At 67.0% G+C, this 56,776-nt stretch carries 51 protein-coding genes (2 of these 51 only partly in view); 25 read left to right on the forward strand and 26 right to left on the reverse strand.

What is annotated here, in order from left to right; genetic code table 11:
• The 4 genes from adiC to M2299_RS03520 form a co-directional block, all read left to right on the forward strand.
• Nucleotides 1-561 carry the 3' end of an arginine/agmatine antiporter gene (adiC, locus tag M2299_RS03505; protein ID WP_025879235.1) on the forward strand. 792 nt of this gene lie to the left of the window's left edge, so the window shows 561 of its 1,353 coding nt (coding positions 793-1,353); its start codon lies off the left edge, out of view; the stop codon is at nt 559-561.
• A gap of 20 nt (nt 562-581) precedes the next feature.
• Nucleotides 582-2,870, forward strand: coding sequence for an Orn/Lys/Arg decarboxylase N-terminal domain-containing protein (locus tag M2299_RS03510; protein WP_025879234.1), 2,289 nt, complete (start codon nt 582-584; stop codon nt 2,868-2,870).
• A 28-nt stretch (nt 2,871-2,898) separates the two neighbouring features.
• Nucleotides 2,899-3,801: a cation diffusion facilitator family transporter gene (locus M2299_RS03515; protein WP_100436479.1), complete on the forward strand. Its 903-nt coding sequence runs from the start codon at nt 2,899-2,901 to the stop codon at nt 3,799-3,801.
• A 108-nt stretch (nt 3,802-3,909) separates the two neighbouring features.
• A complete protein-coding gene (locus M2299_RS03520) occupies nt 3,910-4,344 on the forward strand; it encodes a RidA family protein (protein WP_099784571.1) in 435 nt (144 codons plus the stop codon).
• Here M2299_RS03520 and M2299_RS03525 read toward each other — a convergent pair.
• From M2299_RS03525 to M2299_RS03550, 6 genes are all read right to left on the reverse strand, one after another.
• A complete protein-coding gene (locus M2299_RS03525; protein ID WP_280883879.1) occupies nt 4,341-5,054 on the reverse strand; it encodes an energy transducer TonB in 714 nt (237 codons plus the stop codon). The two genes, M2299_RS03520 and M2299_RS03525, sit on opposite strands and share 4 nt — an antisense overlap.
• A 326-nt stretch (nt 5,055-5,380) precedes the next feature.
• A complete protein-coding gene (locus M2299_RS03530; protein ID WP_280883880.1) occupies nt 5,381-5,920 on the reverse strand; it encodes a hypothetical protein in 540 nt (179 codons plus the stop codon).
• Nucleotides 5,917-6,471, reverse strand: coding sequence for a hypothetical protein (locus M2299_RS03535; RefSeq protein WP_280883881.1), 555 nt, complete (start codon nt 6,469-6,471; stop codon nt 5,917-5,919). The genes M2299_RS03530 and M2299_RS03535 overlap by 4 nt, the downstream gene beginning before the upstream one ends.
• Before the next feature lie 85 nt (nt 6,472-6,556).
• On the reverse strand, nt 6,557-6,781 hold the full coding sequence (locus tag M2299_RS03540; RefSeq protein ID WP_025879228.1) for a hypothetical protein: 225 nt from the start codon (nt 6,779-6,781) through the stop codon (nt 6,557-6,559).
• Nucleotides 6,766-7,479 carry a glutamine amidotransferase gene (locus tag M2299_RS03545; protein ID WP_099842814.1) on the reverse strand — a complete coding sequence of 238 codons (714 nt, stop codon included), beginning with the start codon at nt 7,477-7,479 and terminating at the stop codon, nt 6,766-6,768. The genes M2299_RS03540 and M2299_RS03545 overlap by 16 nt, the downstream gene beginning before the upstream one ends.
• Nucleotides 7,476-8,249, reverse strand: coding sequence for a YggS family pyridoxal phosphate-dependent enzyme (locus M2299_RS03550; RefSeq protein WP_099784555.1), 774 nt, complete (start codon nt 8,247-8,249; stop codon nt 7,476-7,478). Before M2299_RS03550 ends, M2299_RS03545 begins: the two co-directional genes overlap by 4 nt.
• 75 nt (nt 8,250-8,324) lie before the next feature.
• On the opposite strand from M2299_RS03550, the gene ptsJ reads away from it, so the two are divergent.
• Nucleotides 8,325-9,608, forward strand: a complete 1,284-nt coding sequence (ptsJ, locus tag M2299_RS03555) for a transcriptional regulator PtsJ (RefSeq protein WP_033831384.1) — start codon at nt 8,325-8,327, stop codon at nt 9,606-9,608.
• 10 nt (nt 9,609-9,618) lie between these two features.
• Here the strand turns inward: ptsJ and M2299_RS03560 are convergent, their stop codons facing one another.
• From M2299_RS03560 to M2299_RS03590, 7 genes are all read right to left on the reverse strand, one after another.
• Nucleotides 9,619-10,125, reverse strand: coding sequence for a hypothetical protein (locus M2299_RS03560; RefSeq protein ID WP_280883882.1), 507 nt, complete (start codon nt 10,123-10,125; stop codon nt 9,619-9,621).
• A gap of 82 nt (nt 10,126-10,207) precedes the next feature.
• Complete coding sequence (locus M2299_RS03565) at nt 10,208-13,318, reverse strand: error-prone DNA polymerase (protein ID WP_280883883.1); 3,111 nt, start codon at nt 13,316-13,318, stop codon at nt 10,208-10,210.
• Nucleotides 13,319-13,323: 5 nt separating this feature from the next.
• Complete coding sequence (locus M2299_RS03570; RefSeq protein WP_280883884.1) at nt 13,324-14,733, reverse strand: DNA polymerase Y family protein; 1,410 nt, start codon at nt 14,731-14,733, stop codon at nt 13,324-13,326.
• Between the two features lie 9 nt (nt 14,734-14,742).
• Entirely contained in the window at nt 14,743-15,357 is a 615-nt protein-coding gene (gene imuA, locus M2299_RS03575) for a translesion DNA synthesis-associated protein ImuA (protein ID WP_025879221.1), read from the reverse strand.
• 286 nt (nt 15,358-15,643) lie between these two features.
• Nucleotides 15,644-16,651, reverse strand: coding sequence for a cyclase family protein (locus M2299_RS03580; protein ID WP_280883885.1), 1,008 nt, complete (start codon nt 16,649-16,651; stop codon nt 15,644-15,646).
• Between the two features lie 34 nt (nt 16,652-16,685).
• Complete coding sequence (locus M2299_RS03585; RefSeq protein ID WP_223485891.1) at nt 16,686-17,336, reverse strand: DsbA family protein; 651 nt, start codon at nt 17,334-17,336, stop codon at nt 16,686-16,688.
• A gap of 92 nt (nt 17,337-17,428) precedes the next feature.
• Entirely contained in the window at nt 17,429-18,334 is a 906-nt protein-coding gene (locus tag M2299_RS03590; protein WP_280883886.1) for a LysR family transcriptional regulator, read from the reverse strand.
• A gap of 178 nt (nt 18,335-18,512) precedes the next feature.
• On the opposite strand from M2299_RS03590, the gene M2299_RS03595 reads away from it, so the two are divergent.
• Entirely contained in the window at nt 18,513-19,391 is an 879-nt protein-coding gene (locus M2299_RS03595) for a sterol desaturase family protein (RefSeq protein ID WP_227417042.1), read from the forward strand.
• A gap of 8 nt (nt 19,392-19,399) precedes the next feature.
• Here M2299_RS03595 and M2299_RS03600 read toward each other — a convergent pair whose 3' ends face one another.
• Together M2299_RS03600 and M2299_RS03605 are read right to left on the reverse strand one after the other, a co-directional pair.
• On the reverse strand, nt 19,400-20,104 hold the full coding sequence (locus M2299_RS03600; protein ID WP_032975256.1) for an AraC family transcriptional regulator: 705 nt from the start codon (nt 20,102-20,104) through the stop codon (nt 19,400-19,402).
• Nucleotides 20,105-20,372: 268 nt separating this feature from the next.
• Complete coding sequence (locus M2299_RS03605; protein WP_025878496.1) at nt 20,373-20,807, reverse strand: glyoxalase/bleomycin resistance/dioxygenase family protein; 435 nt, start codon at nt 20,805-20,807, stop codon at nt 20,373-20,375.
• 336 nt (nt 20,808-21,143) lie between these two features.
• Here M2299_RS03605 and M2299_RS03610 point away from each other — a divergent pair, with 336 nt between their 5' ends.
• Complete coding sequence (locus tag M2299_RS03610) at nt 21,144-23,939, forward strand: glycoside hydrolase family 3 C-terminal domain-containing protein (RefSeq protein WP_280883888.1); 2,796 nt, start codon at nt 21,144-21,146, stop codon at nt 23,937-23,939.
• 147 nt (nt 23,940-24,086) lie between these two features.
• On the opposite strand, the gene M2299_RS03615 is transcribed toward M2299_RS03610, so the two are convergent.
• Complete coding sequence (locus M2299_RS03615) at nt 24,087-24,992, reverse strand: LysR family transcriptional regulator (protein WP_099842794.1); 906 nt, start codon at nt 24,990-24,992, stop codon at nt 24,087-24,089.
• Nucleotides 24,993-25,096: 104 nt separating this feature from the next.
• Between M2299_RS03615 and M2299_RS03620 the strand changes: the two genes are divergently transcribed.
• The 3 genes from M2299_RS03620 to M2299_RS03630 all read left to right on the forward strand — a co-directional run bounded on the left by M2299_RS03620 (nt 25,097) and on the right by M2299_RS03630 (nt 28,954).
• Nucleotides 25,097-26,455 carry an MFS transporter gene (locus tag M2299_RS03620; RefSeq protein WP_280883889.1) on the forward strand — a complete coding sequence of 453 codons (1,359 nt, stop codon included), beginning with the start codon at nt 25,097-25,099 and terminating at the stop codon, nt 26,453-26,455.
• Nucleotides 26,455-26,841, forward strand: a complete 387-nt coding sequence (locus tag M2299_RS03625) for a DUF4440 domain-containing protein (protein WP_280883890.1) — start codon at nt 26,455-26,457, stop codon at nt 26,839-26,841. Before M2299_RS03620 ends, M2299_RS03625 begins: the two co-directional genes overlap by 1 nt.
• Nucleotides 26,842-27,043: 202 nt before the next feature.
• Nucleotides 27,044-28,954, forward strand: coding sequence for a CocE/NonD family hydrolase (locus M2299_RS03630; protein ID WP_099786074.1), 1,911 nt, complete (start codon nt 27,044-27,046; stop codon nt 28,952-28,954).
• A gap of 102 nt (nt 28,955-29,056) precedes the next feature.
• Here M2299_RS03630 and M2299_RS03635 read toward each other — a convergent pair whose 3' ends face one another.
• The 3 genes from M2299_RS03635 to M2299_RS03645 form a co-directional block, all read right to left on the reverse strand.
• The gene (locus M2299_RS03635) at nt 29,057-29,521 is read right to left on the reverse strand and encodes an SMI1/KNR4 family protein (RefSeq protein ID WP_165780404.1); all 465 of its coding nucleotides are present in this window, start codon (nt 29,519-29,521) and stop codon (nt 29,057-29,059) included.
• Between the two features lie 242 nt (nt 29,522-29,763).
• Complete coding sequence (locus M2299_RS03640; RefSeq protein ID WP_025878502.1) at nt 29,764-30,717, reverse strand: AraC family transcriptional regulator; 954 nt, start codon at nt 30,715-30,717, stop codon at nt 29,764-29,766.
• Between the two features lie 91 nt (nt 30,718-30,808).
• Complete coding sequence (locus M2299_RS03645) at nt 30,809-31,141, reverse strand: hypothetical protein (protein ID WP_280883891.1); 333 nt, start codon at nt 31,139-31,141, stop codon at nt 30,809-30,811.
• A 128-nt stretch (nt 31,142-31,269) separates the two neighbouring features.
• On the opposite strand from M2299_RS03645, the gene M2299_RS03650 reads away from it, so the two are divergent.
• The 7 genes from M2299_RS03650 (at nt 31,270) to M2299_RS03680 (ending at nt 39,051) form a co-directional block, all read left to right on the forward strand.
• Nucleotides 31,270-32,028 carry an SDR family NAD(P)-dependent oxidoreductase gene (locus M2299_RS03650; protein WP_025878504.1) on the forward strand — a complete coding sequence of 253 codons (759 nt, stop codon included), beginning with the start codon at nt 31,270-31,272 and terminating at the stop codon, nt 32,026-32,028.
• Nucleotides 32,029-32,160: 132 nt separating this feature from the next.
• A complete protein-coding gene (locus M2299_RS03655) occupies nt 32,161-32,610 on the forward strand; it encodes an MgtC/SapB family protein (RefSeq protein ID WP_032975262.1) in 450 nt (149 codons plus the stop codon).
• A 177-nt stretch (nt 32,611-32,787) separates the two neighbouring features.
• Complete coding sequence (gene lldP / locus M2299_RS03660) at nt 32,788-34,446, forward strand: L-lactate permease (protein WP_025878506.1); 1,659 nt, start codon at nt 32,788-32,790, stop codon at nt 34,444-34,446.
• Between the two features lie 53 nt (nt 34,447-34,499).
• A complete protein-coding gene (gene lldR / locus M2299_RS03665) occupies nt 34,500-35,264 on the forward strand; it encodes a transcriptional regulator LldR (protein WP_032975263.1) in 765 nt (254 codons plus the stop codon).
• Between the two features lie 4 nt (nt 35,265-35,268).
• Nucleotides 35,269-36,408, forward strand: a complete 1,140-nt coding sequence (lldD, locus tag M2299_RS03670) for an FMN-dependent L-lactate dehydrogenase LldD (protein ID WP_033831370.1) — start codon at nt 35,269-35,271, stop codon at nt 36,406-36,408.
• Nucleotides 36,405-38,111, forward strand: coding sequence for a D-lactate dehydrogenase (gene dld / locus M2299_RS03675; protein ID WP_280883892.1), 1,707 nt, complete (start codon nt 36,405-36,407; stop codon nt 38,109-38,111). The genes lldD and dld overlap by 4 nt, the downstream gene beginning before the upstream one ends.
• 67 nt (nt 38,112-38,178) lie before the next feature.
• Nucleotides 38,179-39,051: a hypothetical protein gene (locus M2299_RS03680; protein WP_280883893.1), complete on the forward strand. Its 873-nt coding sequence runs from the start codon at nt 38,179-38,181 to the stop codon at nt 39,049-39,051.
• A 49-nt stretch (nt 39,052-39,100) separates the two neighbouring features.
• Here the strand turns inward: M2299_RS03680 and M2299_RS03685 are convergent, their stop codons facing one another.
• Nucleotides 39,101-39,394, reverse strand: a complete 294-nt coding sequence (locus M2299_RS03685) for a hypothetical protein (protein ID WP_025878511.1) — start codon at nt 39,392-39,394, stop codon at nt 39,101-39,103.
• A gap of 168 nt (nt 39,395-39,562) precedes the next feature.
• Here M2299_RS03685 and M2299_RS03690 point away from each other — a divergent pair, with 168 nt between their 5' ends.
• A complete protein-coding gene (locus M2299_RS03690; protein WP_280883894.1) occupies nt 39,563-40,225 on the forward strand; it encodes a decarboxylase in 663 nt (220 codons plus the stop codon).
• Between the two features lie 68 nt (nt 40,226-40,293).
• Nucleotides 40,294-41,067, forward strand: a complete 774-nt coding sequence (locus M2299_RS03695; protein ID WP_223495375.1) for a CDP-diacylglycerol diphosphatase — start codon at nt 40,294-40,296, stop codon at nt 41,065-41,067.
• Here M2299_RS03695 and M2299_RS03700 read toward each other — a convergent pair.
• Nucleotides 41,064-41,573: a GNAT family protein gene (locus M2299_RS03700; RefSeq protein WP_318532798.1), complete on the reverse strand. Its 510-nt coding sequence runs from the start codon at nt 41,571-41,573 to the stop codon at nt 41,064-41,066. The two genes, M2299_RS03695 and M2299_RS03700, sit on opposite strands and share 4 nt — an antisense overlap.
• Nucleotides 41,574-41,888: 315 nt before the next feature.
• Here M2299_RS03700 and M2299_RS03705 point away from each other — a divergent pair, with 315 nt between their 5' ends.
• Complete coding sequence (locus M2299_RS03705) at nt 41,889-44,615, forward strand: TonB-dependent receptor (RefSeq protein ID WP_180831008.1); 2,727 nt, start codon at nt 41,889-41,891, stop codon at nt 44,613-44,615.
• A 109-nt stretch (nt 44,616-44,724) separates the two neighbouring features.
• Nucleotides 44,725-45,357, forward strand: a complete 633-nt coding sequence (locus tag M2299_RS03710) for a hypothetical protein (RefSeq protein WP_080148563.1) — start codon at nt 44,725-44,727, stop codon at nt 45,355-45,357.
• A 27-nt stretch (nt 45,358-45,384) separates the two neighbouring features.
• On the opposite strand, the gene M2299_RS03715 is transcribed toward M2299_RS03710, so the two are convergent.
• Nucleotides 45,385-46,026, reverse strand: a complete 642-nt coding sequence (locus M2299_RS03715) for a hypothetical protein (protein ID WP_059064427.1) — start codon at nt 46,024-46,026, stop codon at nt 45,385-45,387.
• 184 nt (nt 46,027-46,210) lie between these two features.
• Between M2299_RS03715 and M2299_RS03720 the strand changes: the two genes are divergently transcribed.
• Complete coding sequence (locus tag M2299_RS03720) at nt 46,211-47,371, forward strand: amidohydrolase family protein (protein ID WP_099784513.1); 1,161 nt, start codon at nt 46,211-46,213, stop codon at nt 47,369-47,371.
• Between the two features lie 564 nt (nt 47,372-47,935).
• Here M2299_RS03720 and M2299_RS03725 read toward each other — a convergent pair.
• Complete coding sequence (locus M2299_RS03725) at nt 47,936-48,817, reverse strand: LysR substrate-binding domain-containing protein (RefSeq protein ID WP_032975274.1); 882 nt, start codon at nt 48,815-48,817, stop codon at nt 47,936-47,938.
• A gap of 94 nt (nt 48,818-48,911) precedes the next feature.
• Here M2299_RS03725 and M2299_RS03730 point away from each other — a divergent pair, with 94 nt between their 5' ends.
• A complete protein-coding gene (locus M2299_RS03730) occupies nt 48,912-49,613 on the forward strand; it encodes an ankyrin repeat domain-containing protein (RefSeq protein WP_280883896.1) in 702 nt (233 codons plus the stop codon).
• Nucleotides 49,614-49,662: 49 nt separating this feature from the next.
• Entirely contained in the window at nt 49,663-51,129 is a 1,467-nt protein-coding gene (locus M2299_RS03735; protein WP_280883897.1) for an amidohydrolase family protein, read from the forward strand.
• Nucleotides 51,130-51,144: 15 nt separating this feature from the next.
• Here the strand turns inward: M2299_RS03735 and M2299_RS03740 are convergent, their stop codons facing one another.
• The gene (locus tag M2299_RS03740) at nt 51,145-52,074 is read right to left on the reverse strand and encodes a LysR family transcriptional regulator (RefSeq protein ID WP_280883898.1); all 930 of its coding nucleotides are present in this window, start codon (nt 52,072-52,074) and stop codon (nt 51,145-51,147) included.
• A gap of 94 nt (nt 52,075-52,168) precedes the next feature.
• Here M2299_RS03740 and M2299_RS03745 point away from each other — a divergent pair, with 94 nt between their 5' ends.
• Complete coding sequence (locus M2299_RS03745; RefSeq protein ID WP_280883899.1) at nt 52,169-53,365, forward strand: MFS transporter; 1,197 nt, start codon at nt 52,169-52,171, stop codon at nt 53,363-53,365.
• Between the two features lie 595 nt (nt 53,366-53,960).
• On the opposite strand, the gene M2299_RS03750 is transcribed toward M2299_RS03745, so the two are convergent.
• Together M2299_RS03750 and M2299_RS03755 are read right to left on the reverse strand one after the other, a co-directional pair.
• Nucleotides 53,961-54,614, reverse strand: coding sequence for a response regulator transcription factor (locus tag M2299_RS03750; protein WP_025878524.1), 654 nt, complete (start codon nt 54,612-54,614; stop codon nt 53,961-53,963).
• Nucleotides 54,607-56,776, reverse strand: partial view of a sensor histidine kinase gene (locus M2299_RS03755; protein ID WP_280883900.1) — the 3' portion only. It continues 863 nt past the right edge of the window; 2,170 of the gene's 3,033 nt are visible here — the last part of the coding sequence; its start codon lies off the right edge, out of view; it ends in the stop codon at nt 54,607-54,609. The genes M2299_RS03750 and M2299_RS03755 overlap by 8 nt, the downstream gene beginning before the upstream one ends.

Raw genomic sequence — 56,776 nt, forward strand, 5'->3', positions numbered from 1 at the left:
AAGGCCGTCGGGGGCTGGGGTGGTGCGCTGGTCAGCCTGTGCGCCTTCATCGGCGCCGCAGGTTCGCTGGGCGGCTGGATCCTGCTGACTGCGCAGAGCGCCAAGGCGGCCTCCGATGATGGCCTGTTCCCGAGCATCTTCAGCAAGACCAACAAGGACGACGTGCCGGTCAAGGGCGTGCTGATCGTGGCCGTGCTGATGACCCTGGCGGTGCTGGTGACCTCCACCTCGAAGACGGCCTCGGCCCAGTTCGACGTGATCACTTCGGCGGCGGTCGTGCTGACGCTGCTGCCGTACATCTATTCGTGCGTGGCCTGCTACTTCGTGGTGGAGCGGTCGCACACGCTGGTGCACACCGGTGCGTTCTGGACCCTGACCAGCCTGACGGTCGTGTACTGCCTGTGGGCGATCTACGGCTCGTCGGGAACGATCGTGCAGTACGCCTTCCTGTTCGTGCTGTTCATCACCGTGTTCTATCCCTTCTTCAGCGAGGAGCGTCGCCAGCAGCGGCAGCGTTCCCGCGAGGCGGCGGCAATTTCGTCCGGCGCCCAGCGTTCCTGAGTTAGACAAGGAGAATCAACGTGTATTTCAAGTCCCTGGATTATCCGGTCATCGTCATTGACGGTGACTACGACTCGCCGCGCATCGGCGGCATCCTCATCCGTGCGCTGGTGGAAGAGCTGCGCAGCAATGACCAGCGCGTGCTGTGCGGCCTGAACCTGGACGATGCCCGTGCCGGCGCCCGTACCTATGTGGCCGCTTCGGCGGTGCTGATCTCGATCGACGGCAGCGAGGAGGTCGATGGCGAGTTCCAGCGCCTGACCGCCTTCCTGCGCGAGCAGAGTGCGCGCCGGGCCAACCTGCCGGTGTTCCTGTATGGCGAGCGCCGTACCATCGAGAAGGTGCCGAGCAAGCTGCTCAAGTACATCCACGGCTTCATCTTCCTGTTCGAAGACACCAAGAGCTTCATCTCGCGGCAGGTGATGCGTGCGGCCGAAGACTACATGCAGAACCTGCTGCCGCCGTTCTTCAAGGCGCTGATCCACCACGCGGCCGAGTCGAACTATTCCTGGCATACGCCGGGCCATGCCGGCGGCGTGGCGTTCACCAAGTCACCGGTCGGGCGCGCCTTCCACCAGTTCTATGGTGAGAACACGCTGCGCAGCGATCTGTCTATTTCGGTGCCGGAGCTGGGCTCGCTGCTGGACCACACCGGCCCGATCAAGGAGGCCGAGGACGAGGCCGCGCGCAACTTCGGCGCCGACCACACCTTCTTCGTCACCAACGGTACGTCAACGGCCAACAAGATCGTGTGGCATGGCACCGTGGCCCGCGGCGACGTGGTGTTCGTCGACCGCAACTGCCACAAGTCGCTGCTGCATTCGCTGATCATGACCGGCGCGGTGCCGGTGTATTTCACGCCCAGCCGCAACGCGCACGGCATCATCGGTCCGATCAGCCTGGACCAGTTCACCCCGGAAGCCCTGCAGCAGAGCATCGCGGCCAATCCGCTGGCCAGCCAGGCTTACCAGGCCGGTTCCAAGCCGCGTATCGCTGTGGTGACCAACTCGACCTACGACGGCCTGTGCTACAACGCCGAGAAAATCGCCGAGGAGATCGGCAGCGCGGTCGACTTCCTGCATTTCGATGAGGCCTGGTACGCCTATGCCGCGTTCCATCCGTTCTACGAGAACCACTACGGCATGGCCAAGGGCAAGCCGCGCGAGCAGGATGCGATCATCTTCACCACTCATTCCACGCACAAGCTGTTGGCCGCGTTCTCGCAGGCCTCGATGATCCACGTGCGCAATTCGGCCAGCCGCGACCTGGACGCCGAACGCTTCAACGAATCGTTCATGATGCATACCTCGACCAGCCCGCATTACGGCGTGATCGCGGCGTGTGATGTTGCCTCGAAGATGATGGAAGGGGATGCGGGGCGTTCGCTGGTGCAGGAAATGCATGATGAGGCGATCGCCTTCCGCCGGGCGATGCTGCATGTACGCGACGATCTGGGCCGCGATGACTGGTGGTTCAGCGTGTGGCAACCGACAAAGGTCGAGCGCAGCCTGGACAAGGGCGATACACCGGCGCCGCTGGTCGCCAAGCGCGAGGAGTGGTACCTGCAGCCCGATGCGCATTGGCACGGGTTCGAGAACCTGGTCGATGACTATGTGCTGATCGATCCGATCAAGGTGACCCTGTTGACACCGGGCCTGTCGATGGACGGCAGCATGGGCAAGCTGGGCATCCCGGCTGCGGTGCTGAGCAAGTTCCTGTGGGGCCGCGGCATCACCGTGGAGAAGACCAACCTGTATTCGGTGCTGTTCCTGTTCTCGATGGGCATCACCAAGGGCAAGTGGAGCACGCTGGTTACCGAGCTGATGGCGTTCAAGGAGCTGTACGACCGCAACGCGCCGCTGACCCAGGCGCTGCCGTCGCTGGCCGCCGACTATCCCCATGCCTATGCCGGCTGGGGCCTGCGTGACCTGTGCGACGCATTGCATGCGTTCAACCAGGAGTTCGCCGTGGCCAAGGTGATGCGTGAGATGTACGTGGACCTGCCGACGCCGGTGATGACCCCGGCCGATGCCTACAACCACCTGGTGAAGGGCGAGATCGAGCGGGTCGACATCGAGCAGATCAGCGGCCGCATCGCTGCGACGATGCTGGTGCCGTATCCGCCGGGCATCCCGACGATCATGCCGGGCGAGCGCTTCGGCGACCGCGACGAACCGATCATCCAGTCGCTGCGCATCGCCCGCGAGCAGAACGCGCGCTTCCCGGGCTTCGAGTCGGATGTGCATGGCCTTATCATCGAGCGCGATGGCGACGTGCCGTCCTACAAGGTGGAGGTGCTGAAGGCCTGAGCCGGTACGGTCGGCCCTTCGGCGAACGATGGATACCGCGCGCGAGCAACGCATCCTGAAGTTCTCGATCGGGGTCACCGTGGCGGTCAGCGCGGTCGGCTTCATCGGTGGCCTGCTGGTGGGATCGCAGGCCATCCTGTTCGACGGCATCTACAGCCTGGTCGACGTAGCCCTGACCCTGGTGTCGTTGTCGGTGCTGCGGTTGGTGGCGCGGGAGCACAGCCCGCGCTTCCAGTACGGCTATTGGCACCTGGAGCCGATGGTCGAGGCGCTGGGCGGGGTGATCCTCTCGCTGGCCTGCGTGTATGCGCTGGCCAACGCGGTGATCGGCTTGACCACCGGCGGGCACGAAGTGAAGTTCGGACCGGCGCTGTGGTGGGCGGCGCTGCTGAGTGCCAGCAACCTGGGCATGGCCGCGTTCGTGGCCCAGCGTGCCCGCAGGCTGCAGTCGGCATTGCTGTGGCTGGATGTGCGCGGCTGGTTGCTGGGGGGCTTGATGAGCCTGGCGGTGGTGCTGGCCTTCGTATTGGCGCTGGTGCTGCATGGTGGCCAGTGGCACCACTGGGTGCCCTATCTGGATTCGATCGTACTGGCGTTGATCAGCCTGGCGGTGTTGCCGGTGCCGGCGCGCAGTGCGTGGAGGGCCATGCGTGAAGTGCTGCAGGTGGCGCCCGATGACCTGGACGAGCGCGTGCAGCAGGTGATGCAGGCATTCGTGGCCGAGCATGGCTATGCCGGCTTCACCAGCCATGTGGCGAAGATGGGGCGGATGCGCTTCATCGAGATCCACATCCTGACGTCGCCGTCGACTCCGCTGGGCACGGTGGGTGAGGTGGATGCGATGCGCGATGAGATTGCAGTGCGGTTGGACGCGCGAAGCAGCACGTTCTGGCTGACGATCGATTTCACCGCGGATCCGGCGTGGACCTGATCCTGCCGATCGTTGCGTGCGTTGGACCGCTCTGTTGCAGGTAATCGGTTTGACCTCAACAGCAGTTGAGGTCGCAGACTGCGTCGCATTCCCCACGAGGCATGCGGTATGAACCTGCTGACCACCCCGGACTTCAGCCATGGCCTGCTGGATCTGTTCGATCCGCCCGGCCTGCACGACCCCAGTGCCAACGGATATTCGCATGTGGCGGTGGTACGACTGCCAGCGCGTGTGATCCATATCGCCGGACAGGGAGGCGAGGACGACCAGGGAAGCCTGTCGCCGAGCTTCGAGGAGCAGGTGTCGCAGGCACTGGACAATCTGCAGACCGCGCTGCGGTCGGCGCATGCGGATCTGGCCGATGTTGCACGGCTGCGGATCCTGGTGGTCGACCACGACGAGGATCGCCTGGGCATCATCGCCCGCCAGGTGCGGAGACGTTGGGCCAATCGCCCAGCGCCGACCTGCACGTTGATTCCGGTGCCGCGGCTGGCGTTGGACGGAATGCTGTTCGAGATCGAGGCAGAGGCCTACAGCGCTTAGCGCAGGTAGTACTCCACCGGCACCACCAGTTCCTGCGGAGCTGGCAGTTCTTCTGGAATCCGGGGCAGAGGCTGCGCGCGGCGGAATGTCTGCAGCGCGCTTTCATCCAGCATCGGCTGTCCACTGGACTGTTCCAGGCGCAATGCCTGCAGGTGGCCGTCGCGGTCGATGCTGGCCCTGACCCATGCGGTGCCCTGCTGGCGCCGCGACCTCGCTGCGGCGGGGTAATAGCGGTAACGCTCCAGCCGCGCCATCAGGCGGGCTTCCCACTGGTCGCTGGCGGCGCCGGCCTGGAAGTCCGCCGGTGGTGCGTCCGGAGCGGGCGGTGCGGCCGTGATCGATGCCGGTGCGGAACGGGCATCGGTCGCGGCCGCAGGTGGGGCCACGGGCAAGGGCTGGTGGCCGTCGCCATTCTTCTCGCTGGCGGCGAGGTTGCCCTCGGGTGCCGCCGTGGCCCGCGGTGGTGGGGGTGTTTTCCGCGCCTCGGCTGCCCGCGATTGCTGGGCCTGGCTGAAGCGTTCGGACTGCAGTTCTTCCACCGGCTGCGGCGGCGTGGCTGGCGCCAGCAGGCGCAGGCTGATGCGCACGTCCTGTTCCGGCGGCGGCTGCAGCGGCGGGGTGGACATCCAGTGGACGAACAGCAGCAACGGCAGCAGGTGCAGCCCGATGCTGATCGTCACCGCTTGCCAGTGCTGCCGACGCTCACTCATCGCTGACTACCCCGGACGGGTCGGCGACGTCGGCAGCGAGCAGAGGGCCAGTGACCGCATCAGCACCTGAGGCAAAGCTGTGTTGGATGAGTTTGCGACGGACGTGGGCGTGCAGCGGCCGGTAGCGGGCTGCGCACAGCTGCGCGACATCCGTCGATTCGACAGGCATGGGCACGGGGCGGGCGACGGCTGGGGAAGGGAACAGCCCGCGGCGGCAAGGGCAGCGGCGCCACGTTACAGTAAAGAAGAATCATTTGCATCTGTGCTTGTGTGCGCCCGTCCTGCGGTAGTGCCACGCGGGCGTGCGCTGGCACGCGTAGAGCGGGCTATGGCGAGCGCGCGGCGCGTTCCATCTGCAGCAGCAGGCGGTGCGCGGGGAACATGCGCAGGCTGGGGTAGCGGGCGCGGTAGTAGGCATTCCAGTAACTGGCAGCGCGCTGTCGGCAGAGGTCGAAGAATGCGCGGTTCTCGCCAATGAGCGCGGCATAGCGCTGCAGGCCGGTCTGTTGCGCCGGGATCGCCACGGCCGACGCGACCTCGTCCACGTACTCCCCCAGCAAGGCCAGCTGGAAGGCATGCACCCAGGGCATCGGCGAGGGACCCAGCGTCTCGATCGCACGTTGCCGTACATGTCCGTCACAATGGCGCGAGAGCAGGCAGAGGCAGAGGGCGCGCGCATCGCCCTGCAGATGGGATGCGAGCCGGAACAGGTCCGCGGCGTCGGCGTAAATACGATAGGGGAACCGCAGCGGCTCTCCCCCGAGGACGAGGCGGCGTTCACCATTGCCCGACAGGTTGTCGATCCGGCCCAGCCGTTGCTGGAGCTCGGTGCAGGTTGCCTGCAACGCGCGTGGAACGTTGATCAACGCGACGGTTCCGCCAGTGTGGTGCCGCGTTGGTCGCAGTGGATCTGCAGGCTCTCCGTGGCGTTGGGGTGCAGATCGAAGCCGCACCGCTGCAGTGCATCCTTGGCCGCTGCAACGGCGTCTGCATGACGGCTGACGCGGCGCTGCTGCCAGCGCAATGGAGTGAACACGCCCAGCGGAAGCAGGCGTACGCGCCGGCCGTGCAGGACCAGCGAGACATCCACATGGCGACCGTCCAGATCATGGCCGTTGGCGCCGAAAATGGCGTCGATCTCATCGTGGCGATGCCGATAGCAGCAGCGGAACACGGCGATGCCGAGCCGCCGTACCAGACGCCGGAAGCCTCCCAGCTTTCCCTGGCTGCATTCGAAGCCGCGGGTGACCAGCAGGCGCAGCGTGGATGGCAGCAGTGCCTGCGCATCAAGCAGGCACTGCAGGACCTCGGCCTCGAGGATGACCTGTGACGCGGGCCAGCGCGGGGCAATGCGCAGGCCGTCGATGGAGCCGCGTGACAGGGACAGTCTGGAGGTTGGCGGGAGGTGGTCTGGCATGGGCGCGTTCCTGCGGCATCGAGCGGGAACGACTCTACAGGACGTTGCGCAGCATGCGTTGAGTCAATGCCGCATCACCTGGGGATCAGAGATCGCGGTATTGGATCTGCGCGGCCAGCACGCGCAGGCCATCGGCAGTGCTGGAGAGGATGCGCTCCTCACCGATGCCCTTCTGCCGTTGCAGGCTGAAGCCTTCGGCGGCGGGCAGGCGTGCGGCGATGGCATCGATGCGTTGCAGCGCGTTGGGACCGTCACAGTCGAAATGGCCCCAGTGGATGCCATTGTGCTGGATGGTCAGGCGGTAGTGCATGGGCGGGTCTCCGGCAGATCGTGCAGCCACTGTTGGAACATCGCGGTCGCCGCGGCGGCGAGAGGCCCGCCGTAGCGGCGGGCCTGCGCGCGCAGGTCGATGGGATCGATGCCGGCCGCGGCCAGTTCCAGCGCGTGGCCGATCAGCCAGCGCTCGAACTGGCGCGCATCCAGTTCGGGATGGCATTGCAGGGCGAGTGCATGGTGGCCGATGGCGAAGGCCTGGTGGCGACAGGCGGGCGTACTGGCGAGGCGGCGTGCGCCCTCCGGCAGTTCGAAGGCTTCACCATGCCAGTGCAGCACCGGGATGCCCTGCAATGCCTGCAAAGGTGAGCGCTGGCCTTCATCGGTGAGCAGCAGCGGTGCGAAACCAATTTCCTTGCCGCCGGTGGGGGCAACGACCGCATGCAGTGCGCGCGCCATCAACTGGGCGCCCAGGCAGATGCCCAGCGTCGGCCGCTGTTGCTGCAGGCGACGCTGCAGCAACGCGATGCTGTCGGCGAGGAACGGGTAGGCCGCTCCATCGTTGACGCTGATCGGGCCACCCAGCACCACCAGCAGATCGGCATCTTCGGCTGCATCGAGTGCATCCACGCCGGCTTGCAGTGCATGTACCTGCCATCCCTGCGCGAGCAGCAGCGGACGCAGGGTGCCAAGATCTTCAAAGGCCACGTGCTGCAGGGCAACGGCGCGCTTCATGCCGGTGCTCCCGGGGTGGGCCAGTAGAAGCTGTCGGGCGTGGAGCGTGCACCGAAGATCGCCTGGCCAACGCGGACGACGGTGGCACCTTCCTCGATGGCGACTTCAAAATCACCGGACATGCCCATCGACAGCTGCGACAGGTCCAGGCCTGCCGGCGCCGCCTGCTGAAGCTGGTCGCGCAGCTCGCGCAGGCGCACGAAGCAGGCGCGTACGCGTTCCACCTCGGGGGTGAAGATGGCGAGGGTCATCAGGCCACGCACGCGCAGGCGGTCGAAGGCGGGCAGCTGCTGCACGAAGTCGGCCACCGCAGTCGGCTCCAGGCCGTATTTGCTGGGCTCGGCCGAGGTGTTGACCTGTACGAACACATCCAGCGTACGGTCCTCCAGCAGCAGGCGCTGCTGCAGCGCCTCGGCTACGCGCAGGCTGTCCAGCGCCTGGAACTCGCTGGCGAAGCGTGCGACGTACCGGGCCTTGTTGGTCTGCAGGTGGCCAATGACCGACCAGTGCAGGCCAAGGTCAGCCATGGCCTCGGCCTTGCGCTGCGCCTCCTGTACCTTGTTTTCCCCCAGCTGGTGGCAACCGGCGGCTACCGCCATGCGGATGCGTGCTTCATCGACGGTCTTGCTGACCGGTAGCAGGCGCACGCTGGCCGGATCACGACCGGCGCGGGCACAGGCGCTGGCGATGCGCTGGTGCACGGTGGCGAGATTGGCGGCGATCTGTTCGACGGACTGGGCGACGGGCCAGTCGGCGGCGGCGAGGGACATGGGGCACCTCCGGTGCGGGGTGGCCAGGGTGGGATACACTGGCACAGGACAAGAGATAGTTTGGCATAGGACAAAATGAAAATCACCGGAAACAGCGCCGAAGCGATCTTCGACAGCATCCGCGAGGGCATCGGTAGCGGCCATCTGGCGGCCGGCAGCGTGCTGCCGCCGGTGCGGGATCTGGCCGATCGACTGGGGGTCAACCGCAATACCGTAGCCGCTGCCTACAAGCGGCTGGACGCGGCGGGCCTGGCCAGTACGGCGGGACGTCGCGGCACCGTGGTGCGCGGCCTGCCGGCGACGATGGCACGCGAGGGCAGTGCACCGGGATTGGCCCTGCACGATCTGGCCGGCGGCAATCCGGATCCGCGCTGCCTGCCCAGCCTGCGGGTGGCTGCGACGTCCTCGCGCCTGTATGGGGTGGAGACGGTTGATCCACGCATGCAACGCCTGGCACGAGCCTCGCTGGATGCCGATTGCCCGCCGGGCTATGCGCTGGAACTGAGCCACGGCGCGGTCGATGGCATCGAGCGCCTGCTGTCGGCGTGGCTGCTGCCGGGGGACCGCATCGCGGTGGAGGATCCCTGTTTCCTGGGCAGCCTCAATGTCCTCGGTGCGGCCGGACACGTGCCGTTGCCGGTGGCGGTGGATACGCACGGCATGCAGGTGGAATCACTGCGGCAGGCGTTGGATGCGGGTGCACGCGCGGTGCTGCTGACCCCACGCGCGCACAATCCCACCGGTGCCAGCCTGGATGCGAAGCGTGCGCGTGCGCTACGCCAGTTGCTGGCCGGCTATCCGCAGGTGGCGGTGCTGATCGACGATCACTACGCGCTGCTCTCGCAGCAGAGCTATCACTCGGTGCTGCCGATGGACGGTCGGCGTTGGGCGCTGCTGCGTTCGTTGTCCAAGGCATTGGGCCCCGACCTGCGCGTGGCCTGGTTGGCCTGCGATGGGCAGACCGCGGTGCGCCTGCGCCTGCGCCTGGCGGCGGGCACCGGCTGGGTCAGCCATCTGCTGCAGGATGCAGCCAGTTCGGTATTGGAGTCGGCGCAGCAGCGGGCGAAGGTGGCTGCCGCCGGTGAGCGCTACCAGCAGCGGCTGCAGGGTCTGCAGGCCCTGCTGCAGGCGCGCGGGCTGCCGACACCGATGCCGATGGAAGGCTTGAATCTGTGGCTGCCACTGCCGGCCGACAGCACGCCGCAGGTGCTGGCGCTGGCGGCGCGTGGCTGGCATGTGCGTGGGGGTGAAGTCTTTGCGGTATCTGCACCGGCGCATGGGTTGCGCATCACCTGTGCGGCACTCGGCCCGCCGCAGCAACGTCGGTTGGCCGATGACCTGGCGGCGGTGATGCGCTGAGCGTGCGCGCTCAGGGCGCAGCGCTGGCGCCGGGGCGCACGTAGTAGGACTGGCCGCCGTCGTCGAGGAACACCAGCTCCGGCTTGCCCTGCCAGGAACTCAGCATGGCGCCGGTGTTGTTCTGGTGCTTGACCATCAGGCTGGCGCCGCGGTCCGGATTGGCGACCACCTTGAAGACCTCGGTGGTGCCGGTGGCATCGTCAAGGGTCAGCAGGGCTTCGCCACCCCGGTCGCTGGTGCCGTAGCCGCCGCGCTCGGAGCCATCGGGGCCGAGCAGGATCAGGCCGGACAGGGCGGTGGCACGCGGCCCCTGCGGGCGGCCCCGGCTGAGGGGGTCGGGAACCGGGGCGCCAAGGATCACCCGCGGCTGGCCGCTGGCATCGTGGATGATCAGGCCGCGCGCTTCGATCACGCGGTGCGGTGACTGGCTGCGATGCAGGTTCCAGGCGGTCCAGCCGGAAACGAGCAACGCGAGCATGGCGACCACCAGGGTGGTCAGGGTCAGGGCACGAGCCATTGTGTATTCCTTCCTTGGACGTGGCCGACGATAGCGGAATCCGGTTGGCCGTGGCCAGTTCGTTGTGTGACGGTGTGTATCGTCAATGGAAGTCGCGGCTGTGGCTGCGCAGTCCCTGCAGCAGTTCGTCCAGGCAGTGCATGCGCTGCACGATCACATGCTGCACGCCATCCACGAGTTCCAGCCGGCCGTCGATCTGCATCAGCTGCGTATCTACCAGGATGTGGTGCTGGCGGTCGGCCAGATGTCGCCAGACCACGGCGTTGACCATGCCGGTTTCATCTTCCAGGGTAAGGAAGGTGACGCCGCTGGCGGTCTGCGGACGCTGGCGCATGCGTACCAGGCCGGCGATGCGTACGCGCCGGCCATGGCCGTGGTTGGCCAGCTGCGCGGCATCCAGGCAGCCACGGGTTCGCAGCTGCGCACGCAGGAACGACATCGGATGGCGGCCGAGGGTGGTGCCGGTGCTGCGGTAATCGGCCTGCATGTCTTCCCAGGCGCTGGGCAGGGGCAGGGCCACGCGCGCTTCGGCGGTGGCGCGGGCCTGGTCGAACAACGGCAGGCGGTTCTCCACGCCGGAGATATCCCAGCGTGCGCGGTGGCGATGGCCGCTGAGGCCGCGCAGGGCGCCGGCATCGGCGAGCAGGCCCTGCTGGCGGCGATCCAGTGCGGTGCGCTGGCAGAGATCGCCGACATCGTCGAAGGGGCGTCGTGCGCGTTCACGCATGATGATCTGCGCGGCCGGTTCGCTGCAGCCATCGACCAGGCGCAGGCCGAGCCGGATTGCCGCCGCGCCCTTGCTGAAGTCCAGCGTGCAATCCCAGTCGCTGTGGCGCACGTCCACCGGCAGTACCGTGATGCCATGCCGGCGCGCATCCTGCAGCAGCTGGTCGGGGCTGTAGAAGCCCAGTGGCTGGCTGTTGATCAGGCTGGCGGTGAATGCAGCCGGGTGGTGGCGCTTCAGCCAGCAGCTGGCATAGGTGAGCAGGGCGAAGCTGGCCGCGTGGCTTTCCGGAAAACCGTAGTCGCCGAAGCCCTTGATCTGCTCGAACAGGTGCTCGCCGTATTCCAGGCTGAAGCCGTTTTTCAACATGCCCGTCAGCAGCTTTTCGCGGTGCGGTTCCAGGCCGCCACGACGCTTCCAGGCGGCCATCGAACGGCGCAGGGCATCGGCTTCGCCTGCGGTGTAGCCAGCCGCGTCCACCGCCAACTGCATGACCTGTTCCTGGAACAGTGGCACGCCCAGTGTGCGCGCGAATACGCGTTCCAGTCGCGCTGGATAAAGCGGGTTGTCCGGATCGTTCAACGCATCCGGGCCTTGTTCGCGCAGGATCCGCCGACGTTCCAGGTAGGGATGGACCATGTCGCCCTGGATCGGGCCAGGGCGCACGATCGCCACCTCGATCACCAGGTCATAGAAATTACGCGGCTGCATGCGTGGCAGCATCGCCATCTGCGCGCGCGACTCGATCTGGAACACGCCGATGGTGTCGGCGGCGCAGATCATGTCGTAGGTCGGCTTGTCATCGTCCTCGATTGCATCCATGCGTCCTTCGTGCAGGCCGTGCTGCTGCAGCATCGCCAGGCATTTGCGGATGGCGGTGAGCATGCCCAGTGCCAGGCAGTCGACCTTCATCAGGCCGGTGGCGTCCAGGTCATCCTTGTCCCACTGGATGACGGTGCGGTCGGCCATCGCCGCGTTCTCCACCGGCACCAGCGTCGACAGCGGATGCTCGGAAATCACGAAGCCGCCCGGATGCTGCGACAGATGGCGCGGAAAATCGATCAGCTCGGCGGTCAATGCCAGCAGCCGGCGCATCAACGGTGTTTCCGGATCGAAACCGCGCTCGCGCAGGGTTTCCGGCAACGGAATGTTGCCGCCCCAATGGTCCATCGCCGCACCCAGCTCGTTGACCTGGTCCATCGGCAGGCCCAGCGCGCGGGCGACATCGCGGATCGCGCTGCGGCCACGGTAGCTGATCGCCACCGCCGTCAACGCGGCACGCTCGCGGCCATAGCGGTTGAATACGTACTGCAGTACTTCCTCGCGGCGCTCGTGCTCGAAGTCGATGTCGATGTCCGGTGGTTCATCACGCTCGGCCGAGATGAAGCGCTCGAACAGCAGGTTGCTGCGCGCCGGGTCGATCTCGGTCACGCCCAGCACGAAACACACCGCTGAATTGGCGGCCGAGCCACGGCCCTGGCAGAGGATGTCCTGGCTGCGGGCGAAGCGCACGATGTCCTGCACGGTGAGGAAATAGGAGGCGTACTGCTTCTGCTTGATCAGTGCCAGTTCGTGCTCGATCTGCTTGCGCTGGGCTGGCTCGATGCCCTTTTTCCAACGCCAGGGAATGCCGCGCTCGACCAGCACGCGCAGCCAACTGTCCGGGTCGTGGCCTTCGGGCACCAGTTCGCGCGGGTAGGTGTATTTCAGCTGGTCCAGGGAGAAGTGGCAGCGTTCGGCGATGCGCAGGGTTTCTGCCAGCAGGCCGGGCGGATACAGCTGGGCCAGTGCAGTGCGCGGGCGCAGATGGCGCTCGCCGTTGGCAAACAGGCGCCAGCCAGCCTCGGCCACGCTGCAGCGGTGGCGGATCGCGGTCAGCGTGTCCTGCAAGGCACGACGCCGGCGCACGTGCATGTGCACGTCGCCACTGGCGACCAGCGGCAACTGGTGGCGCTCGCCGAAGGCCTGCAGCTGCTGCAGCCGGCGCGTGTCGTCGTGTTCGTGGTGCAGCTCCACGGTCAGCCACAGACGCTGCGGAAAACAACGGCGCAGCAGTTCCAGTTCGGTGGCCGCCGGTTGCCGGTCCAGCCACAGGCACAGCAGGCCCTCGGGCAGTCCCTGCAGATCCTCGCGCAGGCAGCGGTATCCGCCCTTGGCTGCCCGCCGGCGACAGGTGGTGATCAGCTGGCACAGCCCGGCGTAAGCGGCCTGGTTGGTGCACAGCAGGGCCAGCTTGGGCCCGTCTTCAACCTGGAATTCGGCACCGACGATCAGCGCCACGCCGTGCGTCTTCGCCGCCTGCCATGCGCGCACGATGCCAGCCAACGAGCATTCGTCGGTGATGGCCAACGCGCGGTAACCCTGGCCGGCAGCGCGTGCGAACAGTTCCTCGGCGGTGGATGCGCCACGCTGGAAGCTGAAGGCCGACAGGCAGTGCAGTTCGGCGTATCCGGGCAGATCGGTGTGCATGGGGCTCAACCGAACCAGCCGTGCAGCATCCACGGCGCATGCGGATCATTGCGCGTGCGGAAGGCCCAGCCCCGCTGGCCCTGCGCGGTTTCCACCACGTAATAGTCGCGGCGTGCATCGGCCTGGTCCCACCAGCCCGATTCGATCCGTTCCGGCCCGGCGACGATACGCAGGCGCGGATCGCGCAGCGGCTGTGGCGTCTCCAGCAGCCAGCCGGGGCGCAGCGGCCACCAAGCGGGTGGCTTGGCCGGTGGCTGGGTGCCACTGGCGCGTTCGGGGCGGTGGTCGGCCTGCACGGCCAGTGGCTGCACGGCGTCATCGCCGAGGCGGGCACGCAGGCGCTCGCGCAGCTGGGTCCATGGCATCGCCTGCGCCGGGCGGGTATCGAACAGGTCACGTGCGGCCGGTACGAACGGCGGAAGCTGCTCGGCCTGCAGGCGCAGCGCACGGCTGCCGGCGGGCAGGGCGAAGGCTTCCATGCGGTTGCGTGCGATCTCGAACAGCAGCGCCGCATCGCGTTCGGGGGCCAGCAGGCCGATGGTCAGCACGCTGGCCGGCAGCAGGTCATGCTCGAAATGCAGATCGAAACGCTGCACGCCACCATCGCGCGAACACAGGAATGCGGCCAGATCCAGCAGCAGGCGCCGCAGCGGGAACAGCAGGGCCTGGCTGGATTCGATCTCGTATTCGAATTCGATGCGCGCATCGAACCGGTCCGGCGGCTGGTAATAGCGCAGCGGCGCGTTGCCCAAACCGCGCACGGCATCCAGCTGCTGCAGTACCTCGGGGGCGAAGCGGCGGGCCAGGCTTTCGCGCGGCAGGTCGAAGGCCGCCCCCAGCGTGCGCAGACCGGAGCGTGCCAGCACGGTCACCGCATCAACGGGCAGGCCACTACGCGCCAGCGGCAGCTGTGCCAGTGCGGCGGGCAGCTGCTGCGCATCGATGCCAAGGCCATCGTGCACATTGGCCAGCACGCGCGCGGCATGCGGGTTGGGGGCAGCGACCAGGCGATGGCGGAAGCCCAGGTCGTGCAGGCCGTTGCGCAGGCGTTGTTCGATTGTCAGCCAATCGCCGAACAGGGCACGGCTGGCACCGATTTCCAGCACCAGCGCATGCGGAAAATCGAGGCTGACCAGCGAGCTGGTGCCATACAGCCAGCTGGCCAGCAATTGCCGGGTGTGCTGTTCGGCGCTGGGATCGTAGTCATGCAGCTGCAGGTCCTGCACCAGCACCTGCGCGGCCGACAGCAGCATGCCCGGGCGCAGCCCCGCTGCCCGCGCGGCAGGGCTGACCGCACGCAGCACACGACGCTGCGCCGGCCCCTGCAGCAGTACCAGTGGCCGCTGTGGATCGGGCTGCAGGCGCAGCACGCTGTCCAGCGCCAGCTGCGGCAACAACAGGCAGGCCCAGTGCATGGCGCGGCCTCAGTGGGCGATGGCCAGCGGCAACGGCTGCGCTGGTGGCAGCCCGCCGCGGCACTTCAGCACCCGCACCTGGCCATGGTCGAGCTGCAGGCGCAGGCTGGCCGGGGAGGGGTTGCGGGCGGCGCGGGCCTCGCGGAACACGAAACCCAGGCACTGGCCGCTGTCAGCGGCAACCTGCAGGCGGCGCAGGGCACGATCGTCGGCCTGCTGCGGCCAGCACAGCACGGCGGCGCAGGCGGCAGAGCGCAGGCACTGCTCGGCCGCCCACAGCGCCTGCTTCGGTGCGGCGTGGATGATCTGCAGCTGGGCCAGGTCGAGCCCGGCGGCGGCCCATGCCGGGGCGTGCGGGCGATAGGGTGGGGCGACCAGCACGATCGGCCGTGGGTGCTGGCTCAGCTTTGCCAGCGCCGGCCAGACCAGGGCCAGTTCACCGACCCCGGGTGCGGCCTGCAGTACTTCGCACAGCCCGCTGGCTGGCCAGCCACCGCCGGGCAGGCGCGCGTCCAGCGCCGGGTGGCCACTGGCCAGATGGTCACTGGCCTGCCCCTGGCGTGCCGGCCCGCGCCAGACCTGGCGGCCGTCCAGCAGGCGGTCGAGGGCGACGACGGCGCCCATCAGACGGTCCTCCGGGGGAGGCGCCGGGCTGGCGGGAAGCGGCAGAAGTGGGCGGAAACGGCAGGCATGGAGCGAGTATCGACAGGCCGATATCAGGGGCTGAGACCGGACATGCTACTCGGCTTGTGAGTAATATTACTAATGAAATCGGAGGGCGGGGTTTCAGCTTGCTGAAGGAGGTAAAGCATCCACGCATGGCGTGGATCTGCTTGGGAACGGGGGCCTGGATGCGGGAAAAGCGGTGCCGGCCAAGGTCGGCACCGCCCACCCTGGCCCGGCTATCGGGTCACGGGCGGACCGGCAGGGCCACCGGGCGCAGTGGCGCGGCGTCGCCGCCGCGGATCTTCAGCGGGCCACCGATGAAGGCGAACTCGTAGACCTTGTCGCGCGCCAGTTCATCCAGCGCCACCAGCTCGATGATCGGCGCGCCCTGCTGCGCCAGCAGGTAGGTGTGCAGCGGCACGTAGTCGTCGGACACTTCGGAAGGGAAGGTCTCGAAGCTGAGGTTGTCGGCGCCGACGATCATCGCGCCGCTGTCCTCCACCAGGAAACGCGCCGCATCCAGGCCCATGCCCGGCGGGTTGGCCATGTAGGCCTTGGGCTGTTCGAACAGGCGCATGCGACCGGTGCGGATCAGTACGATGTCGCCCTGCTGCAGCTTCACCTGCTGGCGTGCCAGCGCATCCTTCAGGTCTTGGCGGGTGACGCGGTAGCTGTCCGGCAGCATGTCCATGCCCTTGGCGCCGGCCACGTCGATCAGTACGCCACGGGCGATCAGTGGCGGGAATTTCTCGATGCCGGTGACGTTCCAGCCGCGGTCGCCGAGGTGCTTGTCGGCCTCGAAGCCATTCCAGATCTTTCCATGGATGCCGAAGTGGTTCAGCGCATCGATGTGGGTGCCGGTGTGGCTGTACATCGAGAACGCGGTGCCGGTGTAGCTGCGGGTGAGGTTCATCGTCTCGCCTACGCCCATCGGGTCGTCCATCACCGTGCCGCGCGGGGTGTGGGTCATCCAGAACTGGTAGTGCGGGTCGCCGGCATCCTGCCAGCTGGGCATGCCGACGTAGTACTCGGTGGCCAGATCGTAGGCTTTGCCGCCGCTGACCCGCGACAGGATCGCTGCGCGTGAGGCCTCGGTGATCAGGTTGAGGCGGCCGATCTCGTCCTTCGGCCCCCAGGGGCTGGTGCCGACCTGCTGGCCGGAGGGAACGCGTTCGTGCGCGGACACGGCGGTGGAAGCCGCGGCGCCGGCCAACAGCAGGGCCAGGGCGGTGCCCAGGGTACGTGGGGTCATGGGAATCTCCTTGAAGGTGGGGGAACGGTGCGGCTCAGGCCGCGACCAGCGGCGCCAGGGCCTGGCGCAGTTGCGGCAGCGGCAGGGTCTGCAGGCGCAGGCCGTTGCCGGTGATGACGGTGGGGATGGAGCGGATGCCGAGTGCGGCAGCTTCAGCGCGGTCGGCCTGCACGCGCTGGCGCACCTCATCGCTGCGCATCCGGTCGGCGAAGACGCCACGCCGATGCCCCAGCTGTTCGGCGATGTCCAGCAGCACCTCGACGTCACCGATGTTTCGGTGCTGGTGCAGGTGCGCCCACTGCACGGCATCGAACATCGCGCCGTGTGCGGCGTTGCCGCCGAGCATGCCGGCGGCCTGGCAGGCCAGTGCACCCAGCCAACCGGAAGGGTATTCGAAGTCCTGTGCCCGCATGCCGTCGATATCGATGCGCGCGCTGTCGTCATGCGCGGCGCAGTCGGCCCAGTGGCGCAGGATGATGGCCTTGGCGCGCGGCATCGAGCCGAATACCTCGATCATCTGTTCGCGCGAGTCCTGCAGCACGAAGCTGCGGTGGCGGACCTGGATGCCGAGTTCGACCGAGACCTGCTGCAGGCGCGGGGCCAGCACGAAGCACCAGCCGCAGACCACGTCATGAAAGAAATCGACCACCGGTGCAGTGATGGTCAGCGAAGGAGAGGCGATCATCGGCCTGCCGTCCGTGAGAGGGGAGGCGGCAGAGTAGGCAGTGGCGCCGGGCCGAAACAGCACGCGGCGGGCAGCTCAGTTTTCGCTGGCGGTTACGAATCCAGCCCGGCGCAGGCGGGCAGTTCGGCGTGCAGGAAATCGATGAAGGCGCGTACCTTCGGTTGCAGGTGGCGCGCGGTGGGGTAGACCGCGTAGACGAACCGCGGCGGATAGCGATGGTCGGGCAGCACCTGCTGCAGTTCGCCGCTGGCCAGTGCCGGTGCGGCCAGGAACGAGGGCAGCGCACCGATACCGAGGCCGGCGACCAGCAGGTCACGCAGCAGCAGACTGTTGTTGGCGGTGACCCGTGTCGGCAGGGTCACCGTGACCTGGCCATCAGGGCCGAGCAGCGGCCAGCTGCCGGGCGAGTCAGACAGGCTGTAGGCCAGCACGCTGTGCGCCTGCAGATCGTCCACCGCCTGCGGTGCCGGATGCTGCCGCAGGTAGGACGGAGCCGCGCACAGCACCTGCTGCAGCGAGGCCAGGCGGCGCGCTACCAGTCGCGAGTCGTCCAGCTCGGCACGCAGCCGCAGCGACACATCGAAACCTTCGCCGACCGCATCGAGCAGGCGGTCTTCCATCACAAGGTCCAGCGACAGCTGCGGATGCTGCTGCAGGAAGCGTGGCAGCAATGGCGACAGCGTGCTCAGCGCGAATGACTGCGGTGCATTGACCCGCAGGCGCCCGCTCACTTCACCGCGCTGTTCGGCGATGCCGCGCTCCAGCGCGTCCAGTTCATCGAGCAGGCGGCAGCATTCGCGGTAATAGGCATGGCCGGTTTCGGTCAGGCTCATGCGGCGGGTGGTCCGCTGCAGCAGCACTACGCCCAGATGCGTTTCCAGCGTGCGCAGCTGCTTGCTCAGCCCGGCTGGCGACAGGCCCAGGTCTTCGGCAGCACGGGCGAGGCTGCCGCGTTCGACGATGCGGCGGAAGGCGCGCATCAAGGTGAAGGAATCCATGCCGGTCCAGGCCGCGATGAGGTCGACATTGTAGATCCACGCCAGACGTGGATCGCCCACCAAGGCGGGCATTCAACGTGAGCGGACGCGGGGTTGCGCTGTTTGTTCAAGCCTGCAGCCCGCATGCCGCGCCAACATGCAGGCCCCTCACTGTTCAGAGCCAGCCATGAAGCACTGGATGCTCCGCCTGTATGCCCCGTTGTTCCTGCTGGGTTTTGTTGCCGCCGCCATCACCTGGGTCGGCCACTCCCACGGTGACCCGCTGTGGCTGCTTGCCTTGCTGGCCGTCGCCATCGCGGTGTCGTTCGCTGCCGAGCGGCTGTGGCCTTACGATCCGGCGTTCAACCACGACCAGGGTGACCGCCTGCGCGACGTCCTGCATGCGCTGGTCAATGAAAGCCTGAACCTGCTGTCGATCGCCACGGTGCCGATGCTGGCGGCAATCGTGCCCTGGCACGTCTGGCCGACGCAGTGGCCATTCGCGCTGCAGGTGCTGGTGGCGATCATCGCCGCTGACCTTGGCATCACCCTGGTGCACTACGCCAGCCATCGCATCGGCTGGTTGTGGCGGTTGCATGCGGTGCATCACAGCGTGACCCGCATGTATGGCTTCAATGGTTTGATGAAACACCCACTGCACCAGGCCGCCGAAGCGGTGGGCGGCGTACTGCCGCTGCTGCTGTTGGGCATGCCGATGCCGGTGGCCGCGGTGCTGGCGTTCGCCATCGCGATCCAGCTGCTGCTGCAGCATTCCAACGTGGACATGCGCCCGGGTGTGTTGGGCCGGATGATGGCATGGGCACCGCTGCACCGCTTCCACCACATCCGCTATGGCACCGCAGGTGATGTCAATTTCGGTTTGTTCTTCACCGTGTGGGACCACCTGCTGGGGACCGCCTTTGATGCACCGGGCTATCGGTTGCGGCAGCGTGATCTGGGCATCGGCAGCCAGCCGGACTATCCGCAGGCGTATTCCGCACAACTGCTGGCCCCCTTCCGCGCGCTGCCCCATGGCGAGGTGCCGGAGCTTCCGGAAGGACTGCGCAGGCGCGGTTGATCGATGCGTCAGGCCGCGTGCAGCTGCAGGCCCTGCAGTTGCGCGGCACCGATGCCGAACATGCGGCGCAGGCTGCGCGAGAGGTGGGGCAGATCGGCGAAACCGGCGGCATGCGCGCTGTCGGTCAGGCTGTGCCCGCGCAGATGATGCGCCAGCGCACTGCGCAGCCGTTGCCACAGCACCCAACCGCGCAGGGTCACTGCCAGCTCGGACTGGAAGCGCCGATGCAGCTGGCTGGTCGACAGATGCGCGGCCTCGGCGATATCGGCGGCTGGCACCGGGCCGGGCAGGTGCTGGGTGATGCGGGCAAGCGCCGCCTGCACGCGGCGGTCCAGGGGCTGTGGGCGGCTCAGTCGCGGCAGCCACTCGTGCAGCTGCGCGGCATTGCCGGGCAACGACTGCAGATGCTGCTGGATCTGTTCGAGGTCGGCATGTGCCGGTTCGAGGAACACCGTGCAGCCGTCAGCGGGCGCCGACAGGATCGCGTGCGATTGGAAGGAGCGCAGCCACAGCCGTTGGCCCTGCTGCTGCACGCCATCGATCTCGACCTGCCAAGGGACGCCGTCGCTCAGCAGCAGCTGATGGGCGTAGTGCGCATGCGCGGCGCTGTCACCGGCGTGGCCCTGCAGCACGGCCACGTGTGCATCCAGCAGCAGGGTGCCATTCCAGGGTAGAGCGGGGGAGGACATGGAGGAATTGTAGATCCACGCCATGCGTGGATGACGTATGTCGCAAAGGTTCATGGGAAAAACATCCACGCATGGCGTGGATCTACTGCGCGCCGGAAATCTGTCGAAGGCGGGGTGGGTCCGGTTGCGGGGGCGTGAGCCGCATGGATGCGGCGACCGAGGCTACATGGACGTACTTGCGCCGTCCCCCGCAACCGGACCTGCCCCGCCTACCAACAGGAGCCCAGCTTTTGCTTCTGCTGTTGCATTGGCCGTTGCCTCTGCGGGTGCCGGGCGCAGCCCGGCCGCCACCTCACCGCCCCTGCGGGTCCGGCCGGTGGTGCACGTACTCGACCACGGTGCCGTCGGGATGCACCGCATTGAACGCCGCACCGGTCGGTACCACCTGCAGCGGAAAGATGATCTCGGCGCCGGCGGCCACCAACTTGTCGTGATAAGGCCGAACGTCGTCGACCAGCAACGTGCCCGTGGTCGACGTGAACGGCGCCAGCGCCTCGTCGCAGCCTTCGATCAGCAGGAACGCACCGACCATCGCCAGCCGCAGGCCCGCATCGGGAAACGGAAAGCCGGCATCGGCGACCACACCCTGCAGCTGCTCGTAGAAGGCCACGCTGCGTTCCAGTTCGCCGGGGGCGACGAACACCCGGATCAGCACGCGCGGGCTGCGCTGGCTGGAGGTGTCACAGCGGTCGCGCCAGAGATGGTCGAAGTCGCGATGTACGGTCATGGGCTCGATTCGTCGCCGGGGAGAACCATTATCGGCAGCGCCGTGCAGCCCGTTGATGACCGCCGGTGATGGGCTGATAACCAGTCCGCACATCGCGCCTGTGACTTAGGTCCTGTTGACAGGGATGAACGCCCTCGCACACTCTTCACATGATGGGTCGCCCTGCGCGGCCCGGACAGGCAGGTTGTCACGCACGGGAGGAGGGTCCCGCGCGCAGACCGGCCCGTCCTCTGGCCTGCAAGGCGTTGCCCGGCAACGCATGCGCGGCATGACGCTGCACCCTTCGGCGGCACTTTCCCTGGACCGATTGCCTTGGCAACGGAATTACGCCCGCCGATGAAAACGTTTACAAAGCCGCTCGCCCTGTCCCTGGCCCTGTCTGCCGCACTGGCCACCCCGGCCTGGGCCGACTCCGCCGCTTTCACCGTGCTGACACTGGAACAGGCGCCGACCGCGGACGCGATGCCGGCCCTGGCTGCCCAGTTGAAGACCCTGCAGGTGGATGCGGTCAGCGTTCGCCAGGTACAGCGCGGCATCGGCCAGGTCGATCCGCTGCAGCTGCTGGCCGATGGCCTGGGCTACCAGTACCGCTTCATCGCCGCCGGCAAGGATGACGGCCAGACCCAGCACGGCCAGGCCGTGTTGACCCGGCTGCCGATCGCCGCCGAATCCGGCCCCGACCAGCCGGGCCTGAACTACCTGCGCCTGGATGACGGCCGCCATGCAGTGGCGGTGTACACCGACGCTGGCGCCGGTGCTTCGCAGTTGCCGGCACTGGTGTCGCGTTCGCGACTGGGCGCGCCGGCGGTGCTGCTCGGCGCGGTGGCCGGTGAATCGGCCAAAGCGGCCGGCTTCGATCCGGCACGCGTGGCCCTGGAGGCCGATGCCAGCTATTTCAGCGATGGCTTCCAGGCCGCCAGCAGTGCGCCGTTCAAGGTTGAAGGCAGCGCGCTGCGTGCAACCCTGCTGACCCTGGCCTATGCGGCTGACAAGGGCGGCGAGCAGCCGTGGATGGATACCACGCTCACCGCCGATGCGCGCGCTGCGCTGCTGCTGAAGGCGATGACCGAGGACGAGAAGTTCCAGATGCTGCACAGCTACTTCGGGCTGGGCAAGGACGGTGGCAAGCTGCCGGAAGGTGCGGTGGGTTCGGCCGGTTTCGTGCCGGGCGTAGCGCGCTTGGGCATTCCGTCGCAGCAGTCGGCCGACGCCGGCGTGGGCGTGACAAATCCCGGTGGCATCCGCCCGGGTGATTTCGCCACCGCCATGCCATCGGGCCCGTCCACGGCGTCCACCTGGAACCGCGGTGTTGCCTTTGCCGGTGGCGCGACGATGGGTCGCGAAGCCTGGCAGCAGCGCTTCAACATCCTGCTGTCCGGCAGCGTCAACCTGCAGCGTGACCCGCGTAACGGCCGCAACTTCGAATACGCTGGTGAAGACCCGCTGCTGGCCGGTTCGATGGTCGGCGCAGTGATCCAGGGCGTGCAGAGCCAGCACGTGATCTCCTCGATGAAGCACTTTGCGCTGAACGACATGGAGACCCGCCGCAACTTCCACGACGTGCGCATTGGCGAGCAGGCCATGCACGAGTCGGATCTGCTGGCGTTCGAGATCGCGCTGGAAGCCGGCCGCCCGGGCGTGGCGATGTGCTCGTACAACAAGATCAACGGTACCTACGGCTGTGAAAACGGCTACCTGATGAACCAGGTGCTGAAGCAGGAGTGGAAATTCCCCGGTTTCGTGATGTCCGACTGGGGCGGCGTGCACAGCGGTTCGAAGGCGGCGCTGGCCGGCCTGGACCAGCAGTCTGCCGGTGAAGTGTTCGATGCGGCGGTGTTCTTCGATGAGCCGCTGCGCCTGGCCGTGCACGGCGGCGTGGTATCGCAGGCGCGCCTGAACGACATGGTCGCGCGCATCCTGCGCACGATGTTCCTGCACGGCAACTTCGACAACCCGCCGCAGCACCAGAAGGTCGACGCCGAAGCCGGTTTCGCCGTGGCCCAGCGCACGGTGGAAGAAGGCAGCGTGCTGCTGCGCAATGAAGGCAGTCTGCTGCCGCTGGCCGACAGCGCCAAGCGCATCGTCATCATCGGTGGCCATGCCGACAAGGGCGTGATCGGTGGCGGTGGTTCGTCGATGGTGGGCGTCACGGCCAAGGGCACCAACGCGGTGCCGGGCGTGCTGCCGACCACCTGGCCGGGCCCGGTGATCTTCCATCCGTCCTCGCCGTTGGAATCGCTGCGTGCCGCGCGTCCGGACGCCACCATCACCTATGTGGACGGCACCAATGCCGCCGCTGCGGCCAAGGCTGCTGCACAGGCGGATGTGGCCATCGTGTTCGCCACCCAGTGGGCGGCCGAATCGGTGGACCTGCCGGACATGCAGCTGCCGGACAACCAGGATGGGTTGATTTCGGCGGTGGCCAAGGCCAACCCGAAGACCGTGCTGGTGCTGGAAACCAACGGCCCGGTGCGTACGCCGTGGCTGGCGCAGGTGCCGGCGGTGCTGCAGGCCTGGTACCCGGGTATCCGTGGCGGTGAAGGCATTGCCGCACTGCTGACCGGCCAGGCCAATCCGTCCGGCCGCCTGCCGGTGACCTGGGTGGTGGACGAATCGCAGTTGCCGCGCCCGCATATCGATGGCCTTGGCTTCAAGCCGGCCAAGCCGTTCGGCGATGTGTTCGATTTCGATATCGAAGGCGCCAACGTCGGTTACAAGTGGATGGCGGCCAAGGGCCTGACCCCGACCTTCGCCTTCGGCCACGGCCTGTCCTACACCTCGTTCGCCTATGAAAACCTGAAGGTGAGCGTGGAGGGTTCGCGCCTGGTTGCCAGCGTCGACATCCGCAACACCGGCAAGCGCGCCGGTGCCGACGTCGCCCAGCTGTACCTGAAGCTGCCGGCCGGCAGCGCCACGCCGATCCGCCTGATCGGCTACGACAAGGTCGAGCTGCAGCCGGGCGAACAGCGCCGCATCCGCATCGAAGCCGAGCCGAAGACCCTGGCGCATTACGATGCGCAGGCACGCCAGTGGAAGATCGCCGGCGGCACCTACCAGGTGCAGTTGTCGCGCAACGCCGCCGAGCCGCTGCAGACGGTGGACGTGCAGCTGGTGGAGCAGGTGCTGCGCTGATCCGCTGCGGTACTGATGGTTGAAGACACGGCCCCGCAAGGGGCCGTGTCTGTTTACGGGGTGCCGCTGCGCTCGCCGGGCATGGCCCGGCGCTACCCGATTGCGGGCATTCCGGTAGCGCCGGGCCATGCCCGGCGGGCGAAGGATTCAGCTGGCGTCGTCACCAAACCACCCGCGCAGGAAATCGATCAGCTGCCGCACCTTCGGCGAGGGCTGGCTGCTGTGCGGGTACACCGCGTACACGCTCTGCTGCGGGAAACGATGCTGGCGCAGCACCGGCCGCAGGCGGTCGTGGGCGAGATCGTCCTCGATCAGCCAGCGTGGCAGCACGGTCACTCCTGTGCCGGCCACGGCGAACGCGCGCAGGCTGCTGGCCCCATCCACGCGTATTACCGCGTTGCCCGGATTGGTGGCGAACAATGCATCGCTGCCATCCGGCGCGACCACCGGCACATCGGCCAGGCGCGGATAGCCGAGGCGGGGCAGGGTTCCCAGCAGTACCGGATCATCCACCGCCTCGGCGGACCCCAGGCGCGCCAGCAATGCCGGAGCGGCGACCGCGCACAGCGGGTGACGTTCCAGCTCGGTGGCATGCAGTTGCGAATCGGGCAGGCGGCCGAGGCGGATCGCCAGGTCGAAGCGCTCGGGAATCAGGTCGGCCGGGGCTGGCGAGGTCGATAGATGCAGCACCAGCGCTGGATGCTGCGCGCGGAAGGCTTCCAGTGCTGGAATCAGCCGCAGCTGCGCGTACTCCGGGGTGGTGGTCAGGCGCAGTACGCCCTGCAGTTGATGCTGGTCGCGGCGCGCGGCATCGATGGCGGCCTGCGCGGCATCCAGTGCCTGCACGCAGTGCTGCAGGAACTGTTCGCCGGCCTCGGTCAGCGCCAAGTGGCGGGTACTGCGCAGCAGCAGGGTTACCCCCAGCTCCTGCTCCAGCCGCTTCAGGTTGAAGCTGACCACGGCCCGGCTCAGGCCCAGGCGCTCGGCGGCGGCGGTCAGGCTGCCGGCCTCGACCACGGCACGGAAGATATCGAAGCGATCGAGGCTGACCATGGTGGCTGATTGTCAAAACAGGTTTGACAGTGTTGCAGCTGCTGTCGTGTTTTTCCAACAACGCTGGTCCGCGATGCTGTCGCCTTCGCTGCTGGAGCCTGCTGATGCCTTCCCCACGCCTGCGCCATGAGGCGATCTTCCTGCTGGTGTTCGCCCTGGACCTGGTCAACATGTTCATCGCCACCGTGGCCTACCCGGCGCTGGCGGCCGAGCTGCATGCGGACATCGGCACCCTGGCCTGGGTGGGCACGGCCTACATGCTGGGCCTGAGCGTGGTGATTCCGCTGGCCCCGTGGCTGGCCGCGCGCTGTGGCGAGCGTCGCCTGCTGCTGGCTGCCTTGGTGCTGTTCGCGGTGGCTGCGGGCCTGGCCGGCGCCGCGCCGTCCATCGGCTGGCTGCTGGGCTGGCGGCTGCTGCAGGGGTTGGCTGGCGGGCTGCTGATTCCGGTGGCGCAGGCGGCGGCGTACCGGCAGTGCACGCCTGAGCAACGCGGTGCGCTGACCCGGCGCATCCTGCTGGTGGCGTTGCTGGTGCCGGCACTGGCACCGGCTCTTGGCGGCCTGCTGGTGCAGTGGCTGTCCTGGCGCGGCGTGCTGTGGGCCAGCCTGCCGCTGGCGGTGCTGGCGATCGCCCTGGTGCTGGCGTGGATGCCGGCGGATGGCTTGCGCAGTGCGCCACGCCTGCAGGGCTATGCACTGGCCACCGCGATGTCTGCGCTGGGTGCGCTGCTGCTGGCATTGACCTGGCTGGGTGAGCCCGGCCATCGCTTCGCCGGCGCAGGGTTGCTGCTGCTGGCAGCAGTGCTGGCCGTCGCCCACCTGCGTAATGCACGCCGGCAGCCGCAGCCGCTGCTGCGCTGGTCGCTGCTGTCCCATCGAGGCCTGCGCATGGCAATGCTGGTCTATCTGGCGGTGCCGGGTGTGTTCATCGGCAGCCAGCTGGCCAGTACCCTGCAGCTGAACCACGCCGGTTACAGCGCCGCGCAGATCGGCGCCTTGATGTTGCCGTGGGCGCTGGCCTCGGCACTGGCAATCACCGGCAGCCGGCGCTTGCTGGCGCGCTTCGGACCGGGTGCGGTGCTGCGGCTGGGCATGGTCCTGCAAGCCAGCGGTCTGCTGCTGATGGCGCTGCAATCGCAGCCCCCCTTCACGCTGGCCGCAATGCTGTTCGCCCTGATGGGCGCTGGCGGCAGCCTGTGCAGCAGCACCGCGCAGACGCTGGCGTTCCATGGTGTGGACGCCGAGGCGCTGGGCGATGCCAGTGCACTGTGGAACCTCAACCGCCAGCTCAGCTTCTGCCTGGGCACCGCCGCCATCGCCCTGCTGCTGGCCTTGGCCATGCAGTGGTGGCCGGCGCATGCCACCGGCGCGGCGCTGGGCCTGGCGGCCGTACTCACCCTGTTGCCATTGGCGCTGCTGCGCCGGTCGCAGCTGCATTCCCTTTCCGCTCCGGAGACTGCTTGATGGACATGACCGCCGAACACGAAATCCACCTGCTGCACGACAAGCTGCAGGCCTGGTTCCGCGCAGAGATCGCGGCCGATGCACTGGCTGATCTGATGGAACATTTCTGCGCGGACTTCAGCATGGTCGGCATCTCCGGTCGCAGGTTGGACCGCGCCGCCGTGCAGGCGCTGTTCGTGGGCGGACACGGCGCCCGGCCGGGACTGCGGATCGCCATCGAGGCCGTGCAGGCGGTGGAAGCGCCGTCGCCGCTGGCGATGCTGCGTTATCGCGAGGGACATGCCGTGGGTGTGGGAGAAACCGCGTGGCGGGAATCGCTGGCAGTGCTGCGGCAGGAAGGAGGGCACTGGCGCTGGCTGGCCCTGCATGAAGTACCGGTGGCGTGATGGATCCGCCGGGCATGGCCCGGCGCTACCGTGGTTGGCCGTGAACGGGTAGCACCGGGCCATGCGCGGTGAGCGCAGCGGCAGCAGACCGCACATGTGCCATCAGTCCTGCCTGTAAACGCCGCAGAATGCAAAGCAGGCACACGCTTTGCCGGGGGCTACGGGAGTAGGCTGGGGCCTTTCCTGCCGGGAGGTGATGTCCATGCGTGTGCGTGCCGTTGCTGTTGCCGTAGCCCTGAGCCTGTCCAGCGCCGTGCTGGCCGCCGACACGCCGCCGATGACCCCGGACATCAGCGGAAAACCCTTCGTCGCCCCCGATGTGGGCCGCGACTACGACAAGCGCGTGGTGATGGTGCCGATGCGTGATGGCACCAAGCTGTACACGGTGATCGTGGTGCCCAAGGGTGCCCACAATGCACCGATCCTGCTGACCCGCACGCCGTACGATGCCGCCGGCCGCGCCAGCCGCAGCGATTCACCGCGCATGCGCGATCTGCTGCCGCAGGGCGATGAAGTGTTCGTCGATGGCGGCTACATCCGCGTGTTCCAGGACATCCGTGGCAAGTACGGCTCCGAAGGCGATTACGTGATGACCCGGCCGCTGCGTGGGCCACTGAACGGTACCAAGGTCGATCATTCCACCGATGCGTGGGACACCATCGATTGGCTGGTCAAGCATGTGCCGGAGACCAACGGCAAGGTCGGCATGCTCGGCTCGTCGTACGAAGGCTTCACCGTGGTGATGGCGCTGACCGATCCGCACCCCGCACTGAAGGTGGCCGCGCCGCAGAGCCCGATGGTCGATGGCTGGATGGGTGACGACTGGCTCAACTACGGTGCCTTCCGCCAGGTCAATTTCAACTACTTCGCGATGCAGACCGAGAAGCGGGGCAAGGGCACGCCGCTGCCGTCGCTGGGCTACGACGATTACAGCACTTTCCTGCGCATCGGCTCGGCCGGTGACTACGCCCGCTTTACCGGCGTGGACCAGCTGACCTGGTGGAAAAAGCTGGTACAGCACCCCGCTTACGATGCGTTCTGGCAGGGCCAGGCGCTGGATGCGGTGATGGCGAAGACGCCGCTGAAGGTGCCGACCATGTGGCTACAGGGCCTGTGGGACCAGGAAGACATGTGGGGTGCCAACCACGCCTACCAGGCGATGGAAGGGCGCGACACCGGCAACACCCACAACTACCTGGTGATGGGCCCGTGGCGGCACAGCCAGGTGAACTATGACGGAAGCCAGCTTGGGGCGCTGAGATTCGATGGCGATACCGCGCTGCAGTTCCGCCGCGACGTGCTCAAGCCGTTCTTCGACCAGTACCTGGTGGATGGCGCGCCGAAGGCCGATACGCCACCAGTGCTGGTCTACAACACCGGTGAAAACCACTGGGACCGCCTGCAGGGCTGGCCGCGCAGCTGCGAGAAGGCGTGCGCGGCAAACAGCAAGCCGCTGTACCTGCGTGCCGGTGGCAAGCTGGCGTTCCAGGCGCCGGCGGCGGGCGAGGGCGACTTCGAGGAATACGTGTCTGATCCGTCCAAGCCGGTGCCGTTCGTACCGCGTCCGGTGCGCTTTGGCGACCGCGACATGTGGACGACCTGGCTAGTCAAGGATCAGCGCTTCGTCGATGGCCGGCCTGACGTGCTGACCTTCATCACCGAGCCGTTGACCGCACCGCTGCGCATCGGAGGTACGCCGGTGGTGAACCTGCAGGCGTCCACCAGTGGCACCGACAGCGACTGGGTGGTGAAGCTGATCGACGTGTATCCCGACCAGGAAGCATCGACACCGGAGATGGGCGGCTATGAGCTGCCGGTGTCGCTGGCGATCTTCCGTGGCCGCTACCGCGAGAGCTTCAGCGACCCCAAGGCATTGGCGGCCAACCAGGTGCTGCCGTACCGTTTCGACCTGCCCAATGCCAACCACACCTTCCAGAAGGGCCACCGGGTGATGGTGCAGGTGCAGTCCAGCCTGTTCCCGCTGTACGACCGCAACCCACAGACCTACGTGCCGAACATCTACCTGGCCAAGCCGGGTGACTACCAGAAGGCCACGCAGCGGGTATGGCACAGCGCCGCGCAGGCCAGTTACATCGAACTGCCGGTGTACTGAGACAGAGGGGATGACGCCGGGCACGGCCCGGCGCTACCCCGGTCGCGCGATGTTGGTAGCGCCGGGTGTGGTAGTGCCGGCCGCTGGCCGGCATTCTCACGCTCAAGGATAAAGGTCGTCGCTAGTCAGCTGCCCGCTGTCGAACTTACAAAAGAGTTCGGCAATAGACTCGGCTATAGGCTTACCTTGGCTGATATCCAGATCGCCCAGATCGAATGAGACTATCTGTCCGCGACTGGACGGGCTGAGATCGAGCGCGATGAGTGTCGATCCCCCGTCCGTTCCAATGCCCATCAGGGAATCACCAAGATAGCGACGGACCTGGTAGCTGTCGTTGAGCTCGATGATGCTGGCGATGGACCATAGGTCGACATAAGCATGAGGGAACACGCAGCGCCCGCCGTTTGACCAGCGCAGGAGTTCAATGAAGTCCTCGGGAATCGCTGCCTCGGCCCAATGTGCTTGCAGTCTGCGCAGGCCTTCTGTATGCGCCCCCGTCTCGGGCAGCCATGGGCTTTGGATGCTTCGGATGAAATTCGGCGTGTGTGGTCGATCCCGGTTGTCCACGTGGATTCCCTATAGTCAGCCCTACTACGGTGGCGTGACCCATTCTTGGCGGCAAGGGGCATGCGCGACATGCGCAGAGATGTACCGGGAATGCGATCCCTTTCAGAGAGTGTCGACCAAGGTCGACACCTACCGGAACAGATCGCCTGCAGGACTGATGGGGTAGTGCCGGCCGCTGGCCGGCAACCCGGTGGCGCGAAAGCGTGTCGACCAAGGTCGACACCTGCCCGGGCAGATGCGCTTCAACCAACCTTCGAAGGGCCGGTGCGCCAGCGGCTGGGCACCAGCCCGAAGCGCTTGCGGAATGCGGCAGCGAAGTTGCTGGGATGCCGATAGCCGGTTTCCGCAGCCGCCTGTTCCACGCTCCAGCCGGATTCGCGAAGGCCCTGCTCGGCATGTCGCATGCGTTGTTCGTGCAGGTAGTCGAACACCGAGCAGCCATACGCCTGGACGAAGTGCCGGCGCAGTGCGCTGGGGCTCATGCAGGCCAGTTGGGCAAGTTCCAGCAGGCTGTGCGCATGGCCAGGGTCGTCGTGCAGAAACGTCCGTACGCGTTCCAGCCGCGCCCGCTGGCCACTGCGCAGCGCACGCGCACCTTCGGCGTGCAGATCATCGGCCTGCAGGCCGGTGGACAGCAACTGCAGGGCAATGCCCTCGCGCCACAGCGCATCCAGGCCGTCCTGCCAGGGGCTGTCGAACAGCTGCGCGAGAGGCGGCAGCATCGCGTGCGGAATCGCCCAGTGCCTGCATTCCATGTGTGAACCCAATGCCCGCTGCAATTGCGGTTGCCGCAGCAGGTCCGGGTCCAGATCGGCTGGCACCATCAGGCTGATGCCACGCAGGCGCATATTGCCGGGATGGACGCCGACCATTGCCACATGGTCGCGGTGGCTGGTGGTCACTGCGGTGCCTGCGCGCAGGCTGAAGTCACTGCGGTTGGGAACCTGCACGTCGACCTGGCCCTGCAGCATCACGCGGATGACCAGGCCGGGCCGTTCGTGCGCTGTGGCGGTGTAGGCGATGCGGTTGTGCACATCCGATGCGAGCAGGCTCATGCCGCCGCGCAGGGTCTGTTCGTGCAGGTCGCCGTGACCGGCCCACTGTTCTTCGCGCAGGTGGCTTGGATCGGCACGGTAGTCATAGCCGTGTCGCTGGCCAAAACGGCGGTAATCGGCAAACGTGAAATATCGGGACATCGCTCGGCGCTCAACCATGGATGATGGGTGCCGGCGACGATGTGCCCGCACGTTCCATCGTGCACCTGCAGCGCGGATCGGTCCTGCGCTTTCAGAGTTGGAAATAGATTCCTGTCATTTTCTCCAATGCGAGCCCGAATGCGATATCCAACGGGTCAATCGATTGGCATTTACGGCCAAGTTGAAGGTCGCGCAGCAATGCGCGTGCGTACTGTAACTGCTCGGGACGGGTGATCGATTCGTCTTCGTACTGGTCAAAGAGCAGGCCGAACCGCGTATTGAGGGTAGTGAGGAAGCCGCTGTCGAACAGCAGATCGACCGTGGCATCGCTGAGCATCACTTCGTACAGATCGCCAGGCAGGCAGGAATCGGTATCCAGCCGCCGTTCGGCATCGGCAGAAAGTGGAACGCAGGCTGTACGCATGGGAGCTCAGGTGGCGGGCATGCGCGCAAGTATCACGCATGCAGCGCTTTCGTCACGAAGAAGGGCGTAGTGTCGATGAGGTCGGACGGTTCTGTCCGCATCGATTTCCCAACAAATGGAGACCACAGATGATTGATTACCGACTCAACGGAAAAACCGCGATCGTCACCGGCGGTGTATCCGGTATCGGCCTGGCGGTAGCGGAAACGCTCGCTGCATCGGGCGCGCGCATTTCGGTGTGGGACCTGAAGCAGGATGCGGTGGATGCCACGGTGGCCACGCTGCGCAACCAGGGGGCCGAGGCCATCGGTGTCGCGTTGGATGTCACCGACGAGGCGGCGGTGGAAGCGGCGGTGCAGCGCACGGTGAAGGAACTGGGCGGCGTGCATGTTGCAGTGAATAACGCCGGCATCGGCGGGCCAGCGGCAAGCAGCGGCGACTATCCCATTGATGGCTGGAAGCGCGTGGTCGATGTGAACCTGACCAGCGTGTTCCTGTGCCAGCGGGCGCAGATCCAGGCGATGCGCACGGCGGGCAGCGGCGGCAGCATCATCAACATGGCCTCCATCCTGGGCCAGGTCGGGTATGCCGGTTCGACCGCCTACGCGGCCGCCAAGCACGGCGTGGTCGGCCTGACCCAGACGGCTGCATGGGAGCACGCTGCCGATGGCATCCGCATCAATGCGGTGGGCCCGGGCTTCATCAACACGCCGTTGCTGGAAAAGATGGACGCCAAAGTGCGTGCCACCCTGGAGGGCCGGCATGCACTCAAGCGCTTGGGAACGCCGCAGGAAGTGGCCGCGCTGGTCGCCTGGCTGGCCAGCGACGATGCCTCGTTCGCGACGGGTGCCTACTACGCCATCGACGGTGGTTATCTGGCGCAGTAGTGCCGGCCGCTGGCCGGCAACTCCCGTTGCATGGAACAAGGCGGCATCGCCCGGTGAAGAGGGCGTGCCATCGCCTTCACCCCCGTCCCACGGCCGCCGAGCAACGCTCCGGGAAACTTCCGGAGCCTCCCCATGGAACTTACCCAGGACATGTCCATTCTGCTGCGCGTGGCCGCCGCCATGGTATTTGGCGGCGTGCTGGGCGTTGAACGTGAGATGGGCAAGCACGCTGCCGGCCTGCGCACGCACATGCTGATTGCCGGTGCCGCTGCGCTGATCGTCGGCCTCGGTGATTCGGTGGCCGAACACTTCCAGCAGGAACGCTACCGCGATCTGCTGCAGGTCGACCCGGTGCGATTGATCGAAGCGGTGGTGGCCTGCGTGGGCTTCGTTGCCGCCGGCACCATCCTGCGCGGCAATCGCGAAGACCAGGTCAGCGGGCTCACCACCGCCAGTTCGCTGGTGATGGCCGCGGCCATCGGTATTGCCGTGGGCATCGGCAAGTACGTGATCGCGCTCGGTGTCAGCGTACTGTGCGTGCTGGTGCTGGCGTTGATACGGCGGGTGGAAAAGAAGTTGTAATCGCTAAATGGTACTACCAATAATTCCGTATAGCCCTATGGTCTAATAGGCTGTCGGCAGGATTGGAGGTTCAATTCGCGCCTGTGGTCCGATTGTTGGTCAATGTGGTACGACCAATATATGGCGGGCCCGACGCCCCCACCCGGTGGGGAACCTCCTGTTCCTGTCGAGAGCCCTATGCAGCCCTGGCAACACGTGTACGACCCCGCCGGCAACCTGTGGTTGTCGAGCCTGATCGCGCTGCTGCCGATCGCCTTCTTCTTCATCGCTCTGGCCGTGCTGCGCATGAAGGGCTGGATCGCCGGCACCATCACGGTGGCCATCGCCCTTGCCGTGGCGCTGCTGTTCTATCGCATGCCGGTGGCGCAGGCGCTGGGCGCGGCCGGCTTCGGCTTCGTCTATGGCCTGTGGCCGATCGCCTGGATCATCATCGGCGCGGTGTTCCTGTACAAGGTCTCGGTCAAGACCGGCCAGTTCGACATCATCCGTGCCTCGATCCTGTCGGTCACCGAGGACCAGCGATTGCAGATGCTGATGGTCGGCTTTGCCTTCGGTGCCTTCCTGGAAGGTGCAGCCGGGTTCGGCGCGCCGGTGGCGATCACCGCCGCGCTGCTGGTCGGGCTGGGCTTCAAGCCGCTGTATGCGGCCGGCCTGTGCCTGATCGTCAACACTGCGCCGGTGGCGTTCGGCGCGATGGGCATCCCGATCATCGTGGCGGGGCAGGTGACCGGCCTGGATGCCTTCGAGATCGGCCAGATGGCCGGCCGCCAGCTGCCGTTCCTGACTGTCATCGTGCTGTTCTGGATCATGGCGATCATGGACGGCTGGCGCGGCATCAAGGAAACCTGGCCGGCGGTGCTGGTGGCAGGCGGTTCGTTCGCCATCGCCCAGTACCTGACCTCCAACTTCATCGGCCCGGAACTGCCGGATATCACCGCCTCGCTGGCGTCGCTGGTCTGCCTGACCCTGTTCCTGCGCCGCTGGAAGCCGGTACGGATCTTCCGCTTCGATACCGAAACCAGTGCTGAGGCGGCAGCACAGGCAATGGAGGCGCCGCGCCACAGCGTCGGCCAGATCGCCAAGGCGTGGTCGCCGTTCCTGATCCTCACTGCGATGGTCACCGTGTGGAGCATCAAGCCGTTCAAGTCGCTGTTCGCAGCCGGTGGCCCGCTTGAAGGCTGGGTGCTGAAGATTCCGGTGCCGGGCCTGGACCAGATGGTGCAGAAGATGCCGCCGATCGTCGATGCGCCGCTGAGCTATGAGGCGGTGTACAAGTTCGACTGGTTCTCGGCCACGGGTACCTCGATCATCCTTGCCGCAATCATCGCGATCATCGCCCTGCGCATGCCGGCGCGCTCGGCGCTGCAGACCTTCGCTGAAACCGTGCGCGAACTGCGCATGCCGATCTTTTCGATCGGCATGGTGCTGGCGTTCGCCTTCATCGCCAACTATTCGGGCCTGTCGGCAACGCTGGCGCTGGCACTGGCGCACACCGGCAAGGCGTTCCCGTTCTTCTCGCCGTTCCTGGGCTGGCTGGGCGTGTTCCTGACCGGTTCGGATACCTCGTCCAATGCACTGTTCTCGGCGCTGCAGGCGACCACCGCGCAGCAGATCGGCGTGTCCGACGTGCTGCTGGTAGCGGCCAACACCACCGGCGGTGTCACCGGCAAGATGATCTCGCCGCAGTCCATTGCCATTGCCTGCGCGGCGGTGGGCCTGGCCGGCAAGGAGTCGGACCTGTTCCGCTTCACCGTCAAGCACAGCCTGATCTTCACCACGATGGTCGGCCTGATCACCCTGGCCCAGGCCTACTGGTTGACCTGGATGATTCCCTGAGCCATGCAGTACAGGCCGACCAACAGCGGCGTGCTTCGGGCCACAATGGCGCCATGAGCACACAACGGGTTTCGGACAAGGTGGCCGCGCAGCTGCGTGCGCTGGTGCAGGAACAGCAGTTGCAGCCAGGCGACAGGCTGCCGGCCGAGCGCACGCTGGCCGTTCAGCTGGGGGTCTCGCGCACCGCGCTGCGCGAGGCCATCGCGCAGTTGTCCAGCCATGGTCTGCTGACCGCGCGGGTAGGCGGTGGCACTTACGTGAGCGAGCCCGCCGCACGTGCGCGGCAGGCACTGGATGAACCGCTGGTGCCGTACCTGCCGCTGTTCCAGGGGGACCCGGAATACCGCTTCGATGTGCTGGAAATCCGCCACGCGCTGGAAGGCGCCACGGCCTGGCACGCCGCGCTGCGCGCCACCGACGAGGACCGCGCGCGCATCGCCCAGGCGTTCCAGACCATGATGGATGCGCATGGCAAGGACGACCCCGCCGGTGAGGCGCAGGCCGATGCGGCCTTCCACCTGTCCATCGCCGAGGCCTCGCACAACCTGGTATTGCTGCAGGTGATGCGCGGCCTGTTCGAACTGCTGCAGACCAATATCTCGCAGAGCCGCGAAAAGCTCTACACCTCGGCCAGGACCTTCTCGCCGCTGTCCGACCAGCATCGCGAAATGATGGATGCGGTGCTGGCCGGCGACCCCGAACGCGCGCGCGCCGCCGCGCATGCCCACCTCGAGTTCGTGCACACCACGCTGCGCACCCTCGATGACAACGAAGCCCGGCGTGCGCGGGCTTCGCGTCTACCTTCCCCACACGGTTGACCCCATGATCATCTCCGCCTCCACCGATTACCGTGCCGCAGCCGAACGCCGGCTGCCGCCGTTCCTGTTCCACTACATCGATGGTGGCGCGTATGCCGAGCACACGCTGAAGCGCAACGTGTCCGATCTGTCCGACATCGCGCTGCGCCAGCGCGTCCTGCGCAACATGTCCGACCTGAGCCTGGAAACCGAGCTGTTCGGCGAGAAGCTGGCGATGCCGGTGGCACTGGCACCGGTCGGTCTGACCGGCATGTATGCCCGTCGCGGCGAAGTGCAGGCCGCGCGTGCAGCCGACAGCCGCGGCATTCCGTTCACGCTTTCCACGGTGTCGGTGTGCCCGATCGAAGAAGTCGCCCCGGCGATCCAGCGCCCGATGTGGTTCCAGCTGTACGTGCTGCGCGATCGCGGTTTCATGCGCAATGCGCTGGAGCGCGCGCAGGCGGCCGGTGTAACCACCCTGGTATTCACTGTCGACATGCCGGTGCCGGGCGCGCGCTATCGCGACGCACACTCGGGCATGAGTGGTCCGAATGCTGCAATGCGCCGCATCGGCCAGGCCATCACCCATCCGCGCTGGGCGTGGGACGTGGGCCTGCGCGGACGCCCGCATGACCTCGGCAACATCTCCACCTACCGTGGCAACCCAACGGGCCTGGAGGACTACATCGGCTGGCTGGGCAGCAACTTCGATCCGTCCATTTCGTGGAAGGACTTGGAGTGGATCCGTGAGTTCTGGAAAGGCCCGATGGTGATCAAGGGCATCCTCGACCCGGACGATGCGCGTGATGCGGTGGCGTTTGGCGCCGATGGCATCGTGGTCTCCAACCATGGCGGCCGCCAGCTCGATGGCGTGCTGTCCACCGCACGGGCGTTGCCGGCCATCGCCGACGCCGTGCAGGGTGACCTGAAGATCCTCGCCGATTCGGGCATCCGCACCGGCCTGGACGTGGTGCGCATGCTGGCGCTGGGCGCCGACACCGTGCTGCTGGGCCGCGCGTTTGTCTACGCTCTTGCCGCGCAGGGCGAGGCCGGCGTGGCCAACCTGCTGGACCTGATCGCCAAGGAAATGCGCGTGGCGATGACCCTGACCGGCGCGCATCGCATCGCCGACATCGGCCGTGATTCGCTGGTGCGCCTGCCATGAGTGATCGCAACACGGTGCTGGAACAGTTGCGTGCCGCGGTGGGGGACCGCCACGTACTGACCGGCGACAAGGCCACCCGTCGCTTCCGTCGCGGCTATCGCTTCGGTGATGGCCCGGTACTGGCGGTGGTACGCCCGGGCACGCTGCTGCAATTGTGGAACGTGCTGCAGGCCGCGATGCAGGGCGGGGCCGCGATCATCCTGCAGGCGGCCAATACCGGCCTGACCGGTGGCTCGACCCCGGACGGCGATGACTACGGCCGGCCGATCGTGCTGGTCAGCACCCTGCGCCTGACCGGCATCCAGCTGTTGAATGAAGGCCGCCAGGTGCTGTGCCTGCCCGGCGCGACGCTGGACCGGCTGGAGCAGACGCTGGCGCCGCTGGGCCGCGAGCCGCACTCGGTGATCGGCTCGTCGTGCATCGGCGCCTCGGTGCTGGGCGGCATCTGCAACAACTCCGGTGGCGCGCTGGTGCGCCGCGGCCCGGCCTATACCGAACTGGCGCTGTATGCGCAGGTCGACGCGCGGGGTGAACTGCAACTGGTCAACCATCTGGGCATCGCGCTGGGCGACACGCCCGAGCAGATCCTGCAACGCCTGCAGAGCGGTGACTACAGCGCCGCCGATGTCGGCGACGGTGATGGCCGTGCCGCCTCCGATCCGCGTTATGCCGAGGAAGTGCGCAAGGTCGATGCCGATACCCCGGCACGCTTCAACGCCGACCCCAGCCGCCATTTCGAGGCGGCCGGATCTGCCGGCAAGCTGGCGGTGTTCGCCGTGCGCCTGGATACCTTCGAGAAGGAGGCCGCCGAGGTCTTCTATATCGGCAGCAACCGCACCGACAGCCTGACCGCGATCCGCCGCCAGCTGCTGACCGGCTTCGAGCGCCTGCCCATCGCCGGCGAGTACATCCACCGTGATGCGTATGACATCGGCGAGCGCTACGGCAAGGACAGTTTCCTGCTGATCGACAAGCTCGGTACCGCGCGCGTTCCGGCCGCATTCGCACTGAAGAGCCGGGTTGATGGCTGGTTTGAACGGCTGGGCCTGCGCGGTGTCACCGACCGCATGATGCAACTGCTGACCGGCCTGTTGCCCTCGCACCTGCCCAAGCGCATGGGCGAGTTCCGCCAGCGTTACGAGCATCACCTGCTGCTGAAGGTGTCCGCACAGGATGCGGCTGCCACCGAGGCCTGGCTGCGCGGCTTCTTCAACGACCACGAAGGCGGCTACTTCCATTGCACGGCGGACGAAGGACGCAAGGCCTTCCTGCATCGTTTCGCGGTGGCCGGTGCGGCGGTGCGCTACCGCGAAGTGCATCGCCGGCAGGTGCAGGACATCGTCGCGCTGGACATCGCGCTGCGCCGCGATGACGCCGACTGGTTCGAGCAGCTGCCGGCCGATATCGATGGGCGCCTGCTGCACAAACTGTACTACGGCCATTTCCTGTGCCATGTGTTCCACCAGGACTACATCGCGCGCAAGGGTGAAGATCCGATGGCCATCGAGCATGCGATGTGGGCGTTGCTGGACCAGCGCGGCGCGGAGTACCCGGCCGAGCACAACGTCGGCCACCTGTATCCGGCCAAGCCGGCGCTGGCCGGCTTCTACCGCACGCTGGACCCGAGCAATACCTTCAACCCCGGCATCGGCCAGACGTCGAAGGCGAGGGGCTGGGGCAGCTGCGACTGCGACGGGCACTGAGCCGGAACGTGGCGCCTGCGCTACCATCGGTCTCTCGCAAGGACGTGCCGCTGCGCACAGGATGAACATGGTTTCCACGCGCATGGCTTACGCGGTGCTGTCTGTACTGCTGCTGGCATCGTCGTTGCCTGCAGCGGCGGACGTTGCGCCCGTTCAACGGGATGCGGCAGGCAACCGGCTGGAGACGCTGCTGCTGCAGGGCGGGCAGGGACCGGAAGGCCCGGAGCGCTACTGCACTGCTGATGGCCAGTGGTGCGTGCAGGCGCTGCCTTCAGCGGGCGAAGACCAGCCGGCCTCGCTGGAAGTTGCCGAGCGCGCGGATGCTGAAGGCGAGCCGCAGATGCGCTACGTGCCCATCGACGTGGTTGACGATGGCGACCTGCGGGTCTGGCCCTTCATCGTGCGCCTGGCGCCCGGCGCCGGGGTAGTCCAGGCCGTGGCCGATCCACAACAGGCCGCATTGCAGAACGTGCTCGTCGGCGGTCTGGTGGAGGCCCGTGCGATGTATTCCGGCGGCGGTGCCAGCGCATCGACCCTGCACCTGGCGCGCATCCGTCATCTCGACGATGGCATCCAGGTGGACGCCGACGTGCTGTCCGTTGCGTGGTCGGCCAACAAGATGATCCGGGCCTGTTTCAGCGAGCGCGATTTTGATCAGCGCGCCGGCGCCTGCCATGACGAGTACAGCTTCGATGCGGAACTTGCGCTGGCAGCCGAAGCGCAGGACATGCCCGTACTGCGCTACCAGACCGGGGCCACCAACTATCCGGCCGGGGTATCACCGCAGCGGGATTCGCTGGCCAAAGAGCGGTTGACGAAGAAGGACCTGCGCACCGAACAGGATGCGCAATGCAGCTACAGGCGCACCTTCCGCTTCACGTCAGGGGCGTACCAACCGGACCAGCCGCTGCCGGAGTGCTCGGCCTACACCGAGCCCTGAGCCATGGAGCCGGGCGCATGCCCGGCTCTGAGCAACGGCCGTGACGCGCTTACTCGCAGCGGGTGGCGGTGATGATGTTGTCCTTGTCCACGAACACGCGCAGGCGGTCCTGGCGGATGTCCTTGGTGGTGATGGTGGCCGGGCCGATGGGGTTGACCATGCCGGCGCCGCTTTCGCTGGACAGGCGGCGGATGTTCGGCTCGTTGGCCGGCTGGCCGATGGCCCAGCCCAGCTGGCTGGCATCGCAGCGGCCACTGCCCTTGACCTCCGGGCCGGGAGTGCTGACACAGGCCGACAGCAACAAGGCCGAGGCGGGCAGCAACAGAGTCAGGCGGATGGTCATGCGGGCGCTCCTGCGCAGGGGATTGGCGGCACGATAGCACTGACCGCGCGAAACCCGGCAGCGTTCGGGTCATTGCCCGCGCGGCCGCCGCACTGCATAGTGGCCGGCGTTGCCGGCAACGTGCCGGCGGGCAGGCCGGGCCACTCCGGTGCAGGTGTTGGGTCCGGTATGAGGTCAGGCAGTTTCCGTGGCAGGCAGAACGCAGTGAAGGCGACGGTAGTGCTGTCGTTGCTCTGCATGGCAGTGGCAGCCATGGCTGCCGAACCGACGCCAGCGCCGGCGGCCGAAGCGCTGGTATTTGGTGGCTGGCGCAACCTGCAGACCGAAGCCGGATACCAGCCGGCGCAGCGCAACCTGGCGTTCGCGATGCTGCCGCAGGCCGCAACCCGTGGTGATCGCTTCGCCATCCTCGACCGTGAAGGCAAGCGCACGGTGTGCTGCCTGCAGGTGGCCAGCGAGTCGCTGGGTGTTGCCGCGCTTCGCGAGCAGTACCACCTGCCGCAGGCCGGGGTGACCGATCTGAGCAACGGCCGCAGCCCGGCGCGCCCGTATCTGCCGCATGTCTATGCGATGCAGCGGGTGGATGAACTGGCCGATTATGGTTTCGCCGATGTTGCCGGTGCCTACAGCGACCTGGGCGGGCTGCTGCTGCCCGACGCTGCCGCGCTGGCTGCCGACGGCACCGAGGTGCGCGTGGGCGAGGGCCATTATCGCCTGCAGTTCCACCGCCAGCCGCTGGCCGATGATGACGGCGCACTGGACCGGTACACCCTGCAGGTGCTGCCTGCCGGCGACCCGGTCGTGGTTGAAGTGCCGTTCGGCACCTACTGATTGCCACATCCCACTGGCTAGAATGGCGCGCGGCGCTGCCTGCGCGCCTGATCCTGCGAGTTGTTGCCGTGCGATTTCTGTTGCTGCCCCTGCTGTTGCTGGCCGGTTGTGCCAGCGTGCCCCCTGCGCCGCCACCGGCCCATTCGGATGCGCTGTGGCGCCTGATCGAACGTGATTGCCAGGGCGCACAGTCGCCACGCGGCGATTGCCTGCAGGTGCGCCCGGCCGTTGATCACCGCGATGTGCTGGTCAAGGACGCGCACGGCCGCTATCAGTTCCTGCTGATGCCACTGGACAAGGTCAGTGGCATCGAAAGTCCCGCGTTGTACCGGCGCGGGGCACCCAATTACTTTGCTGCCGCCTGGCAGGCCCGCGCTCGTACCGAGCAGGCACTTGGCCAGCGGTTGCCGCGCAGCGTCGCCAGCCTGGCATTGAACTCGCCGCATGGACGTTCGCAGCACCAGCTGCACATCCACGTCGATTGCCTGCGCGCCGACGTGCTGCGGGCGCTGGAAGACAATCGCGCGGCCCTCGGCACGCAGTGGGCACCGCTGCCGGTACGGCTGCGCGGCCATCAGTACCAGGCGCGGTTGCTGCCGGGCGAGGCGTTGACTGCCAATCCCCTCAACCTGCTGGCCTATGGCCTGAGCGGTGTGGACAGGGTTGGCCAATGGAGCCTGCTGGTGGCGGGGCACGAGGACGTGCATGGCGCGCCGGGTTTCATCCTGCTGGCCACGCAGCTGGATCCCGGCAGCGACAACGATGCCAGCGCCGAGGAGCTGCAGGACCATGCCTGCAGCGTGTTGACCGGCGCGGATGCTTCGCTGGAGCGGGTGCGCTAGTTCTCTGCTGACTGCCGTTGCAGCCAGGCAGGGGCTGTCAGGGCGTAGAGCTGGCGGTCCTGCCAGCCTTCGATATCCAGGTGGTGGTCGCGCAGCAGGCCTTCGCGCTCGAAGCCGATCGCCTGCAGGGTAGTGACCAGCGCGCTGCCTGCATCGGGCGGCAGCAGCACGAACAGGCGACGGATCCCCACCTGTTCGAACAGGAACGTGCACAGCGCCTGCAACGAAGCGTGCAGCTGCCGCCGCTGGGGACAGCCTGCGGCATGCAGCCAACGCAGTTCAACGCTGCGCGCATGCGCGCAATGCAGGCGCAGGCTCAACTGGTCCAGCAGCTCACCCGCTGCATCGAAGCTGCCCAGCAGCAGCTGATCGTTGTCGTGTTGCAGCTGCGAACGCTGCACACCGCAGAGGAAATGGGCTTCGGCATCGAAATGGTCAGGCAGGTTGCTGCTGCGTTCGACCTGTCGATAGTGGTGACGCCAGGCGGAAAGGTCTGAACGCTGCAACGGGCGCAGCACCACAGGCCCGTGCTGGAGCAGCAGGAGGTGGCGGCGCAGCACCGGTCGCAGCGGTGGCAAGGAAGTAGGGAAATACCGGTTCATGGGGTGCGACGATGCCGCAGGCCGGCGAGGGGGAACAATGAAAGAAGTTGCAAATGCGGCGCGGTCGCTGCCTGCGGTCTGATTCGGTTCAGGCATAACGCCATCAAGCCTGGTCATTTCCGTTGCAACCATCCGTTCAGGACACTTTCGTTACGGGATCGTTATGCGCACACCGTCGCCAGCGCCCCGGACCACCCGCCCAACTCCCCCAGGAAGCCCATGTCCGCCTCTTCCCTGGCGCTGCGCCCGCGTCCGCTGGTGCTTGCCTTGTCGTCCCTGATGCTGGCCTCGTTGCCGGCCTTCGCGCAGGAAAGCGCACCCACCACATTGCAGGAAGTGAAGGTCACCGGCTCGCGCATCCCGCGTGCCAGTGTCGAGGGGCCGTCGCCGGTCACGGTGATCAGCCGCGAGCAGATCGATGCGCAGGGCTACCGCAATGCATTCGATGCGTTGAGCGCGCTCACCGAGAACACCGGCAACGTGCAGGGCGAGGACTTCGGCAATACCTTCACCCCGGCGGCGAACACCATCAACCTGCGTGGCCTGGGCCCGAACCGCACGCTGGTGCTGGTCAACGGCCGCCGCCAGGCCGACTATCCGCTGGCCTACGAAGGCTCGGTGAACGTGGTCAACCTGGCCAACATCCCCAGTGCGCTGATCGAGCGCATCGAGGTGCTGGCTGCGGGGGCGTCTGCGGTGTATGGCTCCGATGCCATCGCCGGCGTGGTCAACATCATCCTCAAGGACCGCTTCGACGGCGTGGACGTCAACGTGCGTGCCGGCGGCACCCAGCAGGGCGGTGGTGACAACCAGCGCGTGCAGGTGGTGGGAGGCAGCTCGGGCGAACGCTGGGAAGGCCTGTTCGGCTTCGAACTGGACGTGCGCAAGGCGATCCACGCGCGCCAGCGCGATTTCATGGATTCGCTGGACGATGACCCCACCGGCAAGGCGCCGCAGCCGACGGCCGTCGCCTATCGTCGCAATGCAGCCACCGGTCGCAACATCGATCCGGGCACCGCCGGCTGCGATGCGGCTTCGTCCATCTACGGTGGCAGCGTGCTGCGCGCCAACAACCCGCGCCAGGGCTGGTACTGCGGCAGCAACGAAGCCGCTGCCAGTTACTGGACCGTGCAGACCGAGAAGCGCAACCTCAACGGTTACGGCCTGCTGACCTTCCACGTCAACGACACTACCGACCTGTTTGCGGATGTCGCGCTGGGCAGCGCACGGATCAACAACAATACCCGTGCGCCCACCTGGACCTCGTCACGCAACTACTTCTACAACCAGAACACGGGCAACCTGGAGAGCTGGTACCGCCGCTTCGCGCCGGAGGAAATCGGCGGCCTGCCGCGCAATGCCAATCGCTTCCTGGAAAACTCGTGGTCGTTCAACGTCGGTGCGCGTGGCCAGATCGGCGACAGCGGCTGGGACTACGAGGCCGTCTACAGCCGCTCGCGCTACGAGAACCGCACGCGCCGCCCGGTGCTGCTGGCCGGCATCAACGAGTACCTGCTGGGCCCGCAGCTGGGCGTGCGCAACGGCGTGGAGGTCTATGCACCAGACCCTGCGCGCCTGTTCCAGCCGTTGACGCCCGATGAGTACGGCCGCCTGTCCGACTACCAGGAGAGCCGCAATGCCGCGTGGCTGCAGACCTTCAGCGCGACGGTCAACGGCCGCCTGTTCGCGTTGCCCGGTGGCGATGCCGCATTGGCCGCGGTGGTCGAGGCGGGCAGCCAGGGCTACCGCAACCGCCCGGACCCGCGCTTGGGCACCGGCGAATTCTGGAACACCAGCGCCGGCATCGGTGCCGGTGGCGAACGTGACCGCTACGCGGCCGGTGTTGAACTGCAGCTGCCGCTGCTGCAGTCGCTGACCACCACCCTGGCAGGTCGCTACGACCAGTACCGCGCCGGCGGCGAGCATATCGGCAAGGCGACCTGGAGCTTCGGTGTCGAATTCCGTCCGATCGAAAGCCTGCTGATCCGCGGCACCGCGGCCACCAGCTTCCGTGCGCCGGACATGAACTATGTGTTCGCCACCGAGACCCGTGGCTACAACCCCGGCATGACCGACTACTGGCGCTGCCGCACCGCCGGCCAGTCGTATGACAACTGCGACTACAACGGCCTGTCGATCGACTACAGCAACCGCGCCAACCCGCAGCTGCAGCCGGAGTCGGCCAAGTCGTATGGCTTCGGCGTGGTCTGGTCGCCGCTGTCCGGGCTGGATTTCAGCGCCGACTACTACGACATCCGCATCGACAACGAAGTGACCAGCCTCGACACCAGCCGCATCCTGCGTGATGAGGCCGATTGCCGGCTGGGCCGCACCCTCGGCGGCGAAACGCGCGACATCAGCTCGTCGCTGTGCCAGGACGCGCTGTCGCGGGTGATCCGCAACCCCTCCACTGCCACCGTGCAGCCGGACCAGGTAACCCGCGTACTGATCAACCCGATCAATGCGGCATCAGAGTCGGTGCGCGGCATCGACCTGAAGGGCAACTGGCGCTTCGATGCGGGCCGCTATGGCCGCTTCACCACGCGCCTGGCCTACACCCTGGTGCTGGAGCATGAGTACAAGCAGTTCGCCGATGACGAAGTGCGCGACATCCGCAATTCGCTGGATGACTACCAGTGGCGCAGCAAGGCCAATGGCAGCATCACCTGGAACCAGGGCGACTGGACCACGACGCTGTATGGCAACCGTTTCGGCTCGCTGCCCAAGACCGATGGCAGTGGCCGCATCGCACCGTACATGACCTACAACGCCAGCGTGTTCCGCCAGTTCGGCGAAAACCTGTCGGTGGGCGTGATCGTCAACAACCTGCGCGACAGCCGCCCGCCGGCAGACAAGAACGGTGGCGGTTGGCCGTTCTATCCGGTCGGCAACTACGACCCGTATGGCCGTCAGTTCTGGGTGCAGCTGGATTACCGGTTCCGTTAAGCGATGCAAAACGAAAGGCCCGGCATTGCCGGGCCTTTCTTTGTGTGGCACTTCGCTTCCAGCGCCAAGCAATGGCATGCTCACCCAATCAGCAGGGAGGAAACAACGCATGGACGTTCGTCATCTGATGGTTGTGGTGCTCGCAGTCGCGGGCTGCAGCAGCAAAGAAGAAGCACCGGCAGCCGCTGCCCAGGATGCCACGATGGCGCCTGCCGATCGGGTTGAGGCAGCAACACGGATACGCGCTGCTGCAACATCCCTGCACACTGCTCCCGCTTCGCCCGGGTCTGCAGTCATTGCTGCGGCGGCCAAGCCAGCGGAAGGAACGTTCCTCACCGGCGAGCGCAGCCTGTTGAGTGAGGGGGCGATGTCCGTTGAACGATTCCATGCGGTGGTCGGTTCCAACAGAGCATTCGCACAGGCGGTCAGCCAATTCGAGCAGGATGCCGCACGCCAACCGGAAGCACAGGATCTGACCGGGCTGTACAGGTCAGCGGTGACTGCGGCGCTGGACGGGAATACGGACGTGGTCTCGTTCGCATGCGGCTACAGCTTGTGCCTCGGCGAGATCCGCAGCCGGAGCGAAGACGGTTTCAGCGCCTGGGCGCGCTCCTTCGGGAAGGGCAACACGCCTCCCGTCTATGCATTCGCAACGGCCGAGTACACCCTGGGCCGGAACCTGCATTCGGGACGCTTCGTGTTCTCCACCGATCCGGCTGCCAACGGCATCACCACCCAGTAGGTCGGGACATGCCGGGCGGATGAAACGTTACGGCAGCGCCTGCACCAGGTACGACTCGATGACGTAGCTGAAAGGCTGCTGCTGGCGGTCGCGCAGCAGTGCGCGCACTTCCAGGATCACACCATGGTCGCCTTCGCCGCGCGGCGGCCAGAACGTCTGGTCGGTCACGGTCTGGCGCTGGAAGCCCAGCGGACCGACCACGCGGCCGAACGGCTCGTCGGTCGTGTCCAGGACCTGGTTCATGGCCGGGCTGAGATGGTCGGGCAGGTACCAGTTGTCGGCCTCGGACAGCACGCGGCTGCCGCAGGCCAGCTGCACGCGCCGGTAACGCAGGGGCGTGGAGGCAGTGGCGCCCAGGGCCTGCAGCACGTCGGCCGGCGCGGTCTTGTCCTGGCCGTGCACACGCACGGCACGAACCCGGGCCTGCTCGGCCAAGCCGTGCTCGGCGCACCAGCTTTCCAGGGTGGCGGTGGCGCTCTGGCCGGCCAGCACGCGCTGGTGCAGTACCTCCACCAGCGCGGCGGAGGCAATCCGCTGCTGGCCCGGCGGCGCCTGCAAGGGCGCGCTGGCGCTGGCATCGGTGGCGGACAGGCTGGCGATCGGGGCAGCGGCCAGCAGGGACGCGGCCTGCCAGCGGCGAAGACGATCGTGGCGGTCGGACGGGCCCATGCGGCATCACAGCGGAAACAGGCGCCCATGTTACCCGTTCAGGCGTGTATCCGGCGTCCCTGCGGCGCACGGTCGCGGACGGGATTCATCGTGCCGGTGAATGCATGGCATGCAGATATTTCGTTGGCCGATGGACGCGGCGGCGGGCAGGATGGCGCCAGTGTTGGCTTTCCGGGAGAACCTGATGACCCTGCAGTTCGTCCATGGCGGCGTCGATCGCGACGGTGCCCCGCTGCATTTCCACATCCGTGATGGCCGGTTTGTCGGCATCAATGGCGACGATGCAGCAGCACAGGGAGCCGAAAGCGTCGATCTGACCGGCTTTACCGTGCTGCCTGGACTGGTCGACGGCCATATCCACCTGGACAAGAGTTTCGTCGGCGACCGCTGGCATCCGCATCAGCCGGTGAACAGCCTGCGCGAGCGTCTGGCGGTGGAAAAGGCCGCGATTGCCACCGCCGCACCCATGGCCGATCGTGCCGAGGCCCTGATCCGCCAGTGCAGCGGATTCGGTACGGTGGCGATGCGGTGCCACGTTGACATCGATGGCAGCACCGGCCTGCGTCACCTGGAGGCGGTGCGTGAAGCGGCGCTGCGTTGTGCCGACATCATGCGCATCCAGTGGGTGGCATTCCCACAGGCCGGCGTGATGTCGTGCCCGGGTACGGCGGCCATTCTGGAACAGGCGATCGCTGCCGGGGTGGAGGTGCTTGGAGGCATCGACCCGAGCACGCTGGACGGGGATGCCGAAGGCCAGCTTGCGCTGTTGTTCGGGCTGGCCGAGCGCTATGGCGTGCGTCTGGACATCCATCTGCACGAGCCGGGCGAGACCGGGCTGGCGCAGCTGCTGCGGATCGCCGCGCGCACACGCGCGGCGGGCCTGCAGGGCAGGGTGGCGGTCAGTCACGCCTATGCGCTGGGCGAGGTGCCGTTGGCGCGGGCGCTGCAGGTGGGTGAGGCCTTGGCTGCCGCAGGCGTAGCGATCATGAGCAATGCGCCGGGCGACCATCCGTTCCCGCCGCTGCGTGCTCTGCACGACGCCGGTGTGCGCGTGTTTGCCGGCAACGACAACATCCGCGACTGCTGGTGGCCCTATGGCAATGGCGACCTGCTGCAGCGGGCGATGCTGCTGGGCTATCGGTCGGGCTTCTACACCGATGCGGACCTGATGCTGGCGCTGGACATGGTCACCACCCATGCGGCGGAGGTGATCGGGTTGCCGCAGTACGGCATTGCAGAAGGTCGTCCGGCTACCTTCGTGGCGGTGCGTGCCGACCATGGCCCGGCGGCGGTGGCCGCAGTGCCGGCCGAGCGACGCGTGGTGGTCGACGGTCGCTGGCTGTAGCGGCCGGGCCGTGCCCGGTAGCACCTGGTAGTGCCGGCCGCTGGCCGGCAACTTCAACAGCAACAGCCGAAGCAACAGCGGCATTCCGAGGTAGGGCGGTGCGGTGTCGGATTGCGGGGACGCCGCAAGTACGTCCGTGTAGGCTCAGCCGCGCCGTCCATGGCGCGGATGCCCGGCAATCCGACACCGCCCCGCCTTCGACAGGTTCCCGCTGACCAGTAGATCCACGCCATGCGTGGATGAATCTCCATTGGAAATCGAATATCTCGAAAAGCATCCACGCGTGGCGTGGATCTACTGGTCGACCAAGGTCGACACCTGCCAACAGCATCACAGAGCGCCGTCCCGACAGCTCGCGGAGATCTGTCGAAGGCGGGGTGGGTCCGGTTGCGGGGGCGTGAGCCGCATGGATGCGGCGACCGAGCCTACATGGACGTATTCACGGCGTCCCCCGCAACCGGACCCACCCCGCCATCCCACAGGAAACCAGCTGTTGCCGTTGCCGTTGAGGTTGCCGGCCAGCGGCCGGCACTACCCATGGGGTGCAGGGCGCAGCCCTGCCGACTATTCCGGCTCGCGCTGCACCTGGCGCCACAACTCGCTGGCCAGCGCACGCACCGCATCATCGGCATCGGCGCGATGCAGCAGGCCGATCTCGTAGTTGTCGACAAGGGGCAGGTCGCGCTGCCCATCGATGATGCGGTGTTCGCGGTTGACCGCGCGCCGTGGCAGCAGGCTGATGCCGATGCCGTCGGCCACCGCGCCCTGGATGCCGCTCAGCGAGGAACTGGTGAACGCGATGCGCCAGCGCAGGCCCAGGGCCTCGACGGCCTGGATCATCTCGTCGCGGTACAGCCCGCGCGGCGGGAAGGTGACCAGTGGCAGCGGGTCCTGCTGCAGGCTGCTGCTGCGCAGGCTGTCGATCCAATGCATCGGTTCGCGCCGGCAGTGCACGGCCTGGCGGGTGTTGCGACGCTGCTTGACCAGCACCAGGTCCAGCTCGCCATGGTCGAAGCCATGGGCCAGATCACGGCTGAGGCCGCTGCTGATTTCCAGCTTGACCTGCGGGTGGCGGCGACTGAAGGCGGCCAGCATGCGCGTGGTCTGCGGGTTCACGAAGTCCTCCGGCACGCCGATGCGCACCGCGGTCTCCACGGTGGCGCCGGCCAAGGCCTGGGCCAGTTCCTCGTTCAGATCCAGCATGCGCCGGGCATAGCCCAGCAGGGTGTGCCCGGCGTCGGTGGGATGCACGTCGCGGTGGCCGCGTTCAAGCAGGCGGTGGCCGGCAAGCTCCTCCAGGCGGCGGATCTTCTGGCTGACCGTGGACTGGGTTGAATGCAGGCGGGTGGCCGCGGTGGTGAAGCTGCCACAGTCGGCGACCATCACCAGGGCCCGCAGCAGGTCCAGTTCGAACACTGTTCTATTCGATTTGGCACTGTCTTGCATTTGAACATTTCACTTCTGGATACCCGTGCCGACTTCTACCATGCAGGGCAGGGGCCGGCAATGGCCGGCGCCATTGCGCATGAGGAGAGTCACGATGCACCACCCTCGCTCCCGGCAGCGCCGTTCGGCAGTGGCCCGCATGCTGCTGCTGTGCCTGCTGGCCATGGTCATCCCGGCGTGTACGGCGACTTCCCGAAGCGACGCCGATGCGCAGCTGCGCGATGCCGCCAGCCGCGGTGATGCCCGCGCCGTGCGCGAGGCACTGGATGCGGGTGCCGATCTGGAGGCGCGTGACGGCCAGGGCCGCACGGCCCTGCTGCTGGCCACCCACGGCAACAACGTGGATGCGGCGCGCGAACTGATCGAGGCCGGTGCCGATGTCAATGCCAAGGACGCGTTGCAGGACAGCACGTACCTGTATGCCGGCGCGCGCGGCCTGGATGAGATCCTGGCGCTGACGCTCGCCCACGGTGCAGACCTGCGCAGCACCAACCGATATGGCGGTACCGCGCTGATTCCTGCCGCCGAACGCGGCCATGTCGCCACCGTGCGTACGCTGCTGCGCGCCGGCGTGGCCGTGGATCATGTCAACCGTCTGCACTGGACTGCACTGCTGGAGGCGATCCTGCTTGGCGATGGCGGCCCGCGCCACGTGCAGATCGTACAGCTGCTGCTGGACGCCGGCGCCAACCCCGAGCTTGCCGATGGCGACGGCGTAACGCCGCTGGCGCACGCCCGGCAACGCGGCTACGCCAACATCGAAACCCTGCTGCGCCAGCATGGCGCGACGCGCTGACACCCGCCCCTTCCACCCGCACGCTGCCGTGCCCACCAGGATGCCGTCCATGTTCCGTTCCCATCCGTTGTCCCTTGCCGTCCTTCTTGCCGCTGCACCGCTGTCGGCGTCTGCCGCCGAGCGCGCCGATCTGCTGATCCGCAACGCCACGGTGGTCGATGTCGAGCACGCACGCAGCGTGCCCGGGCAGAGCGTGGTCATCCGTGGCGAGGACATCGTCGCGGTCGGTCCCGATGCGCAGCTACGCAGCCAGTGGAGCGCCAGCCGGCAGATTGACGCCAAGGGCAAGTACCTGATTCCAGGCCTGTGGGACATGCACGTGCACTTCGGTGGTGGTCCGGCGCTGGTGGAAGAGAACAAGGCGCTGCTGCCGCTGTACATCGCTCATGGCATCACCACGATCCGCGATTGCTCCGGTGATCTTCCGCAGCAGGTACTGCAGTGGCGCGGCGACATCGCCAACGGCACGCTGTTCGGTCCGCGCCTGCTGACCTCCGGTGCGAAAATCGAAGGCATCAAGCCGGTCTGGAAGGGCACCATCGAAGTGGGCAGCAAGGCCGACGCGGACAAGGCGATCGAGCGCCTGCAGCACGATAAGGTCGACTTCGTGAAGATCACCGACAGCACGCTGACGCCGGAGCTGTTCCTGTACTCGGCCAGCGCGGCGCGCAAGGCGGGTCTCAAGGCCTCGGGCCACATTCCGATGGCGTTGACGGTGGAGCAGGCCGTGGATGCGGGCCTGGCCTCGATCGAGCATCTGGACTATGCCTTCAAGGCTGGCAGCAAGGACGAGGCGCAGATCGCCGCCGATTTCGGCGCCGCGCGCATCGATCGCGCCGAAGCCAACCGCCGGCTCGAGGCCAGCTTCGATCGCGAGACCGCGCTGCATGCCTACCGTGATTTCGCCAAGCGTGGCGTATTCGTGACGCCGACCCTCAACGGTGGCCGCATCCTCGACTTCCTCGACCAGGATGACCACGCCAACGACCCGTATCTGGCCTATATCGGCCCGGGCCTGCGCGCGACCTACACCTGGCGCATCGAACGGGCGGCCAAGGCCACCCCGGCGCAGATCGAGGCGCGCCATGCGCAGTACCACCAGGTGGCTGCGGTGCTGCCGCTGCTGCAGGAAGCGGGAGTGACGATCATTGCCGGTACCGATGCCGGCTTCCTCAATTCGTTCAACTACCCCGGCATCGGCCTGCACCAGGAACTGCAGCTGTTCGTGAAGGAAGGCCTGAGCGCACCGCAGGCGCTGTCGGCCGCGACCCGTTCGGGCCCGGCCTGGTTCGGCCAGATGCAGCGCTATGGCGGCGTCGCCACGGGCAAGGCGGCCGATCTGGTGCTGCTGACGGCCAACCCGTTGCAGGACATCGCTGCCACCGAAAAGATCGACAGCGTGATCCTGCGCGGTGATGTGTACGATCGCGCGGCGCTGGACAAGATGCTGGCCGACACCAAGGCAAAGGTCGCTGCATGGAATGCCGTGGCGAAGCAGGACCACGCTTCGCAGTGATGCGGCCGGTAGCGCCTAGCGCGGTGCCGGCCGCATGCCATGCAGCTGCGGCAGCGTGGTTTTCATCGCATCGATGAAGGCGCGCAGGCGCAGCGGTTGCTGTCGCGCAGCGGGGAACACCAGATGCACCGGCAGCGGTGGTGCCTGCCAGTCCGCTAAAAGCTGCACCAACCGGCCTTCGGCCAGATCCTCGGCCACCAGCCAGGCCGACACCACTGCGGCTCCCAATCCAGCACGTGCGGCCTGCTGCACCACGAACAGGTTGTCACTCAGCAGGCGCGGTGTGATCGACAGCGTGTGCGCACGGCCCTGCGCATCGTGCAGCAGCAGACGTTCGCGGTAGTAGGTGACCAGCGAGATCCACGGCAATGCCTGCGCCTGTTCGGGGGTGGTGATCGACCCTGCATCGGCCAGCGACGGTGCGGCCACGACAATGCGAGGTACTTCGGCCAGCGGCAGGGCAACTACGCGCGGTTCATCGACCGCGCCGACCCGCACCGCGCAGTCGATGCCTTCGGCGATGAAGTCCGGGCGGCGGTCCTCGAGGATCCACTCCAGGCTCAGTTGTGGGTGCTGGGCCAGGAAGTCGAGCATGGTGGGCAGCAGCTGTGCCTGGCCGAACGCATGCGGCACCATCACCCGCAGGCGGCCGCTGAGCCTCTGTGTCTGCCCGTGCAGCTCGGCCTGCAGCGCTTCCCATTCGTCCACCACCCGCTGCGCATGGCGTTGGCAGCGCTGGCCGTCCTCGGTCAGCAGCAGGCCGTGGGTAGAGCGCTGCAGCAGGCGCAGGCCCAGCTGCCGTTCCAGGGCTTGAAGCCGACGGCTGACGGTGGGCTGGGTGGTGCCCAGCTGCACGGCGGCGGCCGAAAGGCTGCCGCTGTCGACGATGCGCAGGAAGGTACGCAGCAGGTCCAGGCGGTCGCCGCCCAATGCAAGGTCGCTCATGCGCATGGCGTATGTAAAGTATGTTCTTGAGCCTACTACAGACGCCTCGCGAATGTAGGCAAGCTAGGCTCCAATTCTCTCCCTGGTGCCTTCCATGCCCGCTCCCTCGCTCTCAACCGTCGTCTCTGCGCCACGCGCTGCGCCCGCCCCATCACTGGTGCTGGCGATGGCCGCCGGCGCGGGCTTTTCGGTGGCCTCGCTCTATTACAGCCAGCCGATGCTGGGCCTGATCGCGCAGGATCTGGCTGCGGGCGAGCGTGCCGTGGGCCTGGTGCCGACGCTGACCCAGCTGGGCTATGCGCTGGGCATCCTGCTGCTGGCTCCGTTGGGCGACCGCTTCGACCGGCGCAACCTGATCCTGCTGAAGTCGGTGCTGCTGGCGTTGGCCCTGGGGGCGGCCGCCCTGGCCGGCCAGTTGCCGGGGCTTCTTGTTGCCAGCCTGCTGGTGGGGCTGATGGCCACGCTGGCACAGGACATCGTGCCGGCCGCCGCGGTGCTGGCACCGGATGCGCAGCGCGGGCAGGTGGTGGGCAGGGTGATGACCGGCCTGCTGCTGGGCATCCTGCTGTCGCGCGTGGTCAGCGGCGTGGTGGCCGAAGCCTGGGGCTGGCGCGTGCAGTTCGGCCTGGCAGCGCTTTCGGTGCTGGCGATGGGGGCGGTGATGGCACGCGCACTACCGCACTTCGCTGCGACCAGTACGCTGCGTTATCCGGCGCTGCTGGGTTCGTTGCTGGCGCTCTGGCGTGAGCAGCCGCAGCTGCGCCGCGCCGTGGCCAGCCAATCGGTGCTGGCGGTGGGCTTCAGTGCGTTCTGGTCGACGCTGGCGCTGATGCTGCACGCACGGCTGGGCCTGGGCAGTGCCGCCGCGGGTGCGTTCGGCATTGCCGGTGCTGCGGGTGCATTGGCGGCGCCGGTTGCCGGTCGTTTTGCAGATCGGTTGGGCAGCCCCGCGGTCGCGCGGTTGGCGATTGCCGTCGCCTTGGTTGGCTTTGCGCTGTTGCTGGTTGATTCGTGGCTGCCGGCCGTGGCGCTGCTGCCGCTGCTGGTGGTCAGCGCGCTGCTGTTCGACTTCGGTTTCCAGTCGGCGCTGGTCGCGCACCAGACCCTGGTCTACGGCCTGGTGCCGCCGGCGCGCAGTCGCCTCAATGCACTGCTGTTCACCGGCATGTTCATCGGCATGGCTGGCGGCGGTGCGTTGGGCAGCCTGGCGCTGGCGCAGTGGGGTTGGCACGGCGTGGCGTGGCTGGCGACGATCTGCGCCGGTGGCAGCCTGCTGATCCGTCTGCGTTGAGGGTAGTTCGGCAGGGCTGCGCCCTGCACCTGCTGTAGTGCCGGCCGCTGGCCGGCAACCTCAACAGCAACAGCAACAGCGGGTATTCCGTGGGGGGCGGGGCGGTGTCGGATGGCGGGGACGCCGCAAGTACGTCCTTGTAGGCTTGGCAGCCGCATCCATGCGGCTGACACCCCGCAATCCGACACCGCCCCGCCTTCGACAGTTGTCCGGTGTCTGTTGGTCCATCTGTGCTTCGCTTGGATCAAATCCAATCGAAATCGAATATTTCGACAATTGAACGTAGAGCATCCACGCATGGCGTGGATCTACGTGTCGACCAAGGTCGACACCCACCAAGAGCAGGCCATGACATTCCGACAGATCGCGGGAAATTGTCGGAGGCGGGGAGGGGACAGATGGCGGGGGCGTGAGCGCCATGGATGGCGCGACCGAGCTTACATGGACGTACTTGCAGCGTCCCCCGCCATCTGTCCCCTCCCCGCCATCCCAAGGAATGCAGGCTTTTGCTGTTGCTGTTGCTGTTGCTGTTGCTTCGGCTGTTGCTGTTGCTTCGGCCTCTGCGGGTGCCGGGCGCAGCCCGGCCGAAACCCCTTCACTCCTGACCGGTGTCATCCAGGCTGATGATTCCGCGACGCAGTGCCTGGGTTACCGCGTGCGTCCGGTCGCCAACGCCCAGTTTTTCCATCAGGCTCTTCATGTGTGCCTTCACCGTCTGCTCGGAAATCTGCATGCGTTCGCCGATGCGCTTGTTCGACAGGCCGCCGGCCACGTGGCGCAGCACTTCGGTTTCGCGTGGCGACAGCCGGTCCTCCACCACGTGCGCGGCGATGCTGGCCGCTACTTCCGCCGGGATCGGTGCGCGGCGGCCACTGGCCACGGTACGGATGGTGGCTACCAGTTCGTGGCGCAGCATGTCCTTCAGCAGGTAGGCGCTGGCACCGGCCTGCAGCGCGCGTACGGCGCGCACGTCGCCGCGGTAGGTTGTCAGCACGATGATGCGTGCGCGGGGATCGATCGCACGGATCCGCACGATCGCTTCCACGCCATCCATGCGTGGCATCTGCAGGTCCATCAGCACCACATCCGGGCGCAGCTGCTGGTAGCAGGCAAGAGCCTCCTCGCCGTCGGCTGCTTCGCCGAGCAGGCGCAGGTCGGCATGTGCGCCGAGCAGTGCGGCCAGGCCATCGCGCAACAGCGGATGGTCATCAACCACCAGCACGCCGATGGGAGGAAGGGATTCAGTCATGGGAGGTTCTGCTCCAGGGCCAACGCCAGCGCGGTGGATGTCGGTGATACAAGCGACGGGCCGGCACGGACAGCGCGACTTCGGTACCCAGGCCGGGGCGTGTCCACAACTGCAGCTCCGCACCCAGCCGTTGTGCGCGCTCGCGCATGCCCTGCATGCCCCAGTGTCCGCCGCCGGCATTGTCATTGGCGATGCCGACGCCATCGTCGCGCACATGCAGCAGGAAGCAGCGCGTGCCGTAGGACAGTTCCACTTCGATGGCACTGGCCTGCGCATGCCGCAGCGCGTTGCGGATGGCCTCGCGCCCGATCAGGAACACTTCCTCGGCGGCTTCGGCCTGCAGCGGCGGCGGGGTGCCTTCCATGGTCAAACGCAGTGGATTGGTGCCTTGGCCTGCATATTCGGCATGCACGTCGGCCAGTGCAGAGGCGAGATCGCGGCCGGCAAACGGTGCGTCGCGCAGCGCGTTGACCCGTTCCCGGCCTTCGGCCAGATTGCGCTCGGCCAGCAGCATCGCCGATTCCAGCTGGGTGCGTACCGGCTCTGGTGTCTGTGCCGACTGGCTGATGGCGTGCAGGCGCAGGATGAGTCCCTGGCTGCCCTGCAGCAGGGTGTCGTGCAGATCGCGCGCAATGCGCTCGCGCTCGCCGTTGCGTTCCTGCAGGCGGGCGCGGAACAATGCCGCCAGCTGCCGGCTGCGGACCCGCACGGCCAGCGCCAGCGCAGCCATCACCACGCAGACGCACAACAGCTTGAACCACGCGGTCTGCAGGAACGTCGGTGCGATGTGGAAGCTGCGGCTGGCTGGCGTGCTGCTCCAGATGCCATCTTCGTTGGCTGCTTCCACCTCGAAGCGGTAATGGCCCGGTGCGAGGTTGGTGTAATAGGCGCGCGTGCTCGCGCCGGCCTCCTGCCAAGCGTCGTCCACGCCGGACAGTCGGTAGCGGTAGCGGTTGCGCTCCGGCCGCGCCAGCGACAGCGCGACATAGTCGATCTGCAGCTGGGTAGTGCCGGCCGGAAGGCGCAGTCCCTCCTGCAACGGGGCCTGGGTACTGCCATACAGCACGTCACCGATGCGCACGCCAGGTGCCATGGTGTTGATGTGCGACTGCCGCGTGTCCAGCCACGCCAGGCCTTGATTGGTGGCAAGCCACAGCAGGCCATCAGCCGCCAGTACCGCAGTGGGGATGGGGCCGCTCTGCAGGGCGATGCCCGGCATACCGTCAACCGCGTCGAACAAGCGGGGGGCTATCGCCTGGTCGTTGCGCAGCGCGCTGCGCAGGGTGGCAACCTGCAGCCGCACCAGGCCGCGGCTGCCGTTGAGCCAGAGCAGCCCGTTCGCATCGGCGACCATGCCGGTGATGCCTTCCAGCACGCCGGCCATGTCGGTGCGCACCGGCAGGAAGCGGCCGTTGCCGAAACGCGCGGCCAGGCCGGCCTCGCCGGCGACCAGCAGCAGATCCTTGTGCTGCAGCAACGCGGTTACCGGGCCTACCGACAGTCCTTCGGTGGCGCCGTAGGAGTTGACCGTAGCTCCGTGCAGGCGGCGCAGGGTGCCATCGGCGTAGCCCAGCAGCAGCGCACCGTCATCGGTACGCGCCAGCGACGAACAGGCCTGCTCGGGAAGCCGGGTTTCGCGGCGCCAGCGGTTGTCCGTGTAGTGCAGCACCGCGCGCTCGCCGGCGCAGGCCCAGGCCTGGTCCGCATCGGCAAACAGCAGGGCGTGCAGTGGCTGCCCGGTGAACGGTGCCGGCAGCGGTATGAGGGTGGTGTGGCCGCTGACGGTGCGCGCCAGATTGATCCAGTCGAACTGCCATACCGGAGTGGGTGCCTGCCGTGCCGCGGCCTGCAGCTGCGCAGCGCTGCGGCCCAGCAGCGGACGCCGCAGGTCGAACAGCTTCAGGTCTTCGCCATAGCCATACACCCGGCCATCAATGGCGCGTACCAATGACCGGTACGGATCGGTAGGGCCCACGGACAAGGTCTGCACGCTGTGCGCACGGAAGCGGTTGAGGCCGAGGTTGGTGCCTACCCAGATGTTGCCTTCGCGATCGGCAAGGACCGGCACTGCCGACGTCGCGGTAAGGCCCTGCGCGGCATCGAAGCGCTCCATGCGCATAGCCTGTTGGCCGTCGAAGGTGACCCGGGCCACGCCACCGTGC

It is taken from the genome of Stenotrophomonas sp. 1278, from assembly GCF_029892765.1.
In the GTDB taxonomy this organism is placed as follows: Bacteria; Pseudomonadota; Gammaproteobacteria; order Xanthomonadales; family Xanthomonadaceae; genus Stenotrophomonas; species Stenotrophomonas indicatrix.

Bases quoted from the DNA above. Each gene is read 5' to 3' on its own strand.
- M2299_RS03515 (WP_100436479.1), top strand. From the start codon at position 2,899: ATGGATACCGCGCGCGAGCAACGCATCCTGAAGTTCTCGATCGGGGTC.
- M2299_RS03520 (WP_099784571.1), top strand. From the start codon at position 3,910: ATGAACCTGCTGACCACCCCGGACTTCAGCCATGGCCTGCTGGATCTG.
- M2299_RS03525 (WP_280883879.1), bottom strand. From the start codon at position 5,054: ATGAGTGAGCGTCGGCAGCACTGGCAAGCGGTGACGATCAGCATCGGG.
- M2299_RS03535 (WP_280883881.1), bottom strand. From the start codon at position 6,471: ATGCCAGACCACCTCCCGCCAACCTCCAGACTGTCCCTGTCACGCGGC.
- M2299_RS03540 (WP_025879228.1), bottom strand. From the start codon at position 6,781: ATGCACTACCGCCTGACCATCCAGCACAATGGCATCCACTGGGGCCAT.
- M2299_RS03545 (WP_099842814.1), bottom strand. From the start codon at position 7,479: ATGAAGCGCGCCGTTGCCCTGCAGCACGTGGCCTTTGAAGATCTTGGC.
- M2299_RS03550 (WP_099784555.1), bottom strand. From the start codon at position 8,249: ATGTCCCTCGCCGCCGCCGACTGGCCCGTCGCCCAGTCCGTCGAACAG.
- ptsJ (WP_033831384.1), top strand. From the start codon at position 8,325: ATGAAAATCACCGGAAACAGCGCCGAAGCGATCTTCGACAGCATCCGC.
- M2299_RS03560 (WP_280883882.1), bottom strand. From the start codon at position 10,125: ATGGCTCGTGCCCTGACCCTGACCACCCTGGTGGTCGCCATGCTCGCG.
- M2299_RS03565 (WP_280883883.1), bottom strand. From the start codon at position 13,318: ATGCACACCGATCTGCCCGGATACGCCGAACTGCACTGCCTGTCGGCC.
- M2299_RS03570 (WP_280883884.1), bottom strand. From the start codon at position 14,733: ATGCACTGGGCCTGCCTGTTGTTGCCGCAGCTGGCGCTGGACAGCGTG.
- imuA (WP_025879221.1), bottom strand. From the start codon at position 15,357: ATGGGCGCCGTCGTCGCCCTCGACCGCCTGCTGGACGGCCGCCAGGTC.
- M2299_RS03580 (WP_280883885.1), bottom strand. From the start codon at position 16,651: ATGACCCCACGTACCCTGGGCACCGCCCTGGCCCTGCTGTTGGCCGGC.
- M2299_RS03585 (WP_223485891.1), bottom strand. From the start codon at position 17,336: ATGATCGCCTCTCCTTCGCTGACCATCACTGCACCGGTGGTCGATTTC.
- M2299_RS03590 (WP_280883886.1), bottom strand. From the start codon at position 18,334: ATGGATTCCTTCACCTTGATGCGCGCCTTCCGCCGCATCGTCGAACGC.
- M2299_RS03595 (WP_227417042.1), top strand. From the start codon at position 18,513: ATGCTCCGCCTGTATGCCCCGTTGTTCCTGCTGGGTTTTGTTGCCGCC.
- M2299_RS03600 (WP_032975256.1), bottom strand. From the start codon at position 20,104: ATGGCGTGGATCTACAATTCCTCCATGTCCTCCCCCGCTCTACCCTGG.
- M2299_RS03605 (WP_025878496.1), bottom strand. From the start codon at position 20,807: ATGACCGTACATCGCGACTTCGACCATCTCTGGCGCGACCGCTGTGAC.
- M2299_RS03610 (WP_280883888.1), top strand. From the start codon at position 21,144: ATGAAAACGTTTACAAAGCCGCTCGCCCTGTCCCTGGCCCTGTCTGCC.
- M2299_RS03615 (WP_099842794.1), bottom strand. From the start codon at position 24,992: ATGGTCAGCCTCGATCGCTTCGATATCTTCCGTGCCGTGGTCGAGGCC.
- M2299_RS03620 (WP_280883889.1), top strand. From the start codon at position 25,097: ATGCCTTCCCCACGCCTGCGCCATGAGGCGATCTTCCTGCTGGTGTTC.
- M2299_RS03625 (WP_280883890.1), top strand. From the start codon at position 26,455: ATGGACATGACCGCCGAACACGAAATCCACCTGCTGCACGACAAGCTG.
- M2299_RS03630 (WP_099786074.1), top strand. From the start codon at position 27,044: ATGCGTGTGCGTGCCGTTGCTGTTGCCGTAGCCCTGAGCCTGTCCAGC.
- M2299_RS03640 (WP_025878502.1), bottom strand. From the start codon at position 30,717: ATGTCCCGATATTTCACGTTTGCCGATTACCGCCGTTTTGGCCAGCGA.
- M2299_RS03645 (WP_280883891.1), bottom strand. From the start codon at position 31,141: ATGCGTACAGCCTGCGTTCCACTTTCTGCCGATGCCGAACGGCGGCTG.
- M2299_RS03650 (WP_025878504.1), top strand. From the start codon at position 31,270: ATGATTGATTACCGACTCAACGGAAAAACCGCGATCGTCACCGGCGGT.
- M2299_RS03655 (WP_032975262.1), top strand. From the start codon at position 32,161: ATGGAACTTACCCAGGACATGTCCATTCTGCTGCGCGTGGCCGCCGCC.
- lldP (WP_025878506.1), top strand. From the start codon at position 32,788: ATGCAGCCCTGGCAACACGTGTACGACCCCGCCGGCAACCTGTGGTTG.
- lldR (WP_032975263.1), top strand. From the start codon at position 34,500: ATGAGCACACAACGGGTTTCGGACAAGGTGGCCGCGCAGCTGCGTGCG.
- lldD (WP_033831370.1), top strand. From the start codon at position 35,269: ATGATCATCTCCGCCTCCACCGATTACCGTGCCGCAGCCGAACGCCGG.
- dld (WP_280883892.1), top strand. From the start codon at position 36,405: ATGAGTGATCGCAACACGGTGCTGGAACAGTTGCGTGCCGCGGTGGGG.
- M2299_RS03680 (WP_280883893.1), top strand. From the start codon at position 38,179: ATGGTTTCCACGCGCATGGCTTACGCGGTGCTGTCTGTACTGCTGCTG.
- M2299_RS03685 (WP_025878511.1), bottom strand. From the start codon at position 39,394: ATGACCATCCGCCTGACTCTGTTGCTGCCCGCCTCGGCCTTGTTGCTG.
- M2299_RS03690 (WP_280883894.1), top strand. From the start codon at position 39,563: ATGAGGTCAGGCAGTTTCCGTGGCAGGCAGAACGCAGTGAAGGCGACG.
- M2299_RS03705 (WP_180831008.1), top strand. From the start codon at position 41,889: ATGTCCGCCTCTTCCCTGGCGCTGCGCCCGCGTCCGCTGGTGCTTGCC.
- M2299_RS03710 (WP_080148563.1), top strand. From the start codon at position 44,725: ATGGACGTTCGTCATCTGATGGTTGTGGTGCTCGCAGTCGCGGGCTGC.
- M2299_RS03715 (WP_059064427.1), bottom strand. From the start codon at position 46,026: ATGGGCCCGTCCGACCGCCACGATCGTCTTCGCCGCTGGCAGGCCGCG.
- M2299_RS03720 (WP_099784513.1), top strand. From the start codon at position 46,211: ATGACCCTGCAGTTCGTCCATGGCGGCGTCGATCGCGACGGTGCCCCG.
- M2299_RS03725 (WP_032975274.1), bottom strand. From the start codon at position 48,817: ATGCAAGACAGTGCCAAATCGAATAGAACAGTGTTCGAACTGGACCTG.
- M2299_RS03730 (WP_280883896.1), top strand. From the start codon at position 48,912: ATGCACCACCCTCGCTCCCGGCAGCGCCGTTCGGCAGTGGCCCGCATG.
- M2299_RS03735 (WP_280883897.1), top strand. From the start codon at position 49,663: ATGTTCCGTTCCCATCCGTTGTCCCTTGCCGTCCTTCTTGCCGCTGCA.
- M2299_RS03740 (WP_280883898.1), bottom strand. From the start codon at position 52,074: ATGAGCGACCTTGCATTGGGCGGCGACCGCCTGGACCTGCTGCGTACC.
- M2299_RS03745 (WP_280883899.1), top strand. From the start codon at position 52,169: ATGCCCGCTCCCTCGCTCTCAACCGTCGTCTCTGCGCCACGCGCTGCG.
- M2299_RS03750 (WP_025878524.1), bottom strand. From the start codon at position 54,614: ATGACTGAATCCCTTCCTCCCATCGGCGTGCTGGTGGTTGATGACCAT.